Raw genomic sequence first — 48,267 nt, 5'->3', positions numbered from 1 at the left:
ACACGGTCAGACGGTATGAGGACAGGCCGGTATCCTCACCGCTCCAATAGGGCGAGGAGGTCGACAACGCCAGCAGGTGCGGCAGGAAATAGGACAGTTGCGGCATCAGGTCGGCGCGCAGGGATGGGGCCTCGACCCCGATATGAACATGCATGCCGCAGATCAGCATGCGGCGGGCGACGCCACCCAGCGCATGTTGCAACGCGTCATAGCGTTCCTTGCGGGTGTGGGTCTGATCCTTCCAGTTGGCGAACGGATGACAGGATACAGCGATAGGGGACAGGTTGTATTCCGCCGCCCGTTTCGACACGCAGGACCGCAGGCGTTTCAGGTCGTCCCGCGCGGATTTGATCGTGGCATGGGGGCGGGTGCCGACCTCGATCTGGCATTGCAGGAACTCGGGGCTGACCTGTCCCTGAAAATCGTTCTGGCAGGCCTCCATCAACGCTTCGGGGGCTTCGGCCAATTGCAGGCTGTCGCGATCGACCAGCAGGTATTCCTCTTCAATTCCCAGCGTGAATTCCTGCTGCATGGCGGCCCTCGTGCTTCAATTCCATTCAGTGAATACGGAAATTTCCGTTTTGCCAAGGGTTTGGGGCCGCCCGCCTTGCGAAGCCCCGCCCAGCAGCGGTATGGAACAGGCACAGGTAAATTGTGGAGCCGCCCCCGTGAAACCCAGAAAATTCCCCCAGATCAACGCCGCCCTTGACGAGTTGGGGGTCAGGCTGATCGACAAGGCCCCCGAGCAGGAGGAGCGCGCGCGGCTTGAGGCGTTCGAGCAGGCAGGCGGGTTGACCCGTCCGGCCTATGCGCTGTCGCCGGGGATGGAGGGGTTCGATATCGCGCCGCTGGCTGCGGAATACCAGCAGCACAAGGGCGCGTTGGAGGCGTTGAAGGACCCCGCGCGCAATCAGACCGGCTATCGCCTCGGCAATGGCTACTATGACAGCCCGGATGCGGATGCGCTCTATCTGATGATCCGGCGGTTTCAGCCCAAACGCGTGATCGAGGTCGGATGCGGCAACTCGACCCGCGTCACCCGGCAGGCGATCATTGATGGCGGGTTGGACACGACCATCACCGCAATCGACCCCTATCCGCGCGCCGATATCGCCCATGTGGTCGATCATTTCGAACAGAAACGGTTGGAGGAGGTCGATCCCGCACTATTCGATCAGTTGCAGGCCGGGGACATTCTGTTCATCGATTCCAGCCATGTTGTCAGGATGAGCAACGATGTGGCCCACCTGTTCTGCCGCATCATTCCGGCGCTAAAGCCGGGTGTGGTGATCCATGTGCACGATGTTTTTCTACCCTACGAATATCCCAAGCGGTTCTTCTATGACTGCCCCGGCTGGGGGGAACAGTACATGCTGCACGCCTTGCTGCAATCTGGCGCATATTCAATGCTTTGGCCGGGATATTACCTCCAACAGGCTCGACCTGACGCGGTGGAAGCACTGCCGTTTCTTAAGGACGGGCGGGCGCAAAGTATCTGGGTGCAGCTCAGGGAAAAGTGATCCCAAAGTGATCCGGCGCGGCGAACCCTCCGTACCCCTTTCCATAACAAGCTGGAGAGGAGATAACAGCCATGTTTCGCCGCACATTCCTGAGCGCCGCCGCCGCATTGGCGCTGGCCCTGCCGGTCAAGGCACAAGCCGTCGACATCGTGGACACTGCCGTATCTGCAGGGTCCTTCAACACGCTGGTCGCCGCCGTTCAGGCCGCCGGTCTGGTGGACACGCTCAAGGGCGACGGACCCTATACGGTCTTTGCCCCAACGGATGAGGCCTTTGCCGCATTGCCCGAGGGCACCGTGGAAAGCCTGTTGCTGCCGGAAAACAAGGATCAACTGGTGTCGATCCTGACCTATCACGTGGTTCCGGCCAAGATCATGTCCGGCGACATCGCGGGCAAACGCGCCAAGGTTCTGACCGTTCAGGGCGACCGGCTGAGCGTCAATGCCAAGAACGGTGTCAAGGTCAACGGGGCCGAGGTTGTTCAGGCCGATATCGAGGCCAGCAATGGCGTCATCCATGTGATCGACGCGGTGATCATCCCCGAATAACACTACCCACTTTCACCAAAAACAAAGCCCCGGTCACGATGGCCGGGGCTTTTTTGCCGTCTGGGGAAGGGGTTACACCAACCGGACCTGCGTGCCGATCTTGACCAGCGGATACAGTTCCTCGACATGCTGGTTGTAAAGGCCGATGCAGCCCGAGGAGCTTTGGCGTCCGATCTTGCGCGTATCATGGGTCCCGTGCACCAGATAGGCAGGCCAGGACAGGTACATGGCACGGGTGCCCAGCGGGTTGCCCGGATCGCCGCCCTCCATCCGAATGGGCAGATCGGGATCGCGTTCGCGCATCGAGGCGGTCGGCGTCCAGCTTGGGTTTTCGGCCTTGCGCACCACTTCGGTGTAGCCACGCTTGGTCAGTTCCTCGCTCATCGGCACCGAACTCGGGTACAGCCGATAGGTGCCATCCGCGCCCCAGTAATGGACCGCGCGGCTGGTGATGTCGGCCAGCAGGCAGCCCACACCAAGTTCATCAAAGTGATCCTGCCAGTTCTGTTGCGAGAACGACGACACGTTGCGGCGCACCGGCAATTGCGTGCTGATCGCCTCTTCATCCTGTGGAAAGGCGTCGATGCTTTGTGCCCGCACAAGGGCAGGGGTGGCCAGAAGGGACGCAGCCCCCATCAGGGCCGAACGGCGGGTCATGCGGGAATGGGACAAGGCTGCCTCCGGTGTTCGTTGATCTGCTCGGTTCGTGATTTGCGGGTAAAATATTGGTGTGCGCCCGTGATTTCCAGAGGTCGGGACCTGAATTTGTCGTGAACCTGGCCCGGCGCAAAGAAAAAGCGGCCCGAAATCGGGCCGCTTGGGGTGTTTTTCAGGCGAATGGATCAGTCCATGGCCTTGAAGTTGAACTCGCCACCTTCCTTGATGCCCGACGGCCAACGCGAGGTCACGGTTTTGGTGCGCGAATAGAACTTGAAGCTGTCCGGGCCGTGCTGGTTCAGGTCGCCGAACATGGATTTTTTCCAGCCGCCAAAGGTGTGATAGGCCAGCGGCACCGGGATCGGCACGTTGATGCCAACCATGCCGATGTTGATCCGGCTGGCGAAATCGCGCGCGGTGTCACCATCGCGGGTAAAGATCGCGGTGCCGTTGCCATATTCATGGTCCATCGCCAGTTTCAGCGCCTCTTCATAGGAACCCGCGCGGACGGTCGACAGAACCGGGCCAAAGATCTCCTGCTTGTAGATATCCATGTCCGGGGTCACGTTGTCGAACAGGTGCGGGCCGACAAAGAAGCCGTCCTCATAGCCCTGCAGGCTGAAATCGCGGTTGTCGACAACCAGCTTCGCGCCCTGTTCCACGCCCGAATTGATCAGGCCCAGAATGCGCTCCTTGGCGGCTGCGGTCACGACCGGTCCCATGTCCACGTCGTCGCCTGCGGTATAGGGGCCGACCTTCAGCTTTTCGACACGCGGGATCAGTTTTTCGATCAGCGCGTCAGCGGTTTCCTCGCCCACCGGCACAGCGACCGAGACGGCCATGCAGCGTTCGCCTGCCGCGCCGAAACCGGCACCGACCAGCGCGTCAGCGGCCTGATCCAGATCGGCATCGGGCATGACGATCATGTGGTTCTTAGCACCGCCAAAACATTGCGCGCGTTTGCCGTTGGCGGTCGCGCGGGCATAGATATACTGCGCGATCGGGGTCGAGCCGACAAAGCTGACGCCCTGAATGATCTCGCTGTCCAGCAGGGTATCCACGGCTTCTTTATCGCCATTGACCACCTGGAACACGCCTTTGGGCAGACCGGCCTCGACAAACAGTTCCGCCAGCATCAGCGGGACCGAGGGGTCGCGTTCGGACGGTTTCAGCACCACCGCGTTGCCGCAGGCCAGCGCCGGGCCGACATGCCACAGCGGCATCATGGCGGGGAAATTGAACGGCATGATCGAGGCGACAACACCCAGCGGCTGACGCATGGAGTACATGTCGATGCCGGGGCCTGCGCTGTCGGTGAACTCTCCCTTCAGCATCTGCGGCGCGCCGATGCAGTATTCGATCACTTCCAGACCGCGCTGCAGGTCGCCCTTGGCGTCGGGGATGGTCTTGCCATGCTCGCGGCTCAGCGCCTCGGCCAGCTTGTCCATGTCGCGGTTCATCAGGCCAACCATCGCCATCATCACGCGGGCGCGTTTCTGCGGGTTGGTGGCGCCCCAAGCAGGCTGGGCAGCAGCGGCGCTTTCGATGGCGGCGGTGGTTTCCGCAACGCTCGCCATAGGGCATTTATACTGCACTTCGCCGGTGGCGGGGTTGAAAACATCGTCGAAACGGCCCGACGTGCCAGCCACGTTCTCGCCGTTGATGAAATGGGTCAGGTCTTGCATCGCAAACTCCTCCGGGATGATTGTGCGCAGAATAGGCTTGCAGAAATCCCCTGAACAGAGGCAATAGTTCAAAAGAGTTTTGCAAAAATGCAAAGGATGGGCGATGACCCCAAACTGGGATGACATGCGGGTTTTTCTGGCCGTCGCACGCGAAGAAAGCCTGTCGGCGGCGGGGCGGGTGTTGAAACTGGACCCGGCCACCGTCGGTCGCCGGATCGCGCGGCTGGAAGGCGCGGTGAATGCGGTTCTGTTTACCAAGTCTCAGCAGGGCTATGTGCTGACCAGCGCCGGAGAGCGGCTGATGGATCACGGGCTTGAGGCGGAAGAGGCGCTGCGCGCCGCGACGGGGGCGGTTTCGGGGCCGACGAAATCCCTCAGCGGTCAGATCAGGATCGGTGCGCCGGATGGCAGCGCGAACTATCTGCTGCCACAGGTCTGCGCCCGGATCAGCGACGCCAACCCCGATCTGGACATCCAGATCCTGGCCCTGCCGCGCATCATCAACCTGTCCCGGCGCGAGGCGGATATGGCTGTTACCGTCAGCGCGCCCTCGGCCGGGAAACTGCTGGTACAGAAGATATCCGACTACAAGTTGCACATGGTTGCGACCGAGGATTATCTGAACCGCCACGGCCCGATCCGCACCGTCGAAGACCTGAAAGGGCACCGGATGATCGGCTATATCCCGGACATGGTGTTTGACCGGGAACTGGATTACCTCAATGACATGGGCGTTGACCGTGTCGCGCTTGCATCAAACTCGGTCTCGGTGCAGCTGCGGCAGGTGTCGCTGGGAACCGGGGTCTGTGTGGCGCATGACTTTACGCTGCCGTTCCACCCGGGGCTGCGGAAAATCCTGACAGATCAGATCAGTCTGACCCGGGGGTTCCATCTGGTGCGCCATCAGGGCGACCAGCGCAACGAACGGTTGAACCGCTTTGCCAAGGCCCTGACACGCGGCCTGCGCGACGAGGTTGCGCGGCTTGAGGCCCAAGCTGCATCTTGACAGGGTCCGTCATTCCGGCAACGCTTTGGAAAACAGTACGTTAAGCCGGAGGTTTTTCTGAAATGCTTGTTCAGGCCATTCTCAAGTCCAAGGCCGCCGAAGGTGTGGTCACTGTCGAGCCCTCGGTCACCGTCTCGGAAGCTGCGAAAATACTGGCGGAAAAACGGATTGGTACAGTCATCGTCTCGGATGATGGCGGCAAGACTGCTGCGGGCATTCTGTCCGAACGGGACATCGTGCGCGAACTGGCTGCCAGCGGCAGCGGCTGTCTGACCCAACCCGTCAGTGCCTACATGACGCATGATCTGGTGACGGCCAGCCGTCAGGATTCGGTTCAGGACATCATGTCCCGCATGACCGAAGGCCGGTTTCGCCACATGCCCGTGCTGGAAGACGGGCAGTTGATCGGCATCGTCACCTTGGGCGACGTGGTCAAGGCACAACTGACCGAGTTGGCGATGGAAAAAGACGCGCTGGAAGGCATGATCATGGGCCACTAGGTCCTGCCGGGGTCCAACCGGCCCCTTGCACCTGCAGCAAAGTTGTGTTTGCTGGCGCAGAAACATTGTTGCGCAGGAGAGCCTGATGCGGGTTGGATTGTATCCCGGAACCTTTGATCCGATCACCCTGGGTCATATCGACATCATCCGCCGGGCCTCGGCCTTGGTCGATAAGCTTGTGATCGGCGTCGCCATCAACCGTGACAAGGGGCCGTTGTTCACGCTGGAAGAACGCGTGGCGATGATCGAGGCGGAATGCGCCTATCTCACCGAACAGACCGGCACCGAGATCGTGGCCCATCCGTTTGAAAATCTGCTGATCGACTGTGCCCGCGATGTGGGCGCACAGATCATCGTGCGCGGGCTGCGGGCGGTGGCGGATTTTGAGTATGAATTCCAGATGGTTGGCATGAACCGGGCGCTGGACGATTCAATCGAGACCGTGTTCCTGATGGCCGAGGCGCGGCATCAGGCGATTGCCTCGAAACTGGTCAAGGAGATCGCGCGGCTGGACGGGGATGTGTCGAAATTCGTCACGCCGCGCGTCCGGGACGCGCTGCATGCGCGACTGCGCTAGAGACTGGGCGCTAGCGCCAGAAGGCGAGCCAATCAAGAAAGTCGTAGAGTTTCTTGCCGAGAAACAGCAGATGCTCGGTGCCGTATAGCGCGACATCCAGCACCAGCGCGCCCAGAATAAGACATCCAAGCCAAATGGCGATTTGATTGGTCATGGCCTGTACGTGCCCGCGCCCCGAACGAAAATACCCGCCCAGATAACCTGAGCGGGCATAAGGGTACAAGCGAAGTCCGAAGGCCTAGTTAAGGCGGCCCATGGCGACGGCCACATCGGCCATACGCACCGAGAAGCCCCATTCATTGTCATACCAGGCCAGCACGCGCACCATGCGGTCATCGACCACGCGGGTCTGATCCGGCGCAAAGATCGAGCTTTCTTCGGTATGATTGAAATCGGTCGACACCAGCGGCGCGGGCTCATAGCCCAGAACACGCTGCATCGCGCCTTTGGCGGCCTCTTCGACGATGGCGTTGATTTCGGCGGCCGAAGTGTCGCGCGCGGCGCGGAAGGTCAGGTCAACGGCCGAGACATTCGGTGTCGGCACGCGGATGGCCGAGCCATCCAGACGGCCCTTGAGGTTCGGCAGAACCTCACCCAACGCCTTGGCGGCACCGGTCGAGGTCGGGATCATCGACATCGCGGCGGCGCGGGCGCGGTACAGGTCGCTGTGGCGGCGGTCCAGCGTCGGCTGGTCGCCGGTATAGGCGTGGATGGTGGTCATGATGCCATGCTCGATGCCGACACCTTCGTCCAGAACCTTGGCCAGCGGGGCCAGGCAGTTGGTGGTGCAGGATCCGTTCGACACCATGTTGTCATTGGCGGTCAGGCTGTTGTGGTTCACACCAAAAACGATGGTCTTGTCGACATTCTTGCCGGGCGCCGACAGCAGGACCTTGCCCGCGCCACGTTCCAGGTGAGTCTTGGCCTTGGTGCCGTCATTGAATTTGCCGGTGCATTCCAGAACGACGTCGCAACCTTCCCAGTCCAGCTCGTTCATGTCGTAGGTCGAGAACATCTGCATCGGGCCACGGCCCAGATCCATGGTGTTGCCCTCGATGGAAACGTCGCGCGGGAAACGGCCGTGCACACTGTCATATTTCAGCAGATGCGCCGAGGTTTCCAGCGGGCCGGTGGCGTTGACCTTGATCACCTCGATGTCGTTGCGGGCCGATGCGGCGATATGCGACAGGGTACAGCGGCCGATACGGCCAAAACCATTGATGCCGACCTTGATGGTCATGAGACGTCTCCAAATGCGCTTGCGTTGCAGGCCATATAGCGGCCAACAGGGAATCTCAAAAGGGCAAAAGCGGCATATTTTTAAGGTGTTAGCGCAAACCTGTGCCGGTTGCGCTAACGCTTGCGCTAAGGGGTGGATCAGGTAGTGTCGGCAACGCGAAGGAAACGAGAGGAAGCGCGATGAGTGGTCTTTTGGCCCTGTTGGACGATGTGGCGGGCATTGCAAAGGTCGCGGCGGCGTCGGTGGATGACGTGGTGGCCGCAGCTGGAAAGGCTGGGGCCAAGACTGCGGGCGTCATCATCGACGACGCGGCGGTGACCCCGAAATATGTGCAAGGCTTTGCGCCGGCGCGGGAATTGCCGATCATCTGGCGCATCGCGCGCGGGTCTTTGTTCAACAAGATCGTGCTGCTGTTGCCGGTCGCCCTGCTGCTGGCCAATTTCGCACCATGGTTGATCACGCCCTTGCTGATGATCGGCGGGTCCTATTTGTGTTTTGAGGGGGCCGAGAAAATCTTTCACGTCCTTTTCCCCCATGGCAGCCATGCCATCGACGAGGACATGAAAGTTCGCGACCCCGGTCATTTGGAGGAACAGAAGGTCAAGGGCGCGATCAAGACCGACTTCATCCTGTCAGCCGAGATCATGACCATCGCGCTGGCGGCTATCGAGGCGCCGAATCTGTGGATGCAGACCGCGACGCTGGCGGTTGTGGGGATCGGTGTGACTGTGGCCGTCTATGGCTCGGTCGGGGTGATCGTGAAGATGGATGATGTGGGCCTGTTTCTGGCGCGCAACGCGCCAACGCCGATCGGGCGTGGGCTGGGCCGGGGACTGGTGCGGTTCATGCCGGTTTTGATGAAAATTCTGTCCATCGTCGGTACGGCAGCGATGCTGTGGGTTGGCGGCTCGATCATCATTCACGGGATGGAGGAGCTGGGCTTTGGCTGGCTGGGCCATCATATCCATGACTGGGCCTATGCGATCGGACATATGGCGTCCGAGCAAATGGTCGGCGCGGTTGAATGGATCGCCAAGGCGACGATGGACGGCATCTTTGGGCTGGCCTGGGGGCTGGTGCTGATCCCGCTGGCGACCAAGGTGATCGGGCCTTTGCTGCCATCGGCGAAGAAGACGACAGGTGGTCACTGATCAAGATTGTCTCCGGGCCGTCGCCTGCTCAGAAGGGGATGCAGAGCGCCGCGGGCGATGGCTTGGGGGCGGTTGTCTCGGCCATGAGTGCTGCGGCGGATTTGATGCCCTTCGATCCTGACGAACTGTACGGAGTTCTGCATTTCCGTCTGCATACCGCCAAAGAGGCCGGTAAACGCAGCGGGTGGGTCGGGGGCCGATTGTATAACCGCTTCGCCGGCGAATCCGCTGACTATATTCCGCTGTCGGGTACGCATCTGGCGCAGACGTTTTCTGCTGCAGGCGTTGAAGCGCCGGACTTTGTCGTCGCACGCGGGCACTATGAGCTGCGGCTGGATTATGCGCAGAAAGCCTATGATGCTTTGAAAGAGAAGTTGGACGCAAAATCGAAATGAAAAGGGCGGGCAAACCCGCAATGAACGGCGTGTTCGGCTTGGTCTGAGTGACACTTATGATGTTGCCCCATGAGGTGCGCGCACCCCATGGGGTTTGGTGCATCAGAACCCGTTGGGGTTGCCTTTGACCACAACACCGGCGCCGTCCACGTTGCCATCCTTGAACAGGGTCACCGCGGCGCCTTCAATCTTGAGGTCCCAGCAGTTTTCGGGGTCGGTGCCATATGTGAAGCACATGCCGTGATCGGTGGCTTTCCAGACCCCGGAATAGCCATCCCCTTTGATGGTGCCATCCGGGGCGTAATATTCGGTGAACGCACCCGAGAGCATGCCGCCCTGATAGGTATGGTCACTCATGGCGGTTTTGATTTCGTCCTGGGTTGCGAAAGACCCGGCAGCGGCTGACGAAGCCGCGAGGATTGCCGCAAGTGCGATTGAGCTGAGGCGTGTCATATCCTGTTCCCTGTACCTTTTGATGGAATGTGCCAGACGTAGCGGTGACAAGGACCGGGGATAGGTGTGGTGACTTCACGTGGGCTCATCAGTCCGTGATGGGGAAAACCAAATGAAAAGGGCGGCCCTGGGCCGCCCTTTGCACGATAAGCTGGGTCTGTTTTACAGCCCCAGCAGTTCCTTGACCTTGGCAACGGTGGCCTCGGCGGTGATGCCGAAATGCTTGTACAGCTCACCGGCGGGGGCAGATGCGCCAAAGCCTGACATGCCGATGAAACCGGCCTTGGCCTCGCGACCGCGTTCGCCCAGCAGCCAGCGGTCCCAGCCACCGGCGCGGACGGCGGCTTCGATCCCGACGCGCACGGCACCGGCGGGCAGGACGCGTTTGCGATAGGCTTCGTCCTGCTCGGCGAAGAGCTCCATGCAGGGCATCGAGACGACGCGGGTGCCGATGCCTTCGGCTTCGAGCATCGCTTTGGCTTCCATCGCCAGAGAGACCTCGGAGCCGGTGGCGATCAGGATGGCCTGACGTTTGGCGTCAGCATCGGCCAGAACGTAAGCACCTTGCGCGGTCAGGTTCTTGGCCTTGTGCTGGGTGCGCACGGTCGGCACACCCTGACGGGTCAGCGACAGGACCGAGGGGCTGTCCTTGAAAGTCAGCGCCAGTTCCCACGCCTCAGCGGTTTCAACCGTATCGGCGGGGCGGAACACATAGGTGTTCGGTGTGGCGCGCGAGATGGCCAGATGTTCGACCGGCTGGTGGGTCGGGCCGTCTTCGCCCAGACCGATCGAGTCGTGGGTCATCACGAAGACTGACGGTACTTTCATCAGTGCGGCCAGACGCATGGACGGGCGGGCATAGTCGGTAAACGCCATGAAGGTGCCGCCATAGGGGCGGATGCCGCCATGCAGCGCCATGCCATTCATCGCAGCAGCCATGCCGTGTTCGCGGATACCGTAGTGGATGTAACGGCCTTTGCGGTTTTCCGGCAGGAATACGCCCATATCCGCTGATTTGGTATTGTTCGACCCGGTCAGGTCAGCGGAACCGCCAACGGTTTCGGTCATGATCGGGTTGACCGCGTTCAGAACCTTTTCCGACGAGGCGCGGGTGGCCAGTTTCGGCTGATCCTCGGACATCTGCTTTTTGAACGAGCGGATGGCACCGGCCAGTTTCTTGGGGGCCTCGAACGCGTAGGCGCGGTTGAACTCGGCCTGCTTACGCTCGGAGATTTGAGCAAAACGCTCCTCCCACGCGGCGCGCTCGGCGGCACCGCGGGCGCCGATGGTTTCCCATGCGGTTTTAACGTTGGCGGGGATTTCGAACGCGTCATGGGGCCAGCCATAGCCGTCTTTGGCGGCTTTCAGCTGATCCTGATCGGTCAGCGCGCCGTGACCCTTGGAAGTGTCCTGCGCCGCGTGGCCCAGCGCGATGTGGCTTTTGCAAGCGATCATCGACGGCTTGTTGGTTTTCTTCGCTTGCGCGATGGCCGCATCGATGGCTTGGGGATCGTGGCCGTCGATCTCGATCACCTGCCAACCGGAGGCGGCAAAGCGTTTCACCTGATCGGTGCGATCAGCCATATCGACCGTGCCGTCGATGGTGATGTTGTTGTTGTCCCAGAAGACAATCAGCTTGCCCAGTTCGTGACGTCCCGCAAGTGTGATCGCCTCTTGGCTGACGCCCTCCATCAGGCAGCCGTCGCCTGCGATCACGTAAGTATAGTGATCGACGATCTTCTTGCCGTAATGGGCGCGCTGGATTTCCTCGGCCATGGCAAAGCCCACGGCGTTCGAGATGCCCTGACCCAGCGGGCCGGTGGTGGTCTCGATCCCGTCGACCAGGAAGTTTTCCGGGTGGCCTGCGGTTTTCGCGCCCAGCTGGCGGAAGTTCTTGATCTCGTCCAGCGTCACATCTGCATGTCCCGTCAGATACAGCAGCGAATAGATCAGCATGGACCCGTGGCCCGCCGACAGGATGAACCGGTCGCGGTCCGGCCAGTTTGGGGCGGATGCGTCGAATTTCAGATGCTTTTCGAACAGCACGGTTGCGACATCGGCCATGCCCATCGGCATGCCGGAATGGCCGGAATTGGCGGCCGCGACGGCGTCAAGGGTCAGGGTGCGGATGGCCGCAGCCTTGTCCCAGTGTTCGGGGTTGGCATTGCGCAGCGCAGTCAGGTCCACGGGCGTTGTTCCTTTGGGTTTGAAGCAGATTGGCCGCTGAATAACATCCACCCTCCAAAGTGCAAGCAGAACCGGCCTTTGGGCCAAAGGCATGGTTCAAGAGCGTGGCCCAAGTGGTTGAAAGCAAAGAGTGGGTATTTTCCGCCACATTCCGTTAGACTAAGCCCAGAACGCGGCGGCCCATGATTCGGGTGACCGCGCAGCAATACGAACCTTGGAAAAGAGGTGACAGGGGCATGAGCCAGATCGAGGAATTACAACGACGCATCATCACCGCGATGGAGCGGATCGGCACCGGAGTTGACGCCTTGGCCGTCGCGCCCCCCGCAGCCCCGCCCGAAGACCCCGAATTGCGGGCCGCGCTGGAAGATGAACGTCTGGCCAATGCGCAACTGCAAGAGCGGATCAAATCCCTGAAAGAAAACCACGATCAGGAGATCGACAGCCTGCGGGCCGAGTTGGAGCAGGCCGAAGCCGCACCCGTTGAGGACCCCGAAAAGGAACAGCTGCGGGAACAGTTGGCCGAGGCGACCTCGACCCTGGCGACGGTCGAAGCGGCCCGGTCCGAATTGGCAGACGCCAAGGCCGCGCTGGAAAACAGTGATGAGCTGGAGGCGCTGAAGGCCGAAAACACGCAGTTGCGCGCCGAACTGGCCGACAGTGAACGGGTGGCCGAGTTGAGCGCCGAGCTGGAGATGCTGCGCGCCGAACGCAGCAGCCATGGTGCCGCGATGTCGCGGCTGGACGATGATCTGCAGCGCATGCGCAAGGCCAATGAACAGTTGCGCGCCTCGGTGGATGAGCTGCGTGCCGCGTCGCAGGACGGGGTGCCGGACGCCGAGCTTTTGAATCGCGCCACCGTGGCCGAGCTTGAAGCCACCCGCGCTGCACAGGCCACTGACGCGGCCGAGGCCCATGCGGTGCTGGCCCGGTTGGAGCCGCTGCTGTCACAGGCGAAACTGACAGAAGGGGAGGTCGAGTAATGCCCGAGGTTACCATTCATATCGGCGGGCGTGGCTTTGACGTCTCGTGCCAGGAGGGGGAAGAGACCTTTCTGATGGCCGCCGCCAAGATGCTGGATGACGAAGCGCAGGTTCTGTCCGACCAGATCGGGCGCATGCCGGAATCGCGGATGCTGCTGATGGCGGGGCTGATGTTGGCCGACAAGACAGCGGCCACCGATGACAAAGTGAAATCGCTGGAAGCCAAACTGGCCCAGACCGAGGCCGAGTTGCAGACCCTGCGCAACGCGCCCCGGCCCGAGCCGGAACGGATCGAGGTTGCGGTCGTGCCGCCCTCGGTCACTGACACTTTGGCGGAAATGGCGGCCCGGGCCGAAGCTCTGGCGGCGGTTGTCGAAGAGAAGGCGGGCGAATGATGGGGCTGCGATGCGTTGTCTATGGCTTGGGCCTGTCCCTTGTGGCCTCTGCCGCAGTGGCCGAGATTGATGTTCTCTCGGTCACATTCACCTGCGAAAACGACACCCAGATTCCAGTGTCTTATTTCAACGCCTCCGATGGATCGGCGGCAGCGGCCATGGTCATTGATGGCGCGTTGGTGGCGCTGCAACAGGCGCCCAGCGGCTCGGGCATTCTGTACGAATCCGTTGGGGCCGAAGGCACGTACACCCTGCGCTCAAAGGGCTGGGACGCCACGATCACCCATCAGGCAGACGGCGCGACAGCCCCGGAACGGGTGTTGTTCAGGGACTGTTCCAGTCGTTAGGTCCGATCCGTCAGATCAGGCGTTGGCTTCGCGGATCTTGTCTGCGGCGTCCTTGTTGTAGCCGACACCGTTTTCGTCAAACAGCGTATCCAACTCACCCGACAGGGTCATCTCGGTGATGATATCGCAGCCGCCGACGAACTCACCCTTGACGTAAAGCTGCGGGACGGTGGGCCAGTCGGAGTAATCCTTGATGCCCTGACGGACCGCCTCATCGGCCAGAACGTTCACGTCGGCATAGTCAACGCCCATATAGTTCAAAACGCCCGCCACGCGCGATGAGAACCCGCATTGCGGCATCTCTTTGGTGCCTTTCATATACAGCACCACATCATTGGCTTTGACGGTTTCGTCGATCTGGGTCTTTACGTCGGTCATTTCGTGTTTCCTTTGCTCTTCGGCATCATCGCCTTGGCGTAGTCTTGTGGGTTCTTTGGGATGTGAGTGTGGGTCGAACTGATTGCGCCGTCATGAGAGCTGTATGTTGAATGGAGAATGTGCTTTCCGCTCCCGGGCTGCGATCCTCGTTTGGTTTTGTGCTTGTTCCTTGCATTGCTCCAAGCCAAGAGCGCAATCAGCAATACAAAAACAGACAGCGCAACCAAGATTACGACCGCGTGTTCCATTTTACTCTGGCACTTTTGTTGTCAGCGCCAGTGCGTGCAGCTCTCCGTCCGGGCCGTCCATCTTGCCTTTCAGGGCCGCATAGACCGCGCGCTGCTGCTGCACCCGGTTTTTGCCGCGAAAGCTTTCGTCCACGACCATGGCGGACATATGCACGCCATCATGCCCGCCGACCTGAATTTCCGCATCGGGAAAGGCGTCGCGCAGCAGGGTTTCGATTTCGTGGGCGCTCATCGGCATGTAGGTTTACTCCTGAAGGTCTTTCCCAAGATGTAGAGCGATGTTGGGGGCCGCGCAAGATGTGCCGGGTCCTGTGGATACGCAAAACCCGCGCCGACGGAGGGCGCGGGTTTTTTCCGTATTTGAAACGAGAAGAAGCGGTCAGGCCACAGCAGCGGCAAAGCTGCTGCGGAAGGTGTCGGTCAGTTCCGCCAGCGGGGCCTCGGAAGTGCCGATCTTGACGCAGTCGCCGGTGAAGCGGCCGACCGAGACCAGCGGAACGCCCGCCTGACCGGCGGCGATCATCAGCGCCTCGGCCTGATCGAAGTTGCAGGCGACCAGATAGCGGGCCTGATCTTCGCCGAACAGGAACTCGGTCGAGGCATCGTCGAGGTGGACGCCAACGCCTGCGGCTTCGGCCAGTTCGAAGGCCGCCAGCGCGAGGCCACCATCGCCCAGATCGGTGCAGGCTTTGATCATCTCACGATTGGCGCGGATGAAGTCGCCGTTGCGCTGTTCTGCGGCCAGATCGACATGGGGGGCGTCGCCGTCTTCGCGGTTGAACACCTCGGCCAGCAGGGCGGACTGACCCAGATGGCCGTTGGTTTCGCCGATGATTAGGGCGACATGGCCCTCGCGAACCTCGTTGCCGATGATCTCATCGCTGTGAGACAGCAGGCCGACCGCGCCGATGGTTGGAGTCGGCAAGATCGCCTGACCGTCAGTTTCGTTGTAAAGCGACACGTTGCCCGACACGATGGGCATGTCCAGCGCGCCGACGGCTGCGCCGATGCCTTGGATTGCGCCGACGAACTGGCCCATGATCTCGGGCTTTTCGGGATTGCCGAAATTCAGGTTGTCGGTGGTGGCCAGCGGTTTGGCCCCAACGGCGGTCAGGTTGCGATAGGCTTCGGCCACGGCCTGTTTACCACCTTCAACCGGGTTGGCGCGGACATAGCGCGGGGTCACGTCGCTGGTGAAGGCCAGAACCTTGTCGGTGCCATGCACGCGCACCATGCCCGCGCCCAGACCCGGCGTGCGCGAGGTGTCGGCCATGACCATGGTGTCATATTGTTCATAGACCCATTGCTTGCCCGCATAGTTGGGAGAGGCGAGCAGGGCGCGCAGACCGTCGATCGGATCGATCTGGGGGACTTCGGAAAGCTCCTCGGCTTGCGGAGTAGGCTCCCACGGGCGGTCATATTCCGGCGCGGTCGAGGAGAGTTTGGACAGGACCAGATCGGCCTTCACCTCACCATTGTGCATGATCAGGAAACGATCCTCGGCAATAGTTTCACCGACGATGGCGAAATCCAGATCCCATTTTTCGAACACGGCGCGGGCCTCAGCCTCCAGTTCAGGTTTCAGCACCATCAGCATGCGTTCCTGAGATTCCGACAGCATCATCTCATAGGCTGTCATGTTCTCTTCGCGCTGGGGCACGTTTTCCAGATCAAGGCGCACGCCCAGACCGCCCTTGTCGCCCATCTCCACGGCAGAGCAGGTCAGACCCGCCGCGCCCATATCCTGGATCGAGATCACGGCGCCGGTCTGCATCAGTTCCAGCGTCGCCTCCATCAGGCGTTTTTCGGTGAAGGGGTCGCCGACCTGAACGGTGGGGCGCTTTTCTTCGATCGTGTCGTCGAACTCGGCTGAGGCCATGGTTGCGCCGCCCACACCGTCACGGCCGGTTTTGGCACCCAGATAGACCACGGGCATGCCGACGCCCGAGGCTGCCGAGTAGAAGATCTTGTCGCTGTCAGCCAGACCGGCGGCGAAGGCGTTTACAAGGCAGTTGCCGTTATAAGCCGGGTGGAACCGAACCTCGCCACCGACGCAGGGCACGCCGAAACAGTTGCCGTAGCCGCCGATGCCTTCGACCACGCCGTTGACCAGTTGGCGGGTTTTGTGGTGGCCGGGCTCACCGAAGGACAGCGCGTTCATCGATGCGATGGGACGCGCGCCCATGGTAAAGACGTCGCGCAGAATGCCGCCCACGCCGGTCGCCGCACCCTGATAGGGCTCGATATAGGACGGGTGGTTGTGGCTTTCCATCTTGAAGACCACGGCCTGACCATCGCCGATATCGACCACACCGGCATTCTCACCCGGGCCGCAAATCACCTGAGGTCCCGAGGTGGGCAGAGTGCGCAGCCATTTCTTCGAGGATTTATACGAACAATGCTCGTTCCACATGGCCGAAAAGATGCCGAGTTCAGTGAAGGTCGGCTCACGCCCGATGATCTCGAGGATCATGTCGTATTCCTCGGGCTTCAGCCCGTGGGCGGCAATCAGATCGGGTGTGATGGCGGGCTCTTGCATCGTTTGTCCTGTGTCCAAGGTGGCCGAGATTGCGGGCCTTTTAGGGCAAGGGCGCGCCGGGGGGAAGGGTCAAGACCGCGCAGGGTCTCAGAACCTTTGGCCGACATAGATATAAAGCTGGTCTTCGCCCAGATCGTTGTGCGCCCAATCGACCGCGAAATCGACCGGGAATTTCTGCGACACGCGATAGCGCGCGCCCAGACCATAGGCCGTGTGGGTGCCGTCCGCAGACAGGTCGCCGTAGCTGTCTCCGGTCTGGCCCGCGCCGCCAAACGCCACGGCGCCCAGCCGTTTGGTGAACTGGTGCCGGTATTCGATCTGCAGGGACGCCGACCGCAAATCGAGGAACTGTGTCACCGGAAAGCCGCGAAACGCATCGGTGCCGCCCAGTGAGCATTGGTCGAAAAACGGTGTCTCATCCGAGGCGGCGCAGGTCGATACCCGCGCGGCAATGACGCCCTTGGGGATGGGGTTCCAGTAATGGGTGAAGTTGATGAAGGCCTTGGAATAGTCGCCCGTCAGCCCGGTCAGCGTATGACTGTAGGCCAGCTCGGTCTGCAGGTTGAAGCCGGAGGTGGGATAGATCGTATCATCGCGCCAGTCCCAGGCGGCGACCAGGGTGGGCGTCACGATCTCCATATCCAGAAACTGATCGAAAGGCGGGGGGATCGGGGGCAGGCCAAGCCCGTCGAGACTGACCGAGGTGTTCAGGTATCGCACTGCCAGCCCGGCGGAGATTTCTGGGGTGAAGCCATAGGACAGCTCGATCCGGGCCAGATCGCCGTCTTGCGTCACCGGCAGTTGTCCGGCGGCGGTGAAAAGGTCGTAGTTGATATTGGCCTTGGCGTATAGCGTCTCGATTTGCCAGCGGTTGTTGTCGAAGGCGAAATTGGCGGCACCGCCATAGGCCTGACTGCCATTGCTGGAGCGCAGCGCCGCAACCCCGAACAGCGAGGGTTTTGAGCTTTCATCCAGTTGAAACAGATATCCGGCCCCCAGCGTCAAGCCAGAGCCAATTGTTGGGTCGGAAAACGGGATCGGCACCGCGATGAAAGAGCCGTTGCGGAACCCTATGGCGGCCTCTTCCTGCGCTTCGTCGAACGGGTCCACATTGGCTTCCAACGTCACCGAACCGGCCTGCGCCAGCGGCGCGGTCAGGACGGTAACAGTGGTTGCAAGGGCGGCAGGTCTCACGAAAGGGAACCCTTTGAACATGCGGACCGGAACCGAGGGCGACCCCGGTTCCGGTATTGGCATCAGGTCTGGCCCTGATCCTTGTTCACCTCGGCCGTGGCCGCGGCCCCAATGGCGGTTTTCTGTTCTGGGGTCAGGTTCTCGGCCTCGTCCAGACCGGGGATGGCCACGCGCACTTCGCGGCGGGCGAAGTCGATGCCGTTTTCCTTGAACGCCGCCTTGACTCGGTTGAAGATTTCCTTGCGCAGGGTGAACTGTTTGCCCGGTTTGGCCATGAACTTGCCCCGGATGATCATGCCCACATCGTCAAAGTCGAAGACGCCTTGCGACTTGAAAGGCTGCAGGAAGCCATCCTTGTGGATTTCGTCCTCCATCATCTCGGCGCCGATCTTCTTGAAGATTTTCTTGACCTTGTTCGGGTCGGTATCGAAGGGCACGGTGAATTTCAGCTTCATGATCACCCAGTCGCGGCTGAAATTGGTCAACTTCTGGATCTCGCCATAAGGGATCGTATGCACCGGGCCGCGATGGTGGCGCAACTGCATGGACCGGATCGAGATTTTCTCGACCGTGCCCATGGTGCCGCCCACATCGACATATTCCCCCACGCGGAAGGCATCGTCGATCAGGAAGAAGATGCCGCCCACGATATCAGCCACCAGTTTCTGCGCGCCAAAGCCGATGGCCAGACCCAGAACACCGGCACCGGCCAGCAGGGGGGTGATGTTGATCCCCAGCGCGCCCAAGGCGAGCAGACCGAAGATCACCGCGATGGTGATCTGCGCGGTGATCCGCAGCAGCGGCAGAACTGTTGCCAGACGCGAGCCCCCGGCACCGCCACCTTCGCCTCCGGCCTCTTCATCCAGCGCTTCGGCGGCGGTCTGTTCCTGGGCCAGACGGCGGTTGATCCACAGCGAGACGACCTCGTTGATGATATAGCCGGTGGCGATGATCAGCAGGAACTCGATCACCGCGCCGCCCACTTCGGCGCTGACCCCGGCCGAAGCGACATGGCGCAGGTCAAGTTGCCAGGCACGGGCAATCATGAAGACGACGAACAGGGCGGCCAGAACCCGGCCAATGCGGATATAGCTGCGCTTGGTCGACCGATAGGCCTGTTCGGCCAGTGGCCCTTCGCCAGCCATGGGCGGTTGCAGATGGCGCACCAGCCCGCGGATCAGGGTATCCAGCGCCGGTGCGATCAGCAGCCAGAACATGGTGGTGAAATGCGGCCCCTTGACCAGCAGGGCGCGGATCGCCGGATCGCGCTGCGCGGCCAGAAACTCGACCAGCAGCCAGATCACCGCCGAGACGCCGATGGCGAAATAGGGGTAATACTGCGCCACCTCTTCGTCGAATTTCGTATGGTCGGGGTCGGTGCCCAGCATCATCTGCGACAGCCCTTCGCGCGCGGTCCAGGCGATGACGCCGATATAGATGTGAATCGCCGCATTCAGCCAGAACCCGATGCGCGTGTCGGCAGGTGTAACGCCGTTCAGCGCGTTGAACCGGACGACGAACAGGGTCAATCCGATCAGGATCAGCAGCCCGATCAGGTTGCGATGCAGATATTTCGCCCAGTGATCGTCAATATTGACCAACCGGTAATGCGGTTTGTTGGGGGCCAGAATAAACCGCGAGGTCGCGGCCCCAAGGCGCGGAATCCAGATCAGGAAGAACACAAACGGCGCAGCATAGGTAAGCTGTTCCGGCGTCAGCAGCCCGCGTCCCAGCACGCGGACAACCGCATAGAACACCACCAACCCCGCAATTTCACGGCAGAATCGGCGGAACAGATACCGAAGCGCGCCCCAAAGATCCGCGTCCTCGGACACTTCGGCCTGACTGAACCACTTTCGGGTCAGGAACCCGAACAGCTTTTCCCCGATGAACCCGGCTATCAGGACCGACAGAACCAGCCCCATCAGGGTAAACACCCCGGTCGTCCCGAACGTGGCCGAGAAATTGCCGAACGCGGTGATCTGCGCGCTGACGATATTGGGCAGGGTGGTCAGAACCTGCGTCCATGACGCGACCATCTCGGCCCAGATTTCATGGATTTCGGTCAGAGGGTCCTCTTGATCCGCCGCGGCTGCCGCCTGTTCCTTGGCGACGGCATCCAGACGCTCCAGCAGAATGGCACGCACCTGATCGTCGGACATGCGGGCGACCAGCCCGTCGACCTGCTCGGGCGTCAGATCGGCGGGGATGGTGACGGGCGCGGTGGCAGTATTGTCCTGAGCATGCACAGGCCCCGTCAATAATAACACGGACATGAACGCCAGCAGCAGGCGAAATAGATGGAACATGGATTTTGCCCTCGATCACGAAAAATATGATTGTTTTTTCGGGATCATATGCGCGTGCATGAATTTTTCCCAGTGATTTCATCACGCTTGCGACACAAGACGGGAAAAATCCAAAAAAAAGGCCGAGCACTAAGCTCGGCCAAAGTCCAACAGGGAGGTATGAAGATGATGAGCGTTGCAGCATCACCGCCTTCGAGAGGTGATTTAGGACTCGTGCCGCCCCCATTCAAGGTGTTTTACAGGTTAAAGGATCATGTCCGCTATGCCGTCAGCGCATAGCTAGAGTTTTCCCATTTGTCTCAATTGCTTACGGTGCGCGATGATCTCATCCTGAACGAAGTCACGGAAGGCCGCGACGCGCTTGGAATGGCGCAGTTCCTCGGGATAGGCCAGATAGACCGGCACATCGGCGCTTTCATCCTCGGCCAGGACGGGCACGAGATCGGGGAATTCCTTGGTCACGTAGTCGGGCAGGACACCGATACCCAGATCATGCAGAACCCCCTGAAGCACGCCGAAATAGTTGTTCACCGTCAGCAACGAGCCCGGATTGAACGTCATCAGGTGCCGCACCATCGTGGCGCTGGCGCTGACCTGCGGGGCCGAAGGCGTCTGGCAGATCAGCCGGTGCTTGGCGATGTCTTCGGGTTTTTCCAGCGGTTCCTGATGGGTGTCCAGATATTTGCGGGTTGCGTAAAGATGCATCTGCACCGTCATCAGCCGCTTGCGGATCAGATCGGCCTGGCTGGGCTCTTTCATGCGGATGGCGACGTCCGCCTCGCGCATGGGCAGGTCCAGCACCCGTTCTTCCAACATCAGGTCGATATTGAGGTCGGGGTACTGATCGTAAAGCTTGGGCAGGCGCGGGGCCAGCCACAGGGTGCCGAAGCCGAAGGTGGTGGTGACGCGCAGAACGCCGAACACCTCATCCTCGCTATCGCGGATACGGGCGGCGGCGGCGTCCAGACGTTTCGACATGGCCGAGGTCGCATCGAACAGCAATTCCCCCTGTTCGGTTAGAATCAGTCCTCGCGCGTGGCGGTGAAACAGGGTGGCATCCAGCGATTCTTCCAGCGCGCGGATCTGTCGGCTCACGGCGGATTGAGACAAATTGAGCTTGTCCCCCGCATGGGTCAGGCTGCCCGCATCCGCAACCGCGTGAAATATTCTGAGCTTGTCCCAATCCATCGCCGCAACTTTCGTTATCCTGCGGCAGACCTATATGAAACAGGTAACAATTTCCACAATCAAACCGCGAAATCGTTACGGTTAAGGGGAAATTTACTATACAGGTCAGCAATCATGACCTAAAATGCGTGAATATGAAGCACACTAATCCGACGAGGGGAGACGTCAGATGAGTCAGCCGAAAATATCACTAGATGACAGGTTTGATCTATCCAAAAGCCCGGTTCTGCTGAACGGGACGCAGGCGCTGGTGCGTTTGATGCTGATGCAGAAGGCGCGCGACCGGCAGGCGGGGTTGAACACCGCTGGTCTGGTCACCGGCTATCGCGGATCACCGCTGGGCGCGGTCGATTTGCAGATGACCCGGGCGCAGAAGCAACTGGTCGAAAATGATGTGACCTTCCAATACGGGCTGAACGAGGATCTGGCCGCCACCGCCCTATGGGGCAGCCAGCAGGCCGGGCTGCGCGGCGATGGCAAGTTCGATGGGGTCTTTGGCCTGTGGTACGGCAAGGGGCCGGGTGTGGACCGGTCCGGTGATGTGATGCGCCACGCCAATATGGCGGGCACCGCGAAACATGGCGGCGTGCTGATGGCGATGGGGGATGACCATACCGGCGAAAGCTCGACCGTGTTGCATCAGTCGGAATGGTCGCTGGTCGATATGTATATGCCGGTGGTCAGCCCGGCAGGTGTGCAAGAAATTCTCGACTATGGCATCTACGGATTTGCGCTAAGCCGCTTCGCCGGGGTCTGGGTGGGGCTGAAGACCATGAAGGACACGATCGAGGTGACCTCGGTCGTGGATGGCAGCCCCGACCGGATGCGATTGGTGGTACCAGAATTTGACATGCCCGAGGGCGGGCTGAACATCCGTCTGGGCGACACCCCGCATCTGCAAGAGGGGCGGGTGATCGATTACAAACGCTTCGCGGCCGAGACGTTTTCTCATGCCAACCGGCTGGACCGGCGGGTTTGGGGCAAATCGGGGGCTAAGATCGGTATTGCGGCAGCGGGCAAGAACTGGCTGGACCTGACCCATGCCATGTCGCTGCTGAATATCGACGCGGACGAGGCCGAGCGTCTGGGCCTGACTACCTACAAGATCGGTCAGACATTCCCCTTGGATATGAAGGGCTTCCACGACTGGGCTGAAGGGCTGGATCTAATCATAATCGTCGAAGAAAAGCGCAAGCTGATCGAGGTGCAGGTCAAGGAAGCGATCTTTGACGACCGCCGGGGCCGCAGGGTCTATGGCTGGTACAAGGGCGGTGCGGGGACCCTGCACCGCGAGGAATTGTTCCCCACCCGCGGCGCGCTGGACCCGATCATGATTGCCGAAAAGCTGGGTGGCATTCTGATCGAAGAGGGGCGCGATACCGATGGCATTCACGCTGGGCTTGCCCGGTTGTCCGAGGCGCGCCGGGCTGACAATGCTCAGGAAATCGCGGCGCGGCTGCCGTATTTCTGCTCGGGCTGTCCGCATAACAGCTCTACCCGTTTGCCAGATGGCAGCCGGGCCTATGCCGGGATCGGCTGTCACTACATGGTGCAGTGGATGGACCGCGAAACCACCGGCTTTACCCAGATGGGGGGCGAGGGTGCCAACTGGATCGGTGAGGCTCCGTTCTCGACCACGCCGCATGTGTTCCAAAACCTGGGCGACGGGACCTATAACCACTCGGGCGTGCAGGCGATCCGCGCGGCGCTGTCGGCGGGCACCAACATCACCTTCAAAGTTCTCTTTAACGACGCCGTCGCCATGACCGGCGGGCAGGAGAACGAGGGCGACCTGACGGCGGAGCGTATCGTGGCCGAGGTCACCGCCATGGGCGTCAAACATGTCGCCGTGGTCTATGACGAAAAGGAAGATGTGAACTTCAAGGCCCTGCCATCCGGTGTCGAAACCCATGAACGGGCCGAGTTGATGCGCGTTCAGGAAAAGTTCCGTGAAATCGAGGGTGTATCGGTCATTGTTTACATCCAGACCTGCGCGGCCGAAAAGCGTCGTCGCCGCAAGCGCGGGCTGTTCCCAGACCCGGACAAACGAGTGTTCATCAATACGGATATCTGCGAGGGCTGCGGTGATTGCGGCGTACAGTCGAACTGTGTCTCGATTGTACCGAAAGAGACTGAGCTGGGCCGGAAACGGGCCATCGACCAGTCGAGTTGCAACAAGGATTTCTCTTGCGTGAATGGGTTCTGCCCGTCCTTTGTTACTCTGGAAGGGGCGAAAATCCGCAAAGAGGCCACCACTCAGTTGGACCTGCCGGACCTGCCAGAGCCGGAATTACCGCAGATCAAGGGCACCCATAACGTGGTGATCACCGGCGTCGGTGGCACCGGCGTGGTCACCATCGGCGCTGTGCTGGCGCAGGCGGCGCAGATCGACGGAAAGGGCGCCGGGGTGATGGAGATGGCCGGGCTGGCGCAAAAAGGCGGCGCGGTGCATATCCATTGCCGCCTGGCCAACCACCCCGACGATATCAGCGCCATCCGTGTCGCCACCGGAGAGGCGCATGCGCTGATTGGCGGCGATCTGGTGGTCTCGGCGGCGGCCAAGACGCTGGGGCTGACCCATGCGGGCCAGACCGGTGCAGTGGTCAACAGTCATGAGATCATCACCGGCGACTTCACCCGCGACACCGAATTCCAAATCCCCGGTGACCAGTTGGAACTGGCGCTGAAGGCGCGGTTGAAGGATGCGGTCAATCTGTTTGATGCCACTGATCTTTCCCGCGCGGTGATGGGGGATTCGATCTATTCCAACATGATGATCTTCGGCGCGGCGTGGCAGCGCGGGCTGCTGCCGATCCGTCATGGTGCGATCATGCAGGCCATCGAGTTGAACGGCACGGCTGTAGAACGCAACAAACGCGCTTTCGAGGTTGGTCGCTGGGCGGTTCTGCACCCCGAAGAGGTGGAAAACCTGCTCAGCCCCAATGTGGCCGAGCTGCCGAAAACGCTGGACCAGATCATCGATTTCCGCGCCGATCACCTGACCCGCTATCAGGGTTCGCGGCTGGCCAAACGATACCGCAAGCTGCTGGCCGGGATCGAGGACGAAACAGTCCGCGAAGCCGCTGCAAAAGGCTATCATAAGCTGTTGTCCTACAAGGATGAATACGAGGTTGCGCGCCTGCTTTTGGAGAGCCGCGCGCAGGCGGCGGCGGAGTTCGATGGCGACTTCAAAATGACTTTCCATCTGGCACCGCCCGCATTGGGCACCAAGGGGGACGGCGACCGCCCGCGTAAACGCGAATTCGGTGAATGGTTCTTGGGCCCGTTGAAACTGCTGACAAGGCTCAAGGTGCTGCGCGGCACGCCGCTCGACCCCTTCGGCTACAGCGCCGAGCGGCGGATGGAACGCGCGCTGATCCGGCAATATGAAAGGGACATGAAACAGGTCCTGCCCAAACTGACGGCTGACACGCGCGATGCTGTCATCGCTCTGGCGCGCCTGCCGCTGGACATTCGCGGCTTTGGCCCGGTTCTGCGGCAGAACGAAACCAAGGCGGCCAAACGGCGTGAGGAACTGTTGGCGGTCATCAAGGGGGGCGGGCCGCAGGTCAGGGCTGCGGCAGAGTGAAGCTTCACAGGCTTGTCACGTTACTTTGGCAGGTTTGATACCTATCTAGGGGCTGACCCTAGGTAAAAGGCCAAGACCCCGGAGACCGCAATGCCCTCGCGCCGCCATGTCGCCCGTGACATATCCTATGCCCACTCCGCCGAAACCAAAGGCGGGCGGATGGTCATCAAGCTGATGGAGAACACGACGGGCCGCCTGCGCCTGATCAAACGCGCCGACGGGTATGAACGGGACGTCGCCAATGGGCAGGATTTCTGGTCGGTCATGGTGGACCGTTACGGGCTGTCGCTGGATGTGGTGGGCGGTGCGCTGTCGAACATTCCCAAAGACGGGCCACTGATCCTGATCGCCAACCATCCGTATGGTATTCTGGACGGGCTGATGATGGGCCATATCCTGTCCCAGACCCGAGGTGATTTCCGCATTCTGGCCAACGGCGTGTTTCGCAAGGCAGAAGACCTGAACCGGGTGGTCCTGCCGATTTCGTTCGACCAGACGAAAGAGGCGATGAAGCTGAACCTTAACACCCGCAAAACCGCGTTGAATTATCTGGCCGAAGGCGGCGCGATTGGCATTTTCCCGGGCGGCACGGTCAGCACCGGGCTCAGGCCGTTCTCGCACCCGATGGACCCAGGCTGGCGCGGGTTTACCGCACGGATGGTGGCCAAATCCAACGCCACCGTGGTGCCGGTTTTCTTTGACGGTCATACCTCGCGCCTGTTTCAGATCGCCAGCCATCTGCACAACACATTGCGCATGGGGCTGCTGATCAAAGAGTTCAAAAAGCGCGTTGATACCCCGGTTCGGGTGGTGGTCGGGGGCCCGATCGGGCGTGACGTTCTGGACCCGCTTGGCAAGGATACGCGCAAGATGATGGATTTCTTGCGCAAAGCCACGTATGAGCTGTCCCCAGAGCCGTTGAAATCCTATGATTACGGCTATGAATTCGAGGAACGGCATCGCGCCTGAAGGGGCAAATGGCAGTAGGTATCTTTGATTCCGGGTTGGGCGGGCTGACCGTCCTGAACGCCGCGCAGAAACGTCTGCCCGACGTGGATTTCCTGTATTTTGCAGACAGCGCTCACGCGCCTTATGGCGTGCGCGATGCCGAGGACATCTTTCAGCTGACCCGCAACGCCGTTCAGGACTTGTGGGCGCGGGGCTGTGATCTGGTGATTCTGGCCTGCAACACCGCCAGCGCCGCCGCCCTGCGCCGGATGCAGGAGGACGGCGTACCCGAAGGCAAACGGGTGCTGGGTGTCTTTGTCCCGCTGATCGAGGCCCTGACCGAGCGGCAATGGGGCGACAACTCGCCCCCGCGTGAGGTCGAGGTGCAGCATGTGGCGCTGTTTGCCACGCCCGCCACAGTGTCCAGCCGGGCGTTCCAGCGGGAACTGGCCTTTCGCGCCATCGGTGTTGATGTCGAGGCGCAAGCTTGTGGCGGCGTGGTCGATGCAATCGAGGATGGTGATCTGATCCTGGCCGAGGCGTTGGTGCGGTCCCATGTCGACGCGCTGAAACGCAAGATGCCGGACCCGCAGGCGGCGATTCTGGGCTGCACTCATTACCCGTTAATGGCCGAGACCTTTCAGCAGGCGCTGGGGCCGGATGTGAATGTCTACAGTCAGGGCGATCTGGTGGCCGAGAGCCTCGCCGATTACCTGCAACGCCATCCCAACATGACCGGCGGGGGTGAGGGCGGCTTTCTGACCACCGGTAAACCTGCCTTTGTCAGTGACCGGGCGACGCAGTTCCTCCGACGACAAATCACCTTTGCGGCTGCCTGATTTAGGTCAAGGACGGCCTTCCCCCAACGGATTAATTCGATGACCGTCGCATCGGCGGTCGTAAGATGTGACATATGAAGGAAAGAGGTCTGACATGACCCATAAAATCGCAATTCTGGGCGCCTCGGGCTATACGGGCGCGGAACTGGTGCGGCTGATCGCCGAGCACCCGAATATGGAAATCACCGCTCTGGCCGCCGAGCGTAAGGCGGGGCAATCCATGGCGCAGGTATTTCCGCATCTACGTCACATGGACCTGCCGGACCTGTGCAAAATCTCTGAAATCGACTTTTCCCAGATCGACCTGTGTTTCTGCGCGCTGCCCCACAAGACCAGTCAGGAGGTCATTCGCGAGTTGCCGAGCACGCTGAAGATCGTTGATCTTTCAGCAGATTTCCGGCTGAGCGATCCTGAGGAATACCAGAAATGGTATGGCAATGCTCATGCCGCCATCGCCCATCAGGAGGAGGCCGTGTATGGCCTGACCGAATTCTATCGGGATGAAATCCGCGCGGCGCGGCTGGTGGCGGGCACCGGCTGCAATGCGGCGACCGGGCAATATGTGCTGCGGCCCTTGATCACCGCCGGGGTGATCGATCTGGATGACATCATTCTGGATCTGAAATGCGCTGTTTCCGGCGCAGGACGGGCCTTGAAGGAAAACCTGCTGCATGCCGAGCTGAGCGAGGGCTACAACGCCTATGCGGTTGGCGGCACGCATCGGCATTTGGGTGAGTTCGATCAGGAGTTCTCGAAACTCGCGGGCCGCACGGTGCATGTGCAGTTCACCCCGCATCTGGTCCCCGCCAACCGGGGCATTCTGGCGACCTCTTACGTCAAGGGTGATCCGCAAAGTGTCTATGAGACGCTGTGTTCCACCTATGACGCCGAGCCCTTTATTCAGGTGCTGCCCTTTGGTGAGACACCATCGACCCATCATGTGCGGGGCTCGAACTTCTGCCATATCGGCGTGGTCGCAGACCGGATCGAACGGCGTGCCATTGTTGTGGCGGCGCTGGATAACCTGACAAAAGGTAGCAGCGGGCAAGCCTTGCAGAACGCCAACCTGATGTTAGGTGAAGATGAAACCCGGGGCCTTATGATGGCGCCTTTATTCCCGTGAGGACGGTATGAAAACGCTCAAGAAACGTCGTCGAGTGCAGGTGATCATATTGGCCGTCGTGGCCTTGACGCTGGCCACGGTGTTTATTGGCGTTGCCTTGAAGGATGGCATCAACTTCTTCCGCTCACCCAGTCAAGTGATTGCCGAGCCGCCGAAACCGACCGAGGTGTTCCGCATCGGTGGGCTGGTCGAAGAAGGCTCGATCATTCGCGGGCAGGGTGAGACGGTGCGTTTCGTGGTCACCGACGGGGGCGAGAGCGTTCAGGTGGCCTTTACCGGCGTGCTGCCCGATCTGTTTTCGGAGAATCAGGGTATGGTGGGGACAGGAAGCTACATTAATGGTGTCTTCGAAGCCACTGAAATTCTGGCGAAACATGATGAGACCTACATGCCGAAAGAGGTTGTGGACGCACTGAAGGAACAAGGCGTTTACAAGGAGCCTGGCGACAGCTGAATGCCTCCGGTGGAGGTGCTCTTGAGCAGAACATACAGGGGCGTTGCGTGTCACCGACATGCAGCGCCCTTTGTTTTAGCGCGGGTTTAAGGGGTTTACGGGACCGTTTGCCGGATCACAGCGACGGGGGATGGCATGCAGACGGTTCGGCAAATCGCCAAGGATATCGTGGCGCGCGAGGGAGGCTATGTGGATGATCCGGACGATCCGGGCGGTCCCACGAAATTTGGTGTGACCATCGGCACGATGCGCCGGTTGGGTATGGACCTGACCGGGGACGGCGCGATCACGCGGGCGGATGTGAAAGTGCTGAGCGAGGCGCAAGCCGTCGATATTTTTCTAAAGCACTACTATGAGGCCCCGCGCGTGTCTGCGGTGCCCGAGGCTTTGCAGGCCTCTCTGTTCGACATGTGTGTGAATGCGGGCGCGCAGGCGGTGAAGATCCTGCAGCGTCTGCTGCGTGAGATGGGGTTTGAAGTGGTTGCTGACGGGGTGATTGGCCCTCAGACCATCGCGGCAGCACAGAAGGCCGCGCAGCCCGATCCCATGGCGTTGCGGGATGCATATGGGGTGGCGCGGCGAAATTATTACTTCAATCTGGCCGACCGCCGGGTGCCGTTGCGCAAATACGCCCGGACCCGGGCCGGGGGCAAGGGTGGATGGATCAGGCGGGCCGAAGAGTTCCTGTCGGCGCCATATCATCTGACGCAGGACCAATTTCAAAGAAGGGTGGCGGCATGGGCTTGATCTCGGGCGTGTTGGGGTTGCTGTTTGGCTCCGGTCGCAATGTGGTGCGGGAAACGGCAGAAGTGTTCCGCGAAAACTCGGATGCAGGCGCGCAGCGGACGGCGACCCTGCAGGGGCAGGCCATGGCGCAGTTCGGGGCCGAGTTTCAGGTGGGCCAGAAGGGCGGATATGACCGGTTCATGGATGGGCTGAACCGGCTGCCCCGCCCGGCGCTGGCGCTGGGGACGCTGGGACTGTTCGTGGCGGCGATGGTCGATCCGCTGTGGTTTGCAGCCCGCATGCAGGGGATTGCTCTGGTGCCGGAGCCTCTGTGGTGGTTGCTGGGGGTGATCGTGTCCTTTTACTTTGGCGCGCGTCATCAGGCCAAGGTACAGGATTTGCAGCGGGAAATCGGGGCCACGATGTTGCGCGCGCCCACGGTTCTGGCCAATCTTGAAACCTTGCGGCAACTGCGTAGCGACAGCCCGGGCGTGGCTGATCCGGGGCCGGATGCAACGCTGGCCGAGCAGGTCTCGAAACCCGATGCAAACCCCGCGCTGGAGGACTGGAGGCGACTGCAAACGTATTGAGCCGCGACACTATGTGCGCAGAGGTCTGAGCGAATGTGAATGGCGCTTGCTACGCGGCAGCAGTATAAACGCGCCATGATTACAGAGCTCGGCCATTTCGCACTGATCCTAGCCTTTCTCGTCGCCATCGTGCAAAGCGTGGTGCCCCTTGTGGGCGCCGCCAAACGCTGGACCGGGTGGATGGGTTTTGCCGAACCCGCAGCCATCGCGCAGTTCCTGCTGACCGGGTTTTCCTTTGGCGCGCTGGTCTGGGCCTTTGCGACATCGGATTTCTCGCTGCGAATCGTGGTGGAAAACAGCCACTCGCTGAAACCGATGCTCTACAAGATCAGCGGGACCTGGGGGAACCACGAAGGGTCGATGTTGCTGTGGGTGCTGATCGTGACGCTGTTTGGGGCCATGGCGGCGCTGTTCGGGGCCGGTTTGCCTCCGACGCTGAAGGCGCGGGTTCTCTCGGTGCAATCGGCCATTGCGGTGGCTTTTTTTGCGTTCATCCTGTTCACCTCGAACCCGTTTGACCGGCTGCCGGTGGCCCCGTTTGACGGGCGCGATCTGAACCCGTTGCTGCAGGACCCCGGTTTGGCGTTCCACCCGCCGTTTCTGTATCTGGGCTATGTGGGCCTGAGCATGGCGTTCAGCTTTGCCATCGCGGCCCTGATCGAAGGCCGCGTGGATGCGGCCTGGGGTCGGTGGGTGCGGCCCTGGACGCTGGCGGCCTGGGTGTTTCTGACCATCGGCATCGCGCTGGGGTCCTGGTGGGCCTATTACGAGCTGGGCTGGGGTGGGTTCTGGTTCTGGGACCCGGTCGAGAATGCCAGCTTCATGCCCTGGTTGTTGGCCGCCGCGTTGCTGCATTCGGCCATCGTGGTAGAGAAACGCGAGGCGTTGAAAAGCTGGACTATCCTGCTGGCGATCATCGCCTTTGGTTTCTCGCTGATCGGGACGTTTATCGTGCGGTCGGGCCTGCTGACCTCGGTCCATGCTTTTGCCAATGACCCGGAACGTGGCGTGTTCATCCTGATCATTCTGGTGATCTTTGTCGGCGGCGCACTGACCCTGTTTGCCGCGCGCGCGCAGGCGATGGAGGCCAAGGGCGTCTTTGGCATGGTCAGCCGTGAAAGCGCGCTGGTGCTGAACAATATCCTGCTGGCGGTCAGCTGTTTCGTCGTGTTCTTCGGTACGATGTGGCCGATGGTGGCCGAGATGGCCTTTGACCGGAAACTCTCGGTCGGACCACCGTTTTTCAACGCGGCGTTCACCCCATTCATGATTGCATTGGGGATCGTCCTGCCGCTTGGGTCGATGTTGCCGTGGAAACGGGGCAGGCTGGGGCGTACCGCATGGTCGCTGCGCTATGCCTTTGTGCTGGCCGTCGCTCTGGCGCTTTTGGTCTGGGTGCTGCAAACCGGGCGCAGTGCGCTGGGGCCGGTGGGGCTGTTTCTGGGCGCGTGGATCACTTTTGGGGCGCTCCTTGATCTGTGGTCCCGCACGGGCCGCAAGGGCAGTCTGGCACGCCTGTTCCGCCTGCCGCGCGCCGATTGGGGCAAGGCGGTGGCCCATACCGGGCTGGGCGTCACCATGTTCGCCATCGCCGGTCTGACGGCGTGGGAGGTTGAGGATATCCGTGTCGCCCAGCCGGGCCAGCCCTTTGAGGTCGGACAGTTCACGCTGACCTTGCAGGATGTGCGCCGGGTTCAGGGGCCGAATTACTTCTCGACCACGGCGGATGTGGCGGTTGAAAAGAACGGGCGCGCGATCACCACGCTGCACCCGGAAAAACGCGACTATCCGGTGGCGCGGATGCCTACGACCGAGGCGGCGATTGATTACCGCTTTCTGCGCGACGTCTATGTGGTCATCGGGGATCAGCAGGCCGATGGTGGCTGGGTCATGCGGACCTATATCAAGCCGCTGGCCAACTGGATCTGGGCCGGGTGCCTGATGATGTCGTTGGGCGGTGTGCTCAGCCTGACGGACCGTCGGTTCCGTGTTGCTGCGGGCGCGCGCAAGACGCCCCGGACCGGAGTACCTGCCGAATGAAACGCCTGATCCTGATCCTGATGCTTATGGCCTCACCCCTAATGGCGGTGCAGCCGGATGAGGTACTGGACGATCCCGCGCTAGAGGCACGGGCGCGCGATATCAGCACCGGGTTGCGCTGTCTGGTCTGCCGCAACGAGAGCATCGACGAAAGCAATGCGGAACTGGCCCGCGATCTGCGCATCCTGCTGCGTGAACGCCTTGTGGCCGGGGACACGGATCAGGAGGCGGTGGATTTCATCGTCGACCGATATGGTGAATATGTCTTGCTGAAACCGACGACGACCGGGGCCAACCTGATGTTGTGGCTGGCAGGACCCATCATGCTGCTGATCGCAGCCGCCGTCGGCTGGAGCTTTCTGCGCAAGCGCGCGCAGCATCATGCGACGGACAAACCGGATGCGCTGAGCGCCGAAGAACAGGAGCGTTTGCGCGAAATTCTCAAGGATTGACGCGCCGTTCACCTTTCCCTTCGCTTACGTTTGCGTAAAGCTGGCGCAAACGGAGAGGGGATTCATGGAATACCAAGCAGTCCATCTGGACATCACCGATAATCTGGCGGTGCTGACGTTGAACCGCGCCGACAAGATGAACGCGCTGACCACGCGGATGCGGGCCGAGATCACCCATGCGATGAAACACGCCGCCCGCCACGCGCGCGCCATTGTGCTGACGGGGGCGGGCAAGGCGTTCTGTTCGGGGCAGGATCTGGGGGATGCCTCAAGCACCGGCAAGATCGATCTGGAACGCGCCTTGCGCGACGAATACGAACCGATGCTGGAGTCCGTCTACAACTGCCCGGTGCCGACCATTGCGGCGGTCAACGGACCGGCTGCCGGGGCAGGGGCCAATCTGGCGCTGTGCGCCGATGTGGTGATTGCAACCGAAAGCGCCTATTTCCTGCAGGCTTTCGCCCGGATCGGTCTGTTGCCCGATGCAGGCGGCACCTGGTTCATGCCGCGTCAGATGGGATTTGCCAAGGCGATGGGGGCGGCGCTGTTTGCCGACAAGATCAGCGCAAAACAGGCCGATGACTGGGGTCTGATCTGGGAGGCGGTCGCAGATGACGCGTTCGAGGCCCATTGGCGCAAACGGGCCGCTTATCTCGCCAACGGTCCCACCGCAGGCTTCGCCGCGATTAAACAGGCGATCCGAGGGACATACGACAAGACCCTGCCGCAGCAATTGGCGGCCGAGGCGCATCTGCAAGGCGAATGCGGTCGCAGCCGTGATTTCGCCGAGGGCGTCGTGGCGTTTCTGGAAAAACGCCCCCCGAATTTCGAGGGGCGTTAAAGCAAAAGGATCAGGCCCGGCGACGGCGCCGCGTCCGGCGTTCGGGCGCGGCGCTGTCCGCCTCGGTCCCGTCTGAGGCCGAAGAGAACGGGCCAAGCGCCAGCGTGATCTGATCCAGCGTCGGGCGGTCTTCACGCGGACGGGTGTCCAGCGCCTCGCGCATTTTGCGCAGGTGATCGGGCATGGTGCCGCAGCAACCGCCGATGATCGTGGCGCCTGCATCGCGTGCCATGACGGCGTACTGCCCCATCAGTTCGGGCGTGCCGTCGTAATGGATATGGCCGTCCACATATTTCGGAATCCCCGCATTGCCTTTGGAAATCACCGGCCGTTCGGTGCCCTGCGCGGCAAAGCCCAGAACCGTGCGCAGGATATCCGATGCACCCGTCCCGCAATTTGCACCAAACGCGATGGGCGGGTTGGGCAGGGTTTCGACCATCTGCGCCAGATCGGCCGAGGTCACTCCCATCATGGTGCGCCCGGCGGTATCGAAACTCATGGTGCCGCACCAGGGGATATCGGCCAGGGCAAAGGCTTCGGCCGCGGCGCGGAATTCCTCGGGCGCGCTGATGGTTTCCAGCCACAGCACATCCACGCCGCCTTCTTTCAGCGCTTCGGCCTGTTCGTGAAACAGCGACACCGCGTCCGCGTGGGACAGGCTGCCGACCGGCTCCATGATCTCACCCGTTGGACCGACCGAACCGGCGACCACAACCGGACGCCCGGCCTTGTCGGCAACTTCACGGCCCAGTTCGGCACCGGCGCGGTTCAGCTCACGCACCCGGTTCTGGGCATCGTGCAGCTTCAGCCGGGCGGCGGTGCCCCCGAACGTATTCGTCAGAAACAGATCGCTGCCCGCATCGACCGAGCCCTGATACAGCGCCCTGATCTTGTCGGGCGCGTCCACATTCCACAGCTCCGGCGCATCGCCGGATTGCAGGCCCATGTTGAACAGATTGGTGCCCGTCGCCCCATCCGCCAGAATGGCATCACGGGTGTCCAGAAGCTTGCTCAGCGCGTTTGTCATCGGGGTTCGTCCAATGTTTGGCCCCAAAGGGGCCGATAAAAATAAGAGACGTCCCGTGTCTCATGACCGGGACGTCAAATCAAATTCATAAATCTCATGAAGATCATGAGAGATTTGCGAGGTTCAGTCCGTCTCGCTCAGAACCTGAGCTTTGGCTTCGGGCAGAAGCTCGGCCATTTTGGCGCGAATCTCGTCCTCCGAGGACAGATTACCCAGATCGCCTGCCACCTTGCGAACAACGTCTTCATGCCCGGCTTCTTCGAAATCCGACAGAACAACGGTCTTGGCGTATTCATCCGCCGCATCGCCGGATTTGCCCAGCTTTTCTGCCGCCCACAGGCCCAGCAGCTTGTTGCAGCGGGCCTGCGCCTTGAACTGCATTTCTTCATCATGGGCGAATTTGGCTTCAAAGGCGTTTTCGCGTTCGTCGAACGTGGTCATGTGTGAGGGACCTCTTACTCCAAAATTATCAACGAACAGATAAGAGTTGGAAACCTGAATGTATAGCCAAAAAAGCCGTTGCGCGACCAAATGCGCTGTGCCACCAAAGGTTGTAAGCGGCGCATCCCGATGTCGGCAAATTCAATATACCGGAGGTCATTTTGGCATTGTCATCTCAAGGAACTGAGCAACCAGCACAAGAACCGTCACTTGCATTGGCTGTGTTGACGCCTTCGGTCGTTACAATTGCGTCTGATGGCAAAATCAACGAGGCCGAAATTGCGCAATTGTCCAATCTAATTGCGTTCAGTCCGATCTTTGCGGGTCTGGGCGCAGATATTCTGGACGATATGACCAACGCGGTCATGGACGATCTCGTCAAGAATGGTGCGGATCAGGTCATTGATGGGTGCATCGACGCACTGTCTCCACCCTTGCGCGAAACGGCTTTCTGTTTTGCGGCCCGTGTTGCGATGGCCGATGGGATTTTGGATGACCGAGAACGTGATGTGCTTTCGGATATGGCCGAGAAACTGATGCTTCCTGCCGGAACGTTCGAAAAAGTTCTGAGCGTTGTTGCGATGATGCAGAGATCGGCGCAAGCCTAGCATTCCAAAATCCTGCATTTGCCTAATTGTACGCCATCGCGCTCTGACCGTTTCCAAAGGACACAGACTTTGGAAACTTGCGGCTTTCAGCGCGCTGCACTATGAGGGCCGCAACACTGCGGTAATCGCATGTTGCCGATATGGAAGGGGCCCCGATGGCGCGTCGCAAGAAGATTTACGAAGGCAAGGCCAAGATTCTGTATGAAGGCCCCGAACCGGGCACGATCGTGCAGTATTTCAAGGATGACGCCACCGCGTTCAATGCGGAAAAGAAGGATGTCATCGACGGCAAGGGCGTGCTGAACAACCGCCTGAGTGAATTCTTCATGACCGGCCTGACCCAGATCGGCGTGCCGAACCATTTCATCCGCCGCCTGAACATGCGCGAACAGCTGGTGCGCAATTGCGAGATCGTCCCACTGGAAGTGATCGTGCGCAACTATGCCGCCGGGACCATGTCGAAACGTCTAGGCATTGCCGAGGGCACGCAACTGCCGCGTCCGATTGTGGAATATTGCTACAAGGACGACTCGCTGGGCGACCCGCTGGTGACCGAGGAGCATATCGCCGCCTTTGGCTGGGCCAGCCAGCAGGACATGGATGATATCCTCAGCCTGGCGCTGCGGGTGAATGATTTTCTCAGCGGCATGATGCTGGCCGTCGGCATCCGCCTGATCGATTTCAAGATCGAGATCGGCCGTGTGTATGAGGGCGATTTCCAGCGCCTGATCGTCGCGGACGAAATCAGCCCCGACAGCTGCCGCCTGTGGGATATCGAAACCGGCCAGAAGCTGGACAAGGATGTGTTCCGCCGCGATCTGGGCAATCTGACGGACGCTTATTCCGAGGTCGCCCGCCGTCTGGGCGTTCTGCCGCAAAGCAACGTGACCAAGCCGACGCTGATCAACTAGACTAGGCTTGATCATTGACCGCTCAAAAGTGCCGTTTCGAAAGGAGCGGCACTTTTTTCATGTGTTATAAATATTTGACAGATTTGGCAGACGTGCCGCATTCTCGACCTAGGTATCTGACCCGGTTTGTCAGCTAGGTGGTGTTCTGTATGGGCGAATTGTTCGATCAGGCGGTGTTCCTGAAATTCCTCGCAGCCGTGCTGGCCATTTTCAATCCGCTTTACAACATTCCGATCTTCCTCAGCATGACCCGCGACTGCACCACCGCGGAACGGCGGCGTGTTGCGTTGATCGTGACGGCCTCGGTCACTGTGATCGCCCTGATTGCCGTGATGATCGGCGAAGAGGTGCTGGCCATTTTCGGCATCGATGTGCCCTCGTTCCGGATTGCGGGCGGCATCATCATTTTTGGCATCGGCATGTCGATGCTGAAGGCCGAAGATCGCGCTCCGGGGGATCAGGCGGCGCTGGCAGAGGGGCATGCGCGCAAACTGAAATTCGCCGTTGTGCCTTTGGCCATTCCGCTGACCATCGGGCCGGGCACCATCGCGATTACCATCGTTTTCTCGCATCAACTGTCGGACGGGGCCGAGATTGTGACGCTGGGCTCGGCGGTGCTGATCGCCTGTGCGATTGTCGGGGTTGGGTTGCTGTTTGCCGATCAGATCTCGCGATTGCTGGGTGAGACGATGATCAATGTTCTGACCCGGATCATGGCCATTCTTCTGGTCGCGGTTGCGGTTGAGATGGTGCTGACCGGCACGTTCAATGCGATCGACAAACATTATCCGAGGTTATCCTCGATGCTCGGAGGGTAGGGCGGCCCCCTGCGGTCATCCGTCCTGCCTAAGGCGGCCCAAGAAGGGTTGTCCAATCAATGCAAGCAGGGTATCCCGCGCGCAACGTTAAGGGGCCCGGACCTCGGGACCGCAGGTGGAGTTGCGAAAATGAAGGCACGGGTGCATGTGATGCTCAAGAACGGGGTTCTGGACCCGCAGGGCGAGGCGGTACGGCACGCTTTGGGCGCCATGGGCTTCGATCAGGTCGAAGGCGTGCGGCAGGGCAAGGTCATCGATCTGGAACTGGCCGAGGGCGCGACCGAGGCCGATGTGACCGCGATGTGCGAAAAGCTGTTGGCCAACACGGTCATCGAACGCTACGAAATCGAACTGGTCTGAATCTCATGCGGGCAGCGCGCCTGATCAGCTACCGTCAGCCGCTGGACCTGACAACTGTCCTCGATCCTGAGCCGGTCGCGGATGGGGTGGTGGTCCGCGTGACGGCCTGCGGCGTCTGTCGGTCGGACTGGCATGCGTGGTCGGGCTCGGACCCGGATGTGGAGCTGCCGATTACTCCGGGGCATGAATATTGCGGCGAGGTCGTGGCCGTTGGCCCGCGCGTGCGCCGCTGGAAGGTTGGCGACCGCGTCATCGCGCCCTTCATTCTGGCCTGCGGGCATTGCCCGGATTGTGCGCAGGGGCATCAGACCATCTGCGCCGATCAGGTGGTGCCCGGGTTCACCTGTGACGGGGCCTTTGCCGAGTACATCTCAGTCGCTCATGCGGATGCGAACCTGTCGGTGCTGCCGGACACTCTGGCCCCTGAAATCGCCGCCGCCTTGGGCTGTCGGGTCACCACGGCGTGGCAGGCGCTGGTCGGGCGGGCGCAGATACAGGGCGGGGAATGGCTGGCCGTGTTTGGTGGTGGCGGCGTTGGGATTTCTACGCTGCTGCTGGGCAAGGCCCTTGGCGCGCGCGTCGTGGTTGTCGATATCGCCGATGACAAGCTGGCTTATGCCGAAACCCTCGGGGCGGATGCGGTTGTGAATGCCGCCACCTGCGACGCGCCGCAAGCGGTCAAGGACCTGACCGGCGGCGGTGCCCATGTCGCGATCGAGGCGCTGGGGATCGAGGCCACAACCGTGGCGGCGATGCGGTCCCTGCGCAAACTTGGACGCATGGTGCAGATCGGCATGCCCGCAGGCGACCACAGCACCATGGCTCTGCCGATGGATGTGCTCTATTCCGGGCAGCTGACCGTCTATGGCACACGTGGCATGCCCAGTTGGCGCTACCCGTCACTGCTGTCGCTGATCGCCGGGGGCGGCGTTGATCTGAGCCCGCTGGTCACGCGAAAAATATCTCTGTCTCAGGTAAGCGCCGAGCTTGCCGCCTTTGACCAGCCGACACCGCCCGGTGTCGCGGTCGTCACCGATTTTGTCTCTTAGGAGGGTCCGCCATGCGCGCCGCTGTCATCGTTTTCCCCGGGTCCAACTGTGACCGCGACCTTGCCGTGGCTTTCGAACAAGCCGGGTTCTCGGTCGATATGGTTTGGCACAAGGATGCCAGCCTGCCCGAGGGCGTGGATATCGTCGGCGTCCCCGGCGGGTTTTCCTATGGTGACTACCTGCGCTGCGGGGCGATTGCGGCGCAATCGCCGATCTGCAAGGCGGTGGCGCAGCATACCGAACGTGGCGGCTATGCGGTGGGGATCTGCAACGGGTTTCAGGTGCTGACCGAAACCGGCATCCTGCCCGGCGCGCTGCTGCGCAATGCAGGGCTGAAATATATCTGCCGCACCGTGGGTCTAAAGGTCGAAACCAGCGACAGCGCCTTTACCCAGGGCTACAATGCCGGAGATGTGATCGGCCTCCCGATCGCCCATCACGACGGCAACTATTTCGCCGATGACGAAACCCTGGCCATGCTGAAGGCCGAAGACCGGATTGCCTTCACTTATGCCGAGAATCCCAATGGTTCGCGCGACGATATTGCCGGTATCCTGTCGCACAACCGGCGCGTGTTGGGGATGATGCCTCACCCGGAACGGGCGGCGGATTCGGGCCATGGCGGCACCGATGGAACGGCGCTGTTCCGCGCATTGGCGGGCGTTCTGGCACCGGCGTGACTTGAGGTCATCGGCCCGGGCGCGTAGCGTCGTGGCATGAAATCAGAGGCGCAATCAGACAGCAGCGGGTTTTTCCGCCGGTTCCGCGGGGCTCCGCTGGGTTGGCGGTTGCGCATTGCCATCATCGCCCTGCTGTTGGTGACCGTGGCGACCGTCTGGGTCACCAACAGCCTGCTGACCAGCCGGTTCACCGAATCCACCCGCAACCGGGCCGAACTGCGGCTGGCGCTGTATTCCGGCAACCTGCTGAGCGAGTTGCGCCGCAATGCCATCGTGCCGCAATTGCTGGCGCGTGATCCGGCGCTGATATCGGCGTTGCAATCCAATGACTTCTCGCTGTCGACCCAGCGTCTGATCTCATTCGTCGAAGAGATCGGCGCGGCCTCGTTGGTGCTGCTGGATAGTGATGGCCGCACGGTGGCGGCAACCGACCGCAACCGTTTGGGCGAGGGGCATCGCGGTTCGCCCTATTTCATTGACGCGATCCGGTCGAATGCCACCATATTCTCGGTCATCCCGCGCGAGGCGAGCGGCTACCGCTTCGTCTATTCCCGCCGGATCGAGGCCAATTCCGAGGTTCTGGGCGTCATCGTGGTCGAGGTCGATCTGCAAAAGTTCGAACGCGCCTGGTCGGGGATTTCGGATGCGGTGATGGTGACCGACAGCACCGGCAACATCATCCTGTCGACCGAACCGCAATGGCGCGGTCTCGATGAAGCCTCGGCCATGTTGCGCCAGCCGCCGCAGGGCGCAATCCAGAGGGCGATCCGGGCCACGACCGATTGGCATGTGCTGCCGCCCGATGCCTATCTGCAGGGTGAGGCGGTGATGCGGATGGAAACCCGCATTCCGTTCCGGGGCTGGCAGATGACGTCCTTCACCACCTATTCCTCGATTCGCGAGCGGGTGAATGCCGTGATCGCGCTGGAGATCATGGTCTTTGCGATTCTCCTGGCGCTGGCCTTCTATGCGCTCAGCCGTCGGGCCACGTTCCGCATGGCGCTGTTCCAGCGCGAGTCGGCGGAGCTTCGCGCATTGAATGCAAGGCTACAGCGGGAAATTGCTGAGCGGGAACGGGTTGAAAAGACGCTGGAAGTGGCCGAACAGACGCTGGCCCAAAGCTCGAAACTGGCGGCCTTGGGTGAGATGTCGGCGGCAGTCAGCCACGAGTTGAATCAACCTCTGGCGGCGATGAAGACCTATCTGGCGGGCGCGCGTCTGCTGCTGCGCCGCGACCGCGCCGAAGAGGCTCTGGCCAGCTTTGGTCGCATCGACGGTCTGATCGAGCGGATGGGCGCGATTACCCGTCAGTTGAAGTCATACGCGCGCAAGGGTGCGGATGCGTTTTCCCCTGTAAATCTTGGCGAAGCGCTGGCCTCATCGCTTTCGATGATGGAACCGCAATTGCGGCAGCGCCATGTGAAGATCACCCAGATCCTGCCCGAGGACCCGGTGGTGGTCATGGGCGACCGGATGCGGATTGAACAGGTGATGGTCAACCTCTTGCGCAATGCGCTGGACGCCACCAAATCAGTGGCAGAGCCGGATGTGGAAATCATCCTGGCAGCCGGGGACATGGCGGTGCTGACGGTGCGCGACAATGGCTACGGGATCGAGGATATCGAAAACCTGTTCGAGCCCTTCTACACCACCAAACAGCCCGGCGACGGGGTGGGTCTGGGGCTTGCCATCTCCTCGGGGATCGTGAACGACCACGGGGGACGCCTGACCGCACGCAATGGTCAGAAGGGCGGCGCAGTGTTCGAGATGCAGCTGCCGATACTGGAAAACGATGGCCTTGAGGCCGCGGAATAACGAGGAATGACTATGGCACAGGCCATGAAGATCGCCATTGTGGATGACGAACAGGACATGCGCCAGTCGATCAGCCAGTGGCTGGCGCTGTCGGGATATGACACCGAAACCTTTGCCAGCGCCGAAGATGCGCTGAAGGTGCTGGGGCCGGAATATCCCGGCATCGTGATCTCGGACATCAAGATGCCGGGGATGGATGGCATTCAGTTGTTGAAAAAGCTGATGGGCGCCGACAGCACACTGCCGGTGATCATGATCACCGGACATGGCGACGTGCCCATGGCGGTTGAGGCAATGCGTGTTGGCGCGTTTGATTTCCTTGAGAAGCCGTTCAACCCTGACCGGATGTCGGAACTGGCCAAACGCGCCAGTAATGCGCGCCGTCTGACGCTGGACAACCGCGCCTTGCGGCGCGAGCTGTCGGGTGGCACCCAGATCATGAACAAGCTGATCGGCGCCAGCCCGGTGATGGAGCGCCTGCGCGAGGATATTCTGGATCTGGGTCAGGCTGACGGTCACGTGCTGATCGATGGCGAAACCGGTACTGGCAAGACTTTGGTGGCCCATGCGCTGCATGCGGTCGGCAGCCGGGCGGGTAAGAAATTCGTTCTGGTCTCCTGCGCGGCGCTGGAAGAGGACGCGCTGTCGAAACGTCTGTTTGGGCCGATGATGCCCGAGGACACGCAACTGCCCGCCATCGAAGAGGCGCGCGGCGGCACGCTGGTTCTGGAAGATGTCGAGGCGCTGAGCGACACGTTGCAAGCCCGGTTGCTGAGCGTGATGAACGAGCAGGGCACGCCTGCGGAAACCCGCATCGTTGCGATCTCGAACCTGCAGGAGGCGGGCAAGACGTCCGAAGATGTTCTGCGTCCCGACCTGTTCTACCGCCTGGCCGCGCTGCGCATCACCATGCCGCCGCTGCGCCAGCGGGGCGAGGATATCCTGACCCTGTTTACTCGTCTGATTGAGCAATTTGCCGAGGAATATGGCTGTGACGCGCCGCAGGTGAGTGCTCAGGAAGCCGCACAACTGTTGCAGGCCCCGTGGCCGGGCAATGTGCGGCAGTTGATCAACATTGCCGAACGCGCCGTTTTGCAGTCGCGTCGGGGGTCGGGGACGATTGCCTCGCTGCTGATGTCGGATCACGAGGAAATGCAACCTGTGATGACCACCGAGGGCAAACCGCTGAAGGAATATGTCGAGGCGTTTGAGCGGATGCTGATCGACAATACCATGCGCCGCCACAAGGGCTCGATCGCGTCGGTGATGGATGAGCTGTGCCTGCCGCGCCGGACGTTGAATGAAAAGATGGCCAAGTACGGGCTGCAGCGGTCGGATTATTTGTGACGGCAGGGAGGGGGCCAGCCCCCCTCTTGGCCTGTATGGCCAATTCACCCCCCGGGATATTTTTGGCCAGATGAAGAGGCTGGCCCGTTACTGGGCATCGTGATGCAGTTTGCCCATTGTCTTTTCCACAGGACTGCTTTTATTGTGTGCGGACGGGCCGGGCCGTAATGCGCGCCTTTAAGCCCCGAATCTTTGAGTTTCGCTGCTTTGCCGCAGGTGATTGTTGATTGTTCACCGCAAAGCAGACCGATTGTGCCCCATTACGGGGCAGTAGAGTACCTGAGCCCGGACATTTCGGGCGAAAGGAATAAATGGGCAGGCAGCGGCACGATCCGCGTCTGTCGGAGAAGAACCGCGATGACGCGCGCGCAACGATTGAGTGACCGGGCAGGGGGCCATAGCGCCAGACCCTGCCGCGCGCCGTCTGACATCGCCCTGACAAGACACCACCCCAAAAGCGCCTGTCCGCCAGGATGGGTAAGGACAACGCGTTTGGCGCGGTGCACCAAGGACACATGGCTAAGAAAATGCTTATCGATGCCACCCACGCGGAGGAAACCCGCGTCGTGGTGGTCGACGGAAACAAGGTCGAGGAGTTTGACTTTGAATCCGAAAACAAACGCCAGCTTGCTGGCAACATCTATCTTGCAAAAGTAACCCGGGTCGAGCCGTCGCTGCAGGCGGCCTTTGTGGATTATGGTGGGAACCGGCATGGGTTTCTGGCGTTCTCCGAAATTCATCCCGACTACTACCAGATCCCCGTCGCCGACCGTGAGGCGCTGATGGAGGAAGAGCGCGCCTATGCCGAGGCGATGAAGGCGCGCGATGAGGCCGAGGAAGCCAAGCCGAAAAAGCGCCGTTCCCGCTCGCGCAGCAAGGCGGCGGACGTGAAATCCGATGATCCGGTCGAAACCCTTGAGGTCTCGAACGAGCCTACCGGCATGGAAACCATCGATCTGGAAGATGGCGACGATACGGATGTGACGGTGCCCGAGGGGACCTCGCCCATGGAAGTGGTGGCCGAGACGCCGGTGGAAGAGCCGGTCGGTGAGGCACCTGAAGCTTCGACCGAAGAAGTTGCCGAAACCCCCGACACGACTGCAGGTGAAGATGCGCAGCCGACGGTGGAAGCCAGTGAAGATGAGGCGTCGGCAGAGTCCGTGCAGGACGCACCTGCGGAAGAGACCACCGAAGCCGAAGCATCGGAGCCCGAGCAAGACACCGATGAAGGTGACGATGATGGTGAGACTGAGGCCAAGGCGGCGGATGCCACGGCCAAGGATGACAGCATCGAATCCGTCGCCGATGAGGATGACAGCGAGGATATCCGCCCGCCGCGCAAGCCCCGCCCGCGCCGCTACAAGATTCAGGAAGTCATCAAGGTCCGTCAGGTTCTGCTGGTGCAGGTGGTCAAGGAAGAACGCGGCAACAAGGGCGCGGCGCTGACCACCTATCTGTCGCTGGCCGGTCGCTATTGCGTTCTGATGCCCAACACCGCGCGCGGTGGCGGGATCAGTCGCAAGATCACCAATGCCGCCGATCGCAAGAAACTGAAGGAAATCGCCTCGGAAATCGACGTGCCGACCGGCGCGGGGCTGATCGTGCGCACGGCGGGCGCCAAGCGCACCAAGTCCGAGATCAAGCGCGACTATGAATATCTGCAACGCCTGTGGGAGCAAATCCGCGAGCTGACGCTGAAATCCATTGCGCCCGCGAAGATCTATGAAGAAGGCGACCTGATCAAACGCTCGATCCGCGATCTTTATAACCGCGAGATCGACGAGGTTCTGGTTGAGGGCGAGGGCGGATACCGCATCGCCAAGGACTTCATGAAGATGATCATGCCGTCCCACGCCAAGAACGTGAAACGGTATGAGGACGCGCTACCGCTGTTCGCGCGCTATCAGGTGGAAAGCTATCTGGCCGGGATGTTCAACCCGACCGTGCAGCTGAAATCCGGCGGTTACATCGTGATCGGCGTGACCGAGGCGCTGGTGGCGATCGACGTGAACTCGGGTCGCGCGACCAAAGAAGGCTCGATTGAGGAAACCGCGCTCAAGACCAACCTTGAAGCCGCCGAAGAGGTGGCGCGCCAGTTGCGTCTGCGTGATCTTGCCGGTCTGATCGTCATCGACTTTATCGATATGGACGAGCGTAAGAACAACTCGGCCGTCGAAAAGCGCATGAAAGACAAGCTGAAGACCGACCGGGCGCGCATCCAGATGGGGCGCATCTCGGGCTTTGGCCTGATGGAGATGAGCCGTCAGCGACTGCGTCCCGGCATGCTTGAGGCCACGACACAGCCGTGCCCGTCCTGTCATGGCACCGGCCTGATCCGTTCGGACGACAACATGGCGCTGTCGATCCTGCGCCAGATCGAAGAGGAAGGCACTCGCCGCCGTTCACGCGAAGTATTGGTGCGCTGCCCGGTCAGCATCGCCAACTTCCTGATGAACCAGAAGCGCGAACATATCGCCCAGATCGAGTCGCGCTATGGTCTGTCGGTGCGGATCGAAGGCGATGTGCATCTGGTCAGCCCCGATTTCTCGATGGAGAAGTTCAAGACCGCCAGCCGGATCGTGCCCGAGGCCACTGCGCCCGTGGTGTCGGTGGATGCGTCGCTGATGGACCTGGTGGATTCCTCGGACGAGGAAGAAGAGATCAAGGACGAGGTCGAACAGACCGAAGAGGAAAGCAAACCCAAGCGCAAGCGCCGTCGGCGTCGCCGCAAGAAGGGCTCGGGCGGCGGTGAGACCCCTGAGACAGACGGCGAGGGCTCTGAGGCTGAGGAAGGTGCGGAAACCGCAGATGCTGAGGCTGAGGTGAAAGAGGCCGAAGGTGAGGCCAGTGCCGAGCCTGCTGAGGACACCGAGAAGGCGGAGAAGCCCAAAAGGCGCCGCGCACCGCGTCGGAGCAAGAAGGCCGCCAAAGAGGCCGAAGCAGAGGCCGAAGCGCCTGCCGAGGACGCTCAGGCGACTGAGACTGTGGAAGACGCCCCTGCGACGGAAGAGGTCGCACAAGCGGAGGCGGTTGTTGAAGAGGCTGAAGTGACGGCATCCGAAGAAGAAGTGCCTGCCGCTGAGGTTGATACGCCTGAGGACGCCGAAGCTGCGGAACCCGCACCTGAAGCGGTTGCGGAAGAACCCGAAGCGGAAGTCGCTGAACCGGAAGCCCCTGCGGAGGCCGAAGAAGACCCTCAACCCGCCGAGGTCGAGGAACCCATGGCTGAAACGCCCGAACCGGTTCTTGAGACGGTCACCGAGGAACCCGCCCCGGACAAGCCCAAGCGGCGCGGCTGGTGGTCGTTGGGCAAGTAAAGATCAGGCGAGCCTTCGGGTCCAGCCCCTGACGGTAAATGTTGATGGCTCTTCAAACTTAGGAGAGCCATCATTTCTATCGTTCAGATATTTCTTCGATCCACTCCGCAGGGACATTCTCTTCGAACACCAACCCTACATCGAATTGCTGTGTCGCAGGATCAAAACCTGGATGAGCAAGCTCGAAGCTCCAAACAGAAATGATTTGGTCAATGATGTTTGGCACATCCCCCGCGCGTCGCAAATCCTCCATCGAGAAATGTGGATGAGCAGCATTCAATGCTTCTTGGCCAAGAATCGCAACTTTTACCAAATACGACACACCATCTTCTTCAAGTAGTTTCACCCCCCGGGTGGATGTCGGAATTACCCAGTTCGTAAGAAGGATTCCTTCCGAAACAGGTCGCCCTTGCTACGGAATGGGAGGTAGCCAACCAATTTCTTTGGACACCGTCGTCAGAGAGCTCGAATGTCAGTGCCGTTATTTTTCGAAGGCATTTGCAAGGTTCCAAGATTTCGTCGAAGAGCAGCGCGATGCTCTGTTTATACCCCCAACCAGATCAGCAAAGGCAGAAACACTGGCTGATGGAAAAGACTAAATGACGATCCGCCACTTCGAATTCGACCATCTTGAACATTGGAAATCCGACCTGAGCAGAGCGCTTGGGTCAATTGTTCCCAGCGAAATCGCTGACATATTGCGCGAGGCAAATCCCGAATTCATTTCTGATGCTCGAGATGTTTTGTTCGATGTGGCCGATCGTGACCCAATCACTGACGAAGTTATTTCTTGGGTTGAGAAACATACAGTATTCGCCTTCCATGGAACCCGCCTAAACGCTGATGAGTTTCATAGTGTTGAAAACGAAGGCCTGAAGATCCTTAGGCCTTCGGAAAGAAGGGCCAGGCTGGAAAGAGCGCTTTCTCGGCACCCCAGATGGGATTCTGTTCTGGGAGAAATCTCCTCTGCGATAAATCGACATGGCCCGGGGAAGCGCCTTGGTAGGCGTGAAGGGCAAGTTCATCTCACCTTGTCCCGTGCAGGCCTAACAAATGGCTTCCCACACTACCTGAATGGTGGCTCTGAGTTTGATCAGAATGTGGCCATGGATCTTCTTGGAGCGGATGGGGTGAAGCGATGCGTATGTTTGTTTCGAAAGTCCTCGGTGTTTTTCTTAAATCCTCCAGAATCAGCCTTCGCCAGCGCCGAGTTGAGCTTTTTCCAAGAAGTCCAATGTTTTGACTGCTCCTCAGCATGTTTCTGTGTGATCCCGAAGTCTTCAGGAAGAACATCAAAACTGTCTGTCCAGTTGCTTCCCAACGGAACAACGTTGGCCTGATGTGACAGGTGTGCGGCCGCGAAAAAAGAACCGCGCCTTGATTTTATATGGCAGCGTGATTGCACTTGTTGCCAAGTCTTGGACAAATTCATGTCGAAGAGCAGCCTGCTCGTCTGGTGAGGACACGCAGAATACTTTTTGCCAAGCCGCCAGTTTGAGGGTGAGAACAATCAAGTGGTTGATTGAATTGGCGAGTTCCCGGGCGCTCTCCGTCGCAAGGTCGCTGAAAATCATTTTTTGAGCGCCATTGTCCGACAAGAAATCAATGGATTTCGGATCATGTCTCGAAGGCGCAAGACATGTGCAAACTGCATGATGTCGTAGCGCACCAGAGCCCCGCTGTGCGGGAGCTGGTAGAGCTCTTCTTCCTTGATCCGCTTCTGCTTCTGGAGCTTCGAAATATAATCCTCGAACTCGGTCTTGGACCAAAGCCTGCCATGTTCCCGGAAGCACTTTGACAGCAGGTCATCGCCGACGGATGCCATATCGGCCTCGACCTTGTCATGACTGGCTTTGTCGTCAAATTGCAGGGCGGCCTCCATGATGTATCCGTTCCGCGCGTGAGCGGTGCAGAGGTGCTGAACGATGATCTGGGTGCGCTCCCGTTTGGTGGGCCAGTTCATCTTGAGAGATTGGGAGTCTGTTGCGAAGCGCGAACCGACTTTCATCCAGTCGATGTCGTCGAAGACCTCACGCTCGGCCCGGAAGGCGCGGACTTGATCGTAGATGAAGTCGATCTTCCGATAGACGTCGCGATACGACACCTAAGCGATGGAACACATCTTCTGGAATGGCACGCCATTGACCATCATGCGATAGAGAAGAGGGTTCTTGTCACTGCGCTTCTGGCGTCGCGTTGCCCGGCCGATGGAAAAGGTCTTCTTGCAAAACTTGCATTGATATCTGGGGTCGCCACCAGCGGTCTTTCCGAAGCTGCGGTATTGATCCGGGTGCACCGCCAGAGATTTTCCCAGGTTCTCGCACTCAGGATTCCTACATCCCGGTGCAATCGGATCGACTTGTTGCAAATCCTTGAGTCTGTTGTATTCTTCGAAAATCGCCTTGTTGTTTTTCAGACGGTGATTGGTGCTGCAAGTAGGGCAAGTGAAAAACTCTTCATGCTTTGCACCTGCAACCGTGCCTCTGATAGCTTCTGGCGAAGCCGGCGGGCTGCCTTTAGGCCGCTTGAAGGGATCTGGTGGAATGCCGAGGCTCACGCATCGTGGGTTCCGACAGAAATTGACATCAACGCCCTCGAATGGAAGCGGCAGTCTTCGTTTGAGTCCGAGGTCTGTCGAAGATATCTTCGAGAGGTCGTTCAAGAGGATTTCTAAAGGGTAGATTGGCCACTTTGTGGCCAACCGAAGTCTTTATTTCAACATTTACCGTCAGGGGCTGGGCCTTCGGGTCCGCCTTTTTCGTTTCAATCGATTGTAACAGGGATCACAGGGA

Annotated in this window: 48 protein-coding genes; 30 read left to right on the top strand and 18 right to left on the bottom strand. The window is 60.5% G+C overall.

The window, feature by feature from the left end:
• Positions 1 to 532, bottom strand: a 532-nt coding sequence (locus MPJ51_RS09370; RefSeq protein ID WP_298385181.1) for a glutamate-cysteine ligase family protein, incomplete at its 3' end; no start/stop codon positions are given.
• 136 nt (positions 533 to 668) lie between these two features.
• On the opposite strand from MPJ51_RS09370, the gene MPJ51_RS09365 reads away from it, so the two are divergent.
• The gene (locus tag MPJ51_RS09365; protein WP_298385178.1) at positions 669 to 1,520 is read left to right on the top strand and encodes a class I SAM-dependent methyltransferase; all 852 of its coding nucleotides are present in this window, start codon (positions 669 to 671) and stop codon (positions 1,518 to 1,520) included.
• A gap of 71 nt (positions 1,521 to 1,591) precedes the next feature.
• The gene (locus MPJ51_RS09360) at positions 1,592 to 2,068 is read left to right on the top strand and encodes a fasciclin domain-containing protein (RefSeq protein WP_298385176.1); all 477 of its coding nucleotides are present in this window, start codon (positions 1,592 to 1,594) and stop codon (positions 2,066 to 2,068) included.
• A 72-nt stretch (positions 2,069 to 2,140) separates the two neighbouring features.
• On the opposite strand, the gene MPJ51_RS09355 is transcribed toward MPJ51_RS09360, so the two are convergent.
• Together MPJ51_RS09355 and MPJ51_RS09350 are read right to left on the bottom strand one after the other, a co-directional pair.
• Entirely contained in the window at positions 2,141 to 2,725 is a 585-nt protein-coding gene (locus tag MPJ51_RS09355) for a L,D-transpeptidase (protein WP_298385206.1), read from the bottom strand.
• A gap of 185 nt (positions 2,726 to 2,910) precedes the next feature.
• Positions 2,911 to 4,410, bottom strand: a complete 1,500-nt coding sequence (locus tag MPJ51_RS09350) for a CoA-acylating methylmalonate-semialdehyde dehydrogenase (RefSeq protein WP_298385175.1) — start codon at positions 4,408 to 4,410, stop codon at positions 2,911 to 2,913.
• A 103-nt stretch (positions 4,411 to 4,513) separates the two neighbouring features.
• Here MPJ51_RS09350 and MPJ51_RS09345 point away from each other — a divergent pair, with 103 nt between their 5' ends.
• The 3 genes from MPJ51_RS09345 (at position 4,514) to coaD (ending at position 6,493) form a co-directional block, all read left to right on the top strand.
• Positions 4,514 to 5,416, top strand: a complete 903-nt coding sequence (locus MPJ51_RS09345) for a LysR family transcriptional regulator (protein ID WP_298385172.1) — start codon at positions 4,514 to 4,516, stop codon at positions 5,414 to 5,416.
• 62 nt (positions 5,417 to 5,478) lie between these two features.
• Positions 5,479 to 5,916 carry a CBS domain-containing protein gene (locus tag MPJ51_RS09340; protein ID WP_298385169.1) on the top strand — a complete coding sequence of 146 codons (438 nt, stop codon included), beginning with the start codon at positions 5,479 to 5,481 and terminating at the stop codon, positions 5,914 to 5,916.
• Positions 5,917 to 6,001: 85 nt separating this feature from the next.
• Positions 6,002 to 6,493, top strand: a complete 492-nt coding sequence (coaD, locus tag MPJ51_RS09335; protein WP_298385166.1) for a pantetheine-phosphate adenylyltransferase — start codon at positions 6,002 to 6,004, stop codon at positions 6,491 to 6,493.
• Positions 6,494 to 6,503: 10 nt separating this feature from the next.
• Here coaD and MPJ51_RS09330 read toward each other — a convergent pair whose 3' ends face one another.
• Both MPJ51_RS09330 and gap read right to left on the bottom strand, forming a co-directional pair.
• Positions 6,504 to 6,647 (bottom strand): hypothetical protein, encoded by a 144-nt coding sequence (locus tag MPJ51_RS09330; protein WP_298385163.1) that lies wholly within the window; start codon positions 6,645 to 6,647, stop codon positions 6,504 to 6,506.
• An 84-nt stretch (positions 6,648 to 6,731) separates the two neighbouring features.
• Complete coding sequence (gene gap / locus MPJ51_RS09325) at positions 6,732 to 7,733, bottom strand: type I glyceraldehyde-3-phosphate dehydrogenase (RefSeq protein WP_298385159.1); 1,002 nt, start codon at positions 7,731 to 7,733, stop codon at positions 6,732 to 6,734.
• A gap of 179 nt (positions 7,734 to 7,912) precedes the next feature.
• Between gap and MPJ51_RS09320 the strand changes: the two genes are divergently transcribed.
• Together MPJ51_RS09320 and MPJ51_RS09315 are read left to right on the top strand one after the other, a co-directional pair.
• Positions 7,913 to 8,884 (top strand): DUF808 domain-containing protein, encoded by a 972-nt coding sequence (locus MPJ51_RS09320; protein ID WP_298385156.1) that lies wholly within the window; start codon positions 7,913 to 7,915, stop codon positions 8,882 to 8,884.
• 38 nt (positions 8,885 to 8,922) lie between these two features.
• The gene (locus tag MPJ51_RS09315) at positions 8,923 to 9,279 is read left to right on the top strand and encodes a hypothetical protein (RefSeq protein WP_298385154.1); all 357 of its coding nucleotides are present in this window, start codon (positions 8,923 to 8,925) and stop codon (positions 9,277 to 9,279) included.
• 102 nt (positions 9,280 to 9,381) lie between these two features.
• Here MPJ51_RS09315 and MPJ51_RS09310 read toward each other — a convergent pair whose 3' ends face one another.
• Together MPJ51_RS09310 and tkt are read right to left on the bottom strand one after the other, a co-directional pair.
• Positions 9,382 to 9,732, bottom strand: a complete 351-nt coding sequence (locus tag MPJ51_RS09310) for a hypothetical protein (RefSeq protein ID WP_298385151.1) — start codon at positions 9,730 to 9,732, stop codon at positions 9,382 to 9,384.
• A 162-nt stretch (positions 9,733 to 9,894) separates the two neighbouring features.
• Complete coding sequence (gene tkt / locus MPJ51_RS09305; protein ID WP_298385148.1) at positions 9,895 to 11,919, bottom strand: transketolase; 2,025 nt, start codon at positions 11,917 to 11,919, stop codon at positions 9,895 to 9,897.
• Positions 11,920 to 12,155: 236 nt separating this feature from the next.
• Here tkt and MPJ51_RS09300 point away from each other — a divergent pair, with 236 nt between their 5' ends.
• Genes MPJ51_RS09300 through MPJ51_RS09290 form a run of 3 tightly spaced genes read left to right on the top strand, consistent with a single transcriptional unit; the run spans position 12,156 to position 13,644 of the window.
• Positions 12,156 to 12,902 carry a hypothetical protein gene (locus MPJ51_RS09300; RefSeq protein ID WP_298385145.1) on the top strand — a complete coding sequence of 249 codons (747 nt, stop codon included), beginning with the start codon at positions 12,156 to 12,158 and terminating at the stop codon, positions 12,900 to 12,902.
• A complete protein-coding gene (locus tag MPJ51_RS09295) occupies positions 12,902 to 13,297 on the top strand; it encodes a cell division protein ZapA (RefSeq protein WP_298385142.1) in 396 nt (131 codons plus the stop codon). Before MPJ51_RS09300 ends, MPJ51_RS09295 begins: the two co-directional genes overlap by 1 nt.
• Positions 13,294 to 13,644, top strand: a complete 351-nt coding sequence (locus tag MPJ51_RS09290) for an MliC family protein (protein WP_298385139.1) — start codon at positions 13,294 to 13,296, stop codon at positions 13,642 to 13,644. Before MPJ51_RS09295 ends, MPJ51_RS09290 begins: the two co-directional genes overlap by 4 nt.
• A gap of 15 nt (positions 13,645 to 13,659) precedes the next feature.
• Here the strand turns inward: MPJ51_RS09290 and grxD are convergent, their stop codons facing one another.
• The 6 genes from grxD to MPJ51_RS09260 form a co-directional block, all read right to left on the bottom strand.
• Positions 13,660 to 14,022, bottom strand: a complete 363-nt coding sequence (gene grxD / locus MPJ51_RS09285; protein ID WP_170458109.1) for a Grx4 family monothiol glutaredoxin — start codon at positions 14,020 to 14,022, stop codon at positions 13,660 to 13,662.
• A gap of 249 nt (positions 14,023 to 14,271) precedes the next feature.
• Positions 14,272 to 14,508 carry a BolA/IbaG family iron-sulfur metabolism protein gene (locus MPJ51_RS09280; protein WP_298385133.1) on the bottom strand — a complete coding sequence of 79 codons (237 nt, stop codon included), beginning with the start codon at positions 14,506 to 14,508 and terminating at the stop codon, positions 14,272 to 14,274.
• Between the two features lie 141 nt (positions 14,509 to 14,649).
• Positions 14,650 to 16,809, bottom strand: coding sequence for a phosphoribosylformylglycinamidine synthase subunit PurL (gene purL / locus MPJ51_RS09275; RefSeq protein ID WP_298385130.1), 2,160 nt, complete (start codon positions 16,807 to 16,809; stop codon positions 14,650 to 14,652).
• A gap of 87 nt (positions 16,810 to 16,896) precedes the next feature.
• Complete coding sequence (locus MPJ51_RS09270) at positions 16,897 to 18,066, bottom strand: BamA/TamA family outer membrane protein (RefSeq protein WP_298385127.1); 1,170 nt, start codon at positions 18,064 to 18,066, stop codon at positions 16,897 to 16,899.
• Positions 18,066 to 20,312: a mechanosensitive ion channel family protein gene (locus tag MPJ51_RS09265; protein ID WP_298385125.1), complete on the bottom strand. Its 2,247-nt coding sequence runs from the start codon at positions 20,310 to 20,312 to the stop codon at positions 18,066 to 18,068. The genes MPJ51_RS09270 and MPJ51_RS09265 overlap by 1 nt, the downstream gene beginning before the upstream one ends.
• Positions 20,313 to 20,591: 279 nt before the next feature.
• Complete coding sequence (locus MPJ51_RS09260) at positions 20,592 to 21,500, bottom strand: LysR family transcriptional regulator (protein WP_298385122.1); 909 nt, start codon at positions 21,498 to 21,500, stop codon at positions 20,592 to 20,594.
• Between the two features lie 169 nt (positions 21,501 to 21,669).
• On the opposite strand from MPJ51_RS09260, the gene MPJ51_RS09255 reads away from it, so the two are divergent.
• The 10 genes from MPJ51_RS09255 to MPJ51_RS09210 all read left to right on the top strand — a co-directional run bounded on the left by MPJ51_RS09255 (position 21,670) and on the right by MPJ51_RS09210 (position 33,102).
• A complete protein-coding gene (locus tag MPJ51_RS09255) occupies positions 21,670 to 25,089 on the top strand; it encodes an indolepyruvate ferredoxin oxidoreductase family protein (protein ID WP_298385116.1) in 3,420 nt (1,139 codons plus the stop codon).
• Between the two features lie 90 nt (positions 25,090 to 25,179).
• Positions 25,180 to 26,058: a lysophospholipid acyltransferase family protein gene (locus MPJ51_RS09250; protein ID WP_298385113.1), complete on the top strand. Its 879-nt coding sequence runs from the start codon at positions 25,180 to 25,182 to the stop codon at positions 26,056 to 26,058.
• A gap of 8 nt (positions 26,059 to 26,066) precedes the next feature.
• Positions 26,067 to 26,876: a glutamate racemase gene (murI, locus tag MPJ51_RS09245; protein ID WP_298385110.1), complete on the top strand. Its 810-nt coding sequence runs from the start codon at positions 26,067 to 26,069 to the stop codon at positions 26,874 to 26,876.
• Between the two features lie 94 nt (positions 26,877 to 26,970).
• Positions 26,971 to 27,999 carry an N-acetyl-gamma-glutamyl-phosphate reductase gene (gene argC, locus MPJ51_RS09240; protein WP_298385107.1) on the top strand — a complete coding sequence of 343 codons (1,029 nt, stop codon included), beginning with the start codon at positions 26,971 to 26,973 and terminating at the stop codon, positions 27,997 to 27,999.
• 7 nt (positions 28,000 to 28,006) lie between these two features.
• Positions 28,007 to 28,453, top strand: a complete 447-nt coding sequence (gene ccmE, locus MPJ51_RS09235) for a cytochrome c maturation protein CcmE (RefSeq protein ID WP_298385104.1) — start codon at positions 28,007 to 28,009, stop codon at positions 28,451 to 28,453.
• A 135-nt stretch (positions 28,454 to 28,588) separates the two neighbouring features.
• The gene (locus tag MPJ51_RS09230) at positions 28,589 to 29,200 is read left to right on the top strand and encodes a holin-associated N-acetylmuramidase (RefSeq protein ID WP_298385103.1); all 612 of its coding nucleotides are present in this window, start codon (positions 28,589 to 28,591) and stop codon (positions 29,198 to 29,200) included.
• On the top strand, positions 29,191 to 29,769 hold the full coding sequence (locus MPJ51_RS09225) for a holin family protein (protein ID WP_298385100.1): 579 nt from the start codon (positions 29,191 to 29,193) through the stop codon (positions 29,767 to 29,769). Before MPJ51_RS09230 ends, MPJ51_RS09225 begins: the two co-directional genes overlap by 10 nt.
• 75 nt (positions 29,770 to 29,844) lie before the next feature.
• Positions 29,845 to 31,809 (top strand): heme lyase CcmF/NrfE family subunit, encoded by a 1,965-nt coding sequence (locus MPJ51_RS09220; protein ID WP_298385098.1) that lies wholly within the window; start codon positions 29,845 to 29,847, stop codon positions 31,807 to 31,809.
• Positions 31,806 to 32,261, top strand: coding sequence for a cytochrome c-type biogenesis protein (locus tag MPJ51_RS09215; RefSeq protein WP_298385096.1), 456 nt, complete (start codon positions 31,806 to 31,808; stop codon positions 32,259 to 32,261). The genes MPJ51_RS09220 and MPJ51_RS09215 overlap by 4 nt, the downstream gene beginning before the upstream one ends.
• A gap of 64 nt (positions 32,262 to 32,325) precedes the next feature.
• Positions 32,326 to 33,102, top strand: coding sequence for an enoyl-CoA hydratase-related protein (locus MPJ51_RS09210; RefSeq protein ID WP_298385093.1), 777 nt, complete (start codon positions 32,326 to 32,328; stop codon positions 33,100 to 33,102).
• A gap of 10 nt (positions 33,103 to 33,112) precedes the next feature.
• Here the strand turns inward: MPJ51_RS09210 and bmt are convergent, their stop codons facing one another.
• The gene (gene bmt, locus MPJ51_RS09205) at positions 33,113 to 34,129 is read right to left on the bottom strand and encodes a betaine--homocysteine S-methyltransferase (RefSeq protein ID WP_298385090.1); all 1,017 of its coding nucleotides are present in this window, start codon (positions 34,127 to 34,129) and stop codon (positions 33,113 to 33,115) included.
• Between the two features lie 123 nt (positions 34,130 to 34,252).
• Positions 34,253 to 34,570 (bottom strand): DUF1476 domain-containing protein, encoded by a 318-nt coding sequence (locus tag MPJ51_RS09200; protein ID WP_298385088.1) that lies wholly within the window; start codon positions 34,568 to 34,570, stop codon positions 34,253 to 34,255.
• Between the two features lie 161 nt (positions 34,571 to 34,731).
• Here MPJ51_RS09200 and MPJ51_RS09195 point away from each other — a divergent pair, with 161 nt between their 5' ends.
• From MPJ51_RS09195 to MPJ51_RS09155, 9 genes are all read left to right on the top strand, one after another.
• Positions 34,732 to 35,178, top strand: a complete 447-nt coding sequence (locus tag MPJ51_RS09195; RefSeq protein WP_298385085.1) for a tellurite resistance TerB family protein — start codon at positions 34,732 to 34,734, stop codon at positions 35,176 to 35,178.
• A 155-nt stretch (positions 35,179 to 35,333) separates the two neighbouring features.
• Positions 35,334 to 36,089 carry a phosphoribosylaminoimidazolesuccinocarboxamide synthase gene (gene purC / locus MPJ51_RS09190; protein WP_298385082.1) on the top strand — a complete coding sequence of 252 codons (756 nt, stop codon included), beginning with the start codon at positions 35,334 to 35,336 and terminating at the stop codon, positions 36,087 to 36,089.
• Between the two features lie 149 nt (positions 36,090 to 36,238).
• The gene (locus tag MPJ51_RS09185; protein ID WP_298385079.1) at positions 36,239 to 36,907 is read left to right on the top strand and encodes a MarC family protein; all 669 of its coding nucleotides are present in this window, start codon (positions 36,239 to 36,241) and stop codon (positions 36,905 to 36,907) included.
• Between the two features lie 129 nt (positions 36,908 to 37,036).
• Positions 37,037 to 37,267, top strand: coding sequence for a phosphoribosylformylglycinamidine synthase subunit PurS (gene purS, locus MPJ51_RS09180; RefSeq protein ID WP_298385076.1), 231 nt, complete (start codon positions 37,037 to 37,039; stop codon positions 37,265 to 37,267).
• Between the two features lie 5 nt (positions 37,268 to 37,272).
• Positions 37,273 to 38,316: a zinc-dependent alcohol dehydrogenase family protein gene (locus tag MPJ51_RS09175; RefSeq protein WP_298385073.1), complete on the top strand. Its 1,044-nt coding sequence runs from the start codon at positions 37,273 to 37,275 to the stop codon at positions 38,314 to 38,316.
• An 11-nt stretch (positions 38,317 to 38,327) separates the two neighbouring features.
• On the top strand, positions 38,328 to 38,996 hold the full coding sequence (gene purQ / locus MPJ51_RS09170) for a phosphoribosylformylglycinamidine synthase subunit PurQ (RefSeq protein ID WP_298385070.1): 669 nt from the start codon (positions 38,328 to 38,330) through the stop codon (positions 38,994 to 38,996).
• Positions 38,997 to 39,032: 36 nt separating this feature from the next.
• Positions 39,033 to 40,811, top strand: coding sequence for an ATP-binding protein (locus MPJ51_RS09165; RefSeq protein WP_298385067.1), 1,779 nt, complete (start codon positions 39,033 to 39,035; stop codon positions 40,809 to 40,811).
• A 12-nt stretch (positions 40,812 to 40,823) separates the two neighbouring features.
• On the top strand, positions 40,824 to 42,158 hold the full coding sequence (locus MPJ51_RS09160; RefSeq protein WP_298385064.1) for a sigma-54 dependent transcriptional regulator: 1,335 nt from the start codon (positions 40,824 to 40,826) through the stop codon (positions 42,156 to 42,158).
• A 515-nt stretch (positions 42,159 to 42,673) separates the two neighbouring features.
• On the top strand, positions 42,674 to 45,475 hold the full coding sequence (locus MPJ51_RS09155) for a ribonuclease E/G (RefSeq protein ID WP_298385061.1): 2,802 nt from the start codon (positions 42,674 to 42,676) through the stop codon (positions 45,473 to 45,475).
• A 76-nt stretch (positions 45,476 to 45,551) separates the two neighbouring features.
• Here MPJ51_RS09155 and MPJ51_RS09150 read toward each other — a convergent pair whose 3' ends face one another.
• The gene (locus tag MPJ51_RS09150) at positions 45,552 to 45,821 is read right to left on the bottom strand and encodes a hypothetical protein (protein ID WP_298385058.1); all 270 of its coding nucleotides are present in this window, start codon (positions 45,819 to 45,821) and stop codon (positions 45,552 to 45,554) included.
• Between the two features lie 253 nt (positions 45,822 to 46,074).
• Here MPJ51_RS09150 and MPJ51_RS09145 point away from each other — a divergent pair, with 253 nt between their 5' ends.
• On the top strand, positions 46,075 to 46,815 hold the full coding sequence (locus MPJ51_RS09145) for a hypothetical protein (protein WP_298385055.1): 741 nt from the start codon (positions 46,075 to 46,077) through the stop codon (positions 46,813 to 46,815).
• 230 nt (positions 46,816 to 47,045) lie between these two features.
• Here MPJ51_RS09145 and MPJ51_RS09140 read toward each other — a convergent pair whose 3' ends face one another.
• Together MPJ51_RS09140 and MPJ51_RS09135 are read right to left on the bottom strand one after the other, a co-directional pair.
• Positions 47,046 to 47,579, bottom strand: a complete 534-nt coding sequence (locus MPJ51_RS09140; RefSeq protein ID WP_298385052.1) for a hypothetical protein — start codon at positions 47,577 to 47,579, stop codon at positions 47,046 to 47,048.
• Complete coding sequence (locus tag MPJ51_RS09135) at positions 47,580 to 48,032, bottom strand: hypothetical protein (RefSeq protein ID WP_298385050.1); 453 nt, start codon at positions 48,030 to 48,032, stop codon at positions 47,580 to 47,582.
• Positions 48,033 to 48,267 lie beyond the last annotated feature (235 nt).

The organism is Ruegeria sp., from assembly GCF_028066395.1.
In the GTDB taxonomy this organism is placed as follows: Bacteria; Pseudomonadota; Alphaproteobacteria; order Rhodobacterales; family Rhodobacteraceae; genus Ruegeria.
Note: the sequence above shows the minus strand (reverse complement) of the source record. Positions and strands in the feature narration are given on the sequence as shown.

Bases quoted from the DNA above. Each gene is read 5' to 3' on its own strand.
- MPJ51_RS09300 (WP_298385145.1), top strand. From the start codon at position 12,156: ATGAGCCAGATCGAGGAATTACAACGACGCATCATCACCGCGATGGAG.
- MPJ51_RS09160 (WP_298385064.1), top strand. From the start codon at position 40,824: ATGGCACAGGCCATGAAGATCGCCATTGTGGATGACGAACAGGACATG.
- MPJ51_RS09230 (WP_298385103.1), top strand. From the start codon at position 28,589: ATGCAGACGGTTCGGCAAATCGCCAAGGATATCGTGGCGCGCGAGGGA.
- MPJ51_RS09320 (WP_298385156.1), top strand. From the start codon at position 7,913: ATGAGTGGTCTTTTGGCCCTGTTGGACGATGTGGCGGGCATTGCAAAG.
- MPJ51_RS09185 (WP_298385079.1), top strand. From the start codon at position 36,239: ATGGGCGAATTGTTCGATCAGGCGGTGTTCCTGAAATTCCTCGCAGCC.
- ccmE (WP_298385104.1), top strand. From the start codon at position 28,007: ATGAAAACGCTCAAGAAACGTCGTCGAGTGCAGGTGATCATATTGGCC.
- bmt (WP_298385090.1), bottom strand. From the start codon at position 34,129: ATGACAAACGCGCTGAGCAAGCTTCTGGACACCCGTGATGCCATTCTG.
- MPJ51_RS09310 (WP_298385151.1), bottom strand. From the start codon at position 9,732: ATGACACGCCTCAGCTCAATCGCACTTGCGGCAATCCTCGCGGCTTCG.
- MPJ51_RS09295 (WP_298385142.1), top strand. From the start codon at position 12,902: ATGCCCGAGGTTACCATTCATATCGGCGGGCGTGGCTTTGACGTCTCG.
- MPJ51_RS09155 (WP_298385061.1), top strand. From the start codon at position 42,674: ATGGCTAAGAAAATGCTTATCGATGCCACCCACGCGGAGGAAACCCGC.
- MPJ51_RS09280 (WP_298385133.1), bottom strand. From the start codon at position 14,508: ATGCCGATGAGCGCCCACGAAATCGAAACCCTGCTGCGCGACGCCTTT.
- MPJ51_RS09265 (WP_298385125.1), bottom strand. From the start codon at position 20,312: ATGTTCCATCTATTTCGCCTGCTGCTGGCGTTCATGTCCGTGTTATTA.
- gap (WP_298385159.1), bottom strand. From the start codon at position 7,733: ATGACCATCAAGGTCGGCATCAATGGTTTTGGCCGTATCGGCCGCTGT.
- MPJ51_RS09260 (WP_298385122.1), bottom strand. From the start codon at position 21,500: ATGGATTGGGACAAGCTCAGAATATTTCACGCGGTTGCGGATGCGGGC.
- purQ (WP_298385070.1), top strand. From the start codon at position 38,328: ATGCGCGCCGCTGTCATCGTTTTCCCCGGGTCCAACTGTGACCGCGAC.
- MPJ51_RS09200 (WP_298385088.1), bottom strand. From the start codon at position 34,570: ATGACCACGTTCGACGAACGCGAAAACGCCTTTGAAGCCAAATTCGCC.
- argC (WP_298385107.1), top strand. From the start codon at position 26,971: ATGACCCATAAAATCGCAATTCTGGGCGCCTCGGGCTATACGGGCGCG.
- MPJ51_RS09225 (WP_298385100.1), top strand. From the start codon at position 29,191: ATGGGCTTGATCTCGGGCGTGTTGGGGTTGCTGTTTGGCTCCGGTCGC.
- MPJ51_RS09355 (WP_298385206.1), bottom strand. From the start codon at position 2,725: ATGACCCGCCGTTCGGCCCTGATGGGGGCTGCGTCCCTTCTGGCCACC.
- MPJ51_RS09290 (WP_298385139.1), top strand. From the start codon at position 13,294: ATGATGGGGCTGCGATGCGTTGTCTATGGCTTGGGCCTGTCCCTTGTG.
- MPJ51_RS09315 (WP_298385154.1), top strand. From the start codon at position 8,923: ATGCAGAGCGCCGCGGGCGATGGCTTGGGGGCGGTTGTCTCGGCCATG.
- purL (WP_298385130.1), bottom strand. From the start codon at position 16,809: ATGCAAGAGCCCGCCATCACACCCGATCTGATTGCCGCCCACGGGCTG.
- MPJ51_RS09215 (WP_298385096.1), top strand. From the start codon at position 31,806: ATGAAACGCCTGATCCTGATCCTGATGCTTATGGCCTCACCCCTAATG.
- MPJ51_RS09145 (WP_298385055.1), top strand. From the start codon at position 46,075: ATGACGATCCGCCACTTCGAATTCGACCATCTTGAACATTGGAAATCC.
- coaD (WP_298385166.1), top strand. From the start codon at position 6,002: ATGCGGGTTGGATTGTATCCCGGAACCTTTGATCCGATCACCCTGGGT.
- MPJ51_RS09250 (WP_298385113.1), top strand. From the start codon at position 25,180: ATGCCCTCGCGCCGCCATGTCGCCCGTGACATATCCTATGCCCACTCC.
- purC (WP_298385082.1), top strand. From the start codon at position 35,334: ATGGCGCGTCGCAAGAAGATTTACGAAGGCAAGGCCAAGATTCTGTAT.
- MPJ51_RS09165 (WP_298385067.1), top strand. From the start codon at position 39,033: ATGAAATCAGAGGCGCAATCAGACAGCAGCGGGTTTTTCCGCCGGTTC.
- MPJ51_RS09345 (WP_298385172.1), top strand. From the start codon at position 4,514: ATGACCCCAAACTGGGATGACATGCGGGTTTTTCTGGCCGTCGCACGC.
- murI (WP_298385110.1), top strand. From the start codon at position 26,067: ATGGCAGTAGGTATCTTTGATTCCGGGTTGGGCGGGCTGACCGTCCTG.
- MPJ51_RS09340 (WP_298385169.1), top strand. From the start codon at position 5,479: ATGCTTGTTCAGGCCATTCTCAAGTCCAAGGCCGCCGAAGGTGTGGTC.
- purS (WP_298385076.1), top strand. From the start codon at position 37,037: ATGAAGGCACGGGTGCATGTGATGCTCAAGAACGGGGTTCTGGACCCG.
- grxD (WP_170458109.1), bottom strand. From the start codon at position 14,022: ATGACCGACGTAAAGACCCAGATCGACGAAACCGTCAAAGCCAATGAT.
- MPJ51_RS09175 (WP_298385073.1), top strand. From the start codon at position 37,273: ATGCGGGCAGCGCGCCTGATCAGCTACCGTCAGCCGCTGGACCTGACA.
- MPJ51_RS09350 (WP_298385175.1), bottom strand. From the start codon at position 4,410: ATGCAAGACCTGACCCATTTCATCAACGGCGAGAACGTGGCTGGCACG.
- MPJ51_RS09330 (WP_298385163.1), bottom strand. From the start codon at position 6,647: ATGACCAATCAAATCGCCATTTGGCTTGGATGTCTTATTCTGGGCGCG.
- MPJ51_RS09360 (WP_298385176.1), top strand. From the start codon at position 1,592: ATGTTTCGCCGCACATTCCTGAGCGCCGCCGCCGCATTGGCGCTGGCC.
- MPJ51_RS09220 (WP_298385098.1), top strand. From the start codon at position 29,845: ATGATTACAGAGCTCGGCCATTTCGCACTGATCCTAGCCTTTCTCGTC.
- MPJ51_RS09255 (WP_298385116.1), top strand. From the start codon at position 21,670: ATGAGTCAGCCGAAAATATCACTAGATGACAGGTTTGATCTATCCAAA.
- MPJ51_RS09270 (WP_298385127.1), bottom strand. From the start codon at position 18,066: ATGCCAATACCGGAACCGGGGTCGCCCTCGGTTCCGGTCCGCATGTTC.
- MPJ51_RS09210 (WP_298385093.1), top strand. From the start codon at position 32,326: ATGGAATACCAAGCAGTCCATCTGGACATCACCGATAATCTGGCGGTG.